Source organism: Mesorhizobium sp. M0317, from assembly GCF_040321555.1.
Classification (GTDB): domain Bacteria; phylum Pseudomonadota; class Alphaproteobacteria; order Rhizobiales; family Rhizobiaceae; genus Mesorhizobium.
On sequence record NZ_JAMYRV010000001.1, the window covers coordinates 391,002 to 446,430 of the forward strand.

Below are 55,429 nucleotides of genomic sequence, written 5' to 3' on the forward strand. Positions count from 1 at the left end.
GGCCTGCATGAGTTCGCCCGCTGGCCACAGCCGATCCTGACCGACAGTGGGGGTTTTCAGGTCATGTCGCTGTCGAAGCTCAGAAAATTGACCGAGAAGGGCGTCACCTTTCGCTCGCACATTGACGGCGCTGCCTACGAGATGTCGCCGGAGCGCTCGATCGAGATCCAGGGCCTGCTCGATTCCGACATCCAGATGCAGCTCGACGAATGCACAGCGCTGCCGGCCGACCTCAAGCAGATCGAGCGCGCGATGGAGCTGTCGCTGCGCTGGGCCGAGCGCTGCAAGACAGCGTTCGGCGACCAGCCCGGCAAGGCCATGTTCGGCATCGTCCAGGGTGGCGACAACGCAGCACTCAGGGTGCGCTCGGCGCAGGCGCTGAGCGCGATGGAGCTGAAGGGCTATGCCGTCGGCGGCCTGGCCGTCGGCGAGCCGCAAGCGGTGATGCTGGATATGCTGGAGATCACCTGTCCGGAATTGCCTGACAACAAGCCTCGATATCTCATGGGCGTCGGCACGCCGGACGACATCGTGAAATCGGTGGCGCGCGGCATCGACATGTTCGACTGCGTGATGCCGACCCGCGCCGGCCGCCATGGCCTGGCCTATACCAGGCGCGGCAAGGTCAATCTCAGGAATGCCCGCCATGCGGACGATCCGCGGCCGCTGGACGAGGAGAGTGACTGCCCGGCGGCACGCGACTATTCACGCGCCTATCTGCATCATCTCGTGCGCTCGCAGGAGGCGCTGGGCGCGATGCTTCTGACGTGGAACAACCTGTCTTACTATCAGAAGCTGATGCAGGACGTTCGCGCCGCGATCGAGGCAAAGGCCTTCGAGGCGCGCACATCAGACATTTCAGAGGGATGGGCGAGGGGCGATATTCCGGTGCTATAAGCACATCTAGGTGCTGAGCGAATTCGCTGCGCGCAAGCTGCAGCCGGTGATTTGAAAGCTGCCGTCGGGCTGCTGTTCCAGCGTGTAGACCGCCTCATAGTCCTTGCCGTCGGGCCCAACGATCAGCACTTGCTGGATTAGCGAAGTTGGCCCCATCTGCTCGACCTTGCCGAAGGAATAGCTCTGCGGCTGGCGCACCGGCGGATAGCCGTTGGTCACCATGTTCATGAAGGTGTCGACGGTCGGAAAGATGCGCTTCACATTTGGAGCGGCGAAACTGTACGCCTTGGCGCCATCATTGGCGATGAGCGCCTTCAACTGACCATCGATGACGGCCTGGCCGGCCTTGACTTCGGCGTCGCCGGCAAGGGCTGCCGACACGAACAACGCGAACAGCAATGAAACAACTGCGAATGCGGTGCGGCGCATGGCCTGTCTCCATTGTCCCCCAACAAAACCTGTCCCGGGACGCATCATACCATACGCTTTGCGGAGCCTCACGGTTTCAGCAACCGCAATATTCGCCACGCAAGTGCCACATGATCATGCTTAAGCCTCCTTTAACGCGGGGCGCGCATCGTAGGGACGGGTGGGGACCCGTTCGCGCAACCAGGGGACGACCATGTTCAAGCAGCCGATCGACCGGCGCCTTTTGCTGAAGGGCGCGGCAAGCCTCGCAGTTTTGGCCCCCTTGCCCGCCTGGGCAAGCACTGGGCCGACCGTCACGGAAGTCGCCTTTGATCCCGCCATTCCAGCGCTCGGCAACCCCGATGGCGACGTCACCATCGCCGAATTCGTCGACTATCAGTGCCCGATCTGCAAGCTCGTCTTCGTCGAACTGAAGAAGTTGATGGAAGAGGACAGCGGCGTTCGGCTTGTGATGAAGGACTGGCCGATCTTCGGCGACGTGTCGCGCGACGCGGCGCGGGTGACGCTGCTGAGCGGCGAACACTATGGCGCGGCGGTCGATGCGCTGATGACCAACCAGCGCGGCCTTTCGGAACGCCGCACCAACGACATCCTTTCTTCCGTCGGTGTCGATGTGGCGATGGTGCGTGCCGACCTCGCCATCCGTGAACCCGATATCGACGCTGCCCTTGTCCGCACCGAAGTCCAGGCGACGGCGTTCAAGCTGCGCGGCACGCCAGCCCTGGTCATCGGCGGCAACTTGTATCGGCGCGGCATGCCGGTGTCCGAACTGAGACAAGCCGTCGCCAAGGCGCGCTCGGCCTGATGCTTGAAAGCCGGGCGGCAGTCTGCCACAAGGGCCGCTTGTGTGCTGAAGCTTGATCGGGACCGGCAATGAAGACGTTTTTCATGCAGATAAAGTGCGATCTGGGCAAGTCCTACGAGGTCGCCAGCGCGCTCGCCGATGCCGAAATCGCCTCGGAAATCTACTCGACCGCCGGCAATTACGACCTGCTTGCCAAATTCTACGTCGACGACGAGGAAGATGTTGGTCACTTCGTCAACGAGAAGGTACAGATTATTCCCGGAATCAAGGACACCTTCACGGTCGTCACTTTCCGCGCTTTCTAAAGCAATTCCAGGAAAAGTGTGAAGCGGTTTTCCGTCCGGAATTGCGTCGAAGCAAAAAGCCATGGCAGGTCGCCGTTGCCATGAAACGGTGAACTGCTATGGCCGCATCAGGCACTTGCCCGGCGACAAGGCAGAGCCTGATTAAGGTCCCGTTCCGACTGCCCGAATTTTGGGCAGTCGAAACATACTGATCGCCGATATCCTCCAAATCACCGATTGCGCTTGATTTTCTCCCGCGACGCCAGTGAAATGGCGTCACAGGGGAGTATGCGATTGGCAGCGTTCGATGAAATGCTTCCGGAAGTTTCCGGGCTGAGACAACCGTATACGGCTTACGACCGCTGGCTGAAGGAGCAGGATCCGGCCAGGCTTACCGAAAAGATGCAGGACGCCGAGCGCGTCTTCCGCAAGACCGGCATTACCTTCGCCGTCTATGGCGAGCAGGAAGCCTCCGAGCGGCTGATCCCCTTCGACATCGTGCCGCGCATCATCTCCGGCAATGAATGGCGAAGGCTGACGCAAGGCATCGAGCAGCGCGTGCAGGCGCTGAACGCTTTCCTCGACGACATTTACCACCGCCAGGAAATCCTGCGCGCCGGCCGCGTGCCGAGGGAGCTGATCGCCAGGAACGAGGCGTTCCTGCCGGAAATGATCGGAGTGCGGCCACCGGCCGGCGTCTACACCCACATTATCGGCGTCGATATCGTCCGGATCTCGGAGAACGAGTTCTACGTGCTGGAGGACAATGCGCGCACGCCGTCGGGGGTCTCCTACATGCTGGAGAACCGCGAGACGATGATGCAGCTCTTTCCCGAGCTGTTCCAGCAGATCAAGGTGCGGCCGGTGGAGAATTATCCGCAATTGCTGCGCCAGTCGCTGGCGGCAGTGCGGCCGCAAAGCACCAAGGGGGCACCGACCATTGCCGTGCTGACGCCGGGCAGCTTCAACTCCGCCTATTTCGAACATGCCTTCCTCGCCGACCAGATGGGCGTGCAACTGGTCGAAGGCCAGGATCTGCGCGTTGTAGACGGCCACGTCGCTATGCGCACGACCGAAGGCTACAAGCAGATCGACGTGCTTTACCGGCGCGTCGACGATTCCTTCCTCGATCCGCTGACCTTCCGGCCGGAATCGGCCCTTGGCGTGCCCGGCATCATGGACGTCTACCGCGCCGGCAACATCACCATCGCCAACGCGCCGGGAACCGGCATCGCCGACGACAAGGCGATTTATTCCTACATGCCCGACATCGTCGAGTTCTACACCGGCCGCAAAGCCATCCTCGGCAACATCCCGACCTGGCGCTGCTCGGAGCCCGACAGCCTGAAATACGTGCTCGAACACATCCATGAGCTGGTCATCAAGGAAGTGCACGGCTCCGGCGGCTACGGCATGCTGGTGGGGCCGGCTGCGACCAAGAAGGAATGCCAGGATTTCGCCAAGAAGCTGCAGGCGAAGCCTTCCAACTACATCGCCCAGCCGACGCTGGCGCTGTCGACCTGCCCGATCCTGACAGAAAAAGGCCTGTCGCCGCGCCATGTCGACTTGCGACCCTATGTTCTGGTCTCCGACCGAATCCAGATCGTTCCCGGCGGCTTGACGCGGGTGGCGCTGAAGGAGGGTTCTTTGGTCGTGAATTCCTCGCAAGGCGGCGGCACGAAGGATACGTGGGTGTTGGACGATTAGGTAGGGAATAGGGCAGTAGGCAGTAGGCAGTAGGCAGTAGGCAGTAGAGGGACAAGAAATGCCATATTCCACAGAGATTCAAATGCTTACTAATCCCTACTCACTATTCCCTACTCACTAGCCCCGAAGGGCCACTTCACATGCTTCTCGGCCGCACCGCCAACGGGCTCTACTGGATGAACCGCTATATCGAGCGGGCGGAAAACATGGCGCGTCTGGTCGATGCCGGCCTTCGCATGGCGCTGACCCGCACCCAGAGCGCGTCGGAAGAGTGGAATTCGGTGCTGCTCAGCGCCGGCTCCGACGTCACCTTTACGCAGAAATACAAGGACTATACCGCCGCCAACGTCGCCGACTTCCTGCTGCGCGACACCTCGAACCCGTCGAGCACGATGTCGGCGATCGAGACCGCTCGCAACAATGCCCGCATGGTGCGCACCGCGCTGACGCGCGAGACGTGGGAGAGCATCAACGAAGCCTGGATGGCCCTGAAGCGCATGCTGGCAAAGCCGATCGACGAGCGCGACCTGCCGAGTGTGCTCGACGCCATCAAGCGCGAGACGGCGCTGATCCGCGGCTCGTTCTACGGCACGATGCTGCGCAACGAGATCTTCGACTTCTCGCAGCTCGGCACCTATGTCGAGCGGGCCGACAACACGGCACGCATCCTCGACGTGAAATACTACGTGCTGCTGCCGTCGATCTCCTGGGTCGGCTCGAGCCTCGACAACTACCAGTGGGAATCGATCCTGCGCTCGGTGTCGGCGCACCGTTCCTATCGCTGGGTCTATGAGGCCGACTACAAACCGACCAACATTGCCGACTATCTGATCCTCAATGTGCGCATGCCGCGCTCGCTGACCTTCTGTTATCGTTTTCTCGCCGAGCATCTGAAGTTCCTCGGCGACGATTATGGCGACCGTCATGCCTGCCACGCCACCGTCGACAGGACACAGGCGATGCTGCAGGCAGGGTCGATCAAGGACATATTCGACACCGGCCTGCACGAATTCCTGGCCAGGTTCATTCAAGACAACACCAAGCTTGGCGAAGAGATCGCACAAGATTACCGGTTCAATTGAGCATGATCGCGAACCGGAGGACCGCGCTAGCGACAAGTGAGACCCGGTTTTCGGATAAGATCATGCTTACAAACGGAAAATAGGCATGCGGCTCAAGATCACCCACCGTACCGAATACCGCTACGACGCGCCGGTGCACTATCTGTTGCAGCGGCTACGCCTGTTACCGGTCAGTGGCCCGACGCAGACCGTGCTGTCCTGGGCGCTGAAGATCGAGGGCGCGCGCGAGGAAGTCCGCTTTAACGACCATTTCGGCAACGATAACAGGCTGTTGAGCGTCGAGGGCGAGCGCGACTTCATCACCGTCGAGGCCTCCGGCGAGGTTGTCACCCGCGACACAGCGGGCGTCTCGGGTCCGCATCACGGCTTTGCGCCACTGTGGCTGTTCAGCCAGGAGACAGCTTTGACCATCCCCGGCGAGGGCATAAGCGAGCTTGCCGCGGCGGTCGGCAAAGGTACCGACATCGAAAGGCTGCATCGGCTGATGGCGCTGATCGTCGAGCGCGTCGCCTACACGCCGGGCACTACCAGCGTGACGACCCCGGCGGAAGAGGCATTGGCGCTGAAGACCGGCGTTTGCCAGGATCACAGCCACATCTTTGTCACCGCAGCCCGCGTCATGGGTTTTCCGGCCCGCTATGTCAGTGGCTATCTGATGATGGATGCGGCCATCGAGCAGGCGGCAAGCCATGCCTGGGCCGAAGCCCATGTTCAGGGTCTCGGCTGGGTCGCCTTCGACGCCGCCAACGGCATTTCCCCCGATGAACGCTATGTCAGGGTAGCCACCGGCCGTGATTATCGCGACGCCTCGCCGGTGTCGGGAATTCGACTGGGACAGGCGGAGGAACAGCTTGCAGTCACCGTCACGGTAGAGCAGTAGTCTCCGGCAAGATTGCTGCCTGAAGAGATTCCATGACTTATTGCGTCGGCCTCAAGATCGATCGTGGGCTCGTGTTCATGTCGGACACGCGCACCAATGCAGGGATGGATTCGATCTCCACTTTCAAGAAGATGCATGTCTGGGAAGAGCCAGGCGAGCGCGTCATCGTACTGATGTCGGCCGGCAATCTGGCTACGACGCAGGCCGTGGTCAGCCTGCTCGACGAGCGCACCAAGGCGGTGGCGGAACGCCACGCGACGCTGCTCGAGACCCCATCCATGTACCAGACGGTGCGGCTGGTCGGCGACACCGTCAAGGAAGTCATCGCCAGCTCGTCGCCTGCCGGCGAAAAGGCGGATTCCTATTTCAACGCCTCCTTCATCCTCGGCGGCCAGATCAAGGGCAGCCCGCCACGGCTGTTCATGATCTATCCCGAGGGCAATTTCATCGAATCGACCGACGACACGCCGTTCTTCCAGATCGGCGAGACCAAATACGGCAAGCCGATCATCATCCGTGCCTATGAAAGGACGATGAGCCTGGCTGAAACGGTCAAGCTCTTGCTGGTATCGTTCGATTCGACGCTGAAATCGAACCTGTCCGTCGGCCTGCCTCTCGACCTGCTGTTCCTGGAGGAGGACACGTTCACGGTGGGTTTGAAAAAGCGCATCGGCCAGGACGATCGATATTATCGTGCTATTTCCGAGGGCTGGTCGAACGCGTTGAAGACGGCCTTTGCCAGCCTGCCGGATTTTCCGGGGTAGCGCGGGAACCTTCGTCGCGGTTGCCTGTCTCTATTTAACATGTTAATCAAAATTCAAACGGCTGGCTGATCGGCGCGTCGGGAGGATCCATGGACAACGAGCAATTCCGCGACTGGTCGAGGCGCGCCGCCGAATGGGGCGCTGATTACCGCGCCGGCCTTCGCGATCGGCCCGTGCGACCTGCCATAGCGCCGGGCGAGATCTTCAGGAGCATCGAAGCTTCTCCGCCGGAGGCTGCGGAATCGATGGAGACGATCTTCGCCGATTTCGAAGCCAAGATCGTGCCCGGCATGACGCATTGGCAGCATCCGCGTTTCTTTGCTTATTTCCCGGCCAATGCAGCACCCGTCTCGGTGGTTGCCGAATATCTGGTCTCTGCGATGGCCGCGCAGTGCATGCTGTGGCAGACTTCGCCGGCGGCGACAGAGCTTGAGACGCGCATCGTCGACTGGATGCGCCAGGCGCTCGGCCTGCCCGAAGGCTTTTCCGGCGTGATCCAGGACTCCGCATCATCGGCGACGCTGGCCGCCGTGTTGACCATGCGCGAGCGCACGCTCGACTGGCAGGGCAACAAGAAGGGTCTTTCCGGGCAGGGCAGGCTGCGCGTCTATTCCTCCGACCAGGTGCACACCTCGATCGACCGCGCCATCTGGGTCGCCGGCATTGGCGAGGAAAACCTCGTCCGCATTCCCGTCGCCGGCACCTACCGCGCCATGGATACCGCGGCTTTGGAAGCGGCGATTGTTGCCGACCGCGCGGCCGGCCTATTGCCGGCCGGCATCATCGCGTGCGTCGGCGGCACCAGCACCGGCGGCACCGACGACATCGCTAAAGTGGCCGCGGTGGCCAAACGCCAGGGGCTCTATCTGCATATCGACGCCGCCTGGGCCGGATCGGCGATGATCTGCCCGGAATACCGGCCTTTCTGGACCGGTGTCGAGGGCGCGGACTCGATCGTCTTCAACCCGCACAAATGGCTGGGCGCGCAATTCGACTGCTCGATCCAGTTCGTCCGCCAGCCGGAGGATCTCGTGCGCACGCTGGCGATCAAGCCGGACTATCTGAAAACTCGCGGCCATGACGGCATCATCAACTACTCCGAATGGTCGGTGCCTCTCGGCCGTCGCTTCCGGGCGCTGAAGCTGTGGTTCCTGCTGCGCGCCCATGGCCTCGAGGCGCTGCGCACGATGATCCGCAATCACGTCGCCTGGAGCGAAGGCATAGCCGGGCGCCTGGCCGAGGAGGAGGATTTCGAGCTCGCCAGCCAGCCGATGCTGTCGCTGTTCTCGTTCCGGCATCGCCCCGCATCCGGCGTTGACTCCGACGAGCACAATTTGCGTCTGGTCGACGCCATCAACAATGACGGCCGTATCTACCTGACGCAGACGCGTGTCGATGGCCGGGTCGCCATCCGCTTCCAGGCAGGCCAGTTCGAGACAACCGCGGCCGATGTCGATACCGCCTTCACTGTCATCTGCGAGTGTGCAAGATCGCTGAGGGACTGACAGGGTAACAGGCCAGTCAGGTCCCAAACCGCGGTCGGTTCGGACGCAGCTTCAAGCTCGCCCGGCAAACTCGCCGCTGTTGCACCCGCAACGTTGCCCGGCCAGCGCTACCCGCCTGCATCGATTTCGCCTTTGCAATTATCGACATTTCATTAGCCGGCGTCTCCCTTTTCATCGCTTTCGTTTTCAGCTACAAACAAGAAAAACGAAAACGGGAGGTTCTCAGTGTATTTGTCGCCGCGCCATGCCGAAATCATCCAGATGGCGAAGGATCATGGCCGTGTGCTGGTCGATGGCCTCGCCACGCATTTCGACGTGACGCCGCAGACCATCCGCAAGGACCTCAACGATCTCTGCGATCAGCGGTTGCTGACGCGCATTCATGGCGGGGCCTTGTTCCCGTCCGGCATCGAGAACATGGAGTATGAGGCGCGCCGCAAGATTGCCGCCGACGAGAAGGAGGCGATCGGCCGCGCGGCGGCCAGGCTGATCCCCGACAACGCATCTTTGTTCATCAATATCGGCACCACGACGGAGTCGGTCAGCAAGGCGCTGCTTGACCATACCGGGCTCATGGTCATCACCAATAATATCAATGTTGCCAACAGGATGCGTATCTATCCTTCGATCGAGGTGGTAATCGCTGGCGGCGTCGTGCGCGGCTCGGACGGCGGCGTTGTCGGCGAGGCCGCGGTCGATTTTATCAGGCAGTTCAAGGTCGACTATGCGGTGATCGGCGCCTCGGCCATCGACCATGACGGCGCGTTGCTCGATTTCGACTTTCGCGAAGTGAAAGTGGCGCAAGCCATCATCGCCAATGCCAGGCATGTCATCCTGGTGTCCGACCAGACCAAGTTCGAACGCACCGCGCCGGTTCGCATCGGCCATCTCTCGCAGGTAAACACCTTCATCACCGACCGTTGCGACATCCCGTCGGTACGAAAGATCTGCGAAGAGGCCGAGGTGCAATTGATTGAAACGTCGCTCGGATAGCGGCGCTATCACAGCCCCGTGATATTTCGTTTGACATTCGTTCTTATTTCGAAATAATCCCGCTACGGTTTCGTAAAAACCTAAAAATGCTGCAATGCGAAATCGCGGGAGGGCTTTGTGGACGCAGTCCGTGACATCTTCGTCATCGGTGGCGGCATCAATGGCTGCGGCATCGCCCGCGACGCCGTTGGGCGGGGCTTTTCGGTATTTCTCGCCGAGATGAACGATCTTGCCAGCGGAACCTCCTCCGGCTCGACCAAGCTGATCCACGGCGGTCTGCGCTACCTCGAATTCTACGAGTTCCGGCTGGTGCGCGAGGCGCTGATGGAGCGCGAGGTTCTGTGGAAGAACGCGCCGCACATCATCTGGCCGATGCGCTTCGTGCTGCCCTATGCCAAGGGCCTGCGCCCGGCCTGGCTGATCCGGCTCGGCCTGTTCCTCTACGATCATATTGGTGGCCGCAAATTGCTGCCGGCGACCCGGACACTGGACATGTCCAAGGATCCGGCGGGCAAGCCGCTGAAGCCGCTGTTTCACAAGGCCTTCGAGTACTCGGACGGCTGGGTCAACGATGCCCGGCTGGTGGTGTTGAACGCGCGTGACGCCGCCGACCGCGGCGCCACCATCCGCACCCGCACGAAAGTCGTCGGGGCGCGGCGCGAAGGCGATCTATGGGCGATCCGCGTGGAAGACGTGCGGACGGGAGATGCCGACGAGGTCAAGGCCCGGCTGCTGGTCAATGCCGCCGGTCCATGGGTCGACCACGTCCTGTCGACCACCGTGGGCCAGAACGACGTGCACAATGTGCGCCTGGTGCAGGGCAGTCACATCGTCATCAAAAAGAAGTTCGATGATCCGCGCGCCTACTTCTTCCAGAACAAGGACGGGCGCATCATCTTCGCCATCCCTTACGAGGAAGAATTTACGCTGATCGGCACCACCGATCGCGACTATCCCGGCGATCCGCATGACGTGAAGATCAGCGACACCGAGATCGACTATCTCTGCGCGGCGGCGAGCGAATATTTTGCTGAAGCCGTGACGCGTCCCGATATCGTCTGGACCTATTCTGCCGTGCGCCCGCTCTATGACGACGGTGCTTCGAAGGCGCAGGAAGCGACCCGCGACTATGTGCTGAAAGCCGATGGCGGCGAGGGCAAGGCGCCGATCGTCAACGCTTTCGGCGGCAAGATCACCACCTACCGCCGGTTGTCGGAATCGATGCTGGAAAAGATCGAAGGTTTTCTCGGCAAGCGCGGCAAGCCGTGGACGGCGAACGCGCCCTTGCCAGGCGGCGATTTCCCGGCCACCGGTTTCGACGCCCAGGTGGCGAAGCTGAAGAGCGCCTTTCCTTTCATCGACCAGCGCCTGGCGCGTCGGTTGACCCGGCTTTACGGCACGCGCGCGCAAGTGCTGCTCGGCCTCGCCAAGTCGAACGCCGATCTCGGCCGCAATTTCGGCGCCGATCTCTATGAGGCCGAGGTACGCTACCTCAGCGAAAACGAATGGGCGCTGACCGCCGAAGATGTATTGTGGCGTCGCACCAAGCGCGGTCTGCATCTCAGCCGCGAACAGGCCTCGGCGCTTGACGAATTCATGCGCGGCATCAGCCGGCGCCATGTCGCGGCAGCGGAATAGGGAAGGCGATTGATGCACAAAGCCTGGGAGGAGGCATCATGCTGGAACTGAGAAACGTGACGAAGATGGTCGGCGCGGTGGAGCATATCCGCGACGTGTCGCTGACGCTTCAGCACGGCTCGCTCAACGTTTTGCTCGGGCCGACACTGTCGGGCAAGACCAGTCTGATGCGGCTCATGGCCGGACTCGACGTGCCGACCACCGGTTCAGTCTGGTTCGACGGCCAGAATGTCACCGGCATGCCGGTGCAGCAGCGCAAGATCGCCATGGTCTATCAGCAGTTCATCAACTACCCCGCGATGACCGTCTACGAGAACATCGCCTCGCCATTGCGCGTCGCCGGCACCGACCAGGCCAAGATCGACAAGGAAGTCCGCAACGCGGCAGGGCTTTTGAAGCTCACACCCTATCTCGACCGCACGCCGCTCAGCCTGTCCGGCGGCCAGCAGCAGCGTACGGCGCTGGCCCGCGCCATCGTCAAGAATGCCAGCCTGGTGCTGCTCGACGAGCCGCTCGCCAACCTCGACTACAAATTGCGCGAGGAGCTGCGCGCCGAACTGCCCAAGATATTTGCCGCCGCCGGCACTATTTTCGTCTACGCCACGACCGAGCCGCATGAAGCCTTGCTGCTCGGCGGCAATACGGCGACGCTGTCCGAGGGGCGGATCACTCAATTCGGGCCGACCATCGACGTCTTCCGCAAGCCGATCGACCTGGTGACGGCGAAAACCTTTGCCGATCCGCCGCTCAACACCATCGTGCTGGCCAAGAAAGGTCCGGATTTCCTTCTCGAGGGCGGCGTCAAGCTGCCGGTACCGGCAGAACTCGCCGGCATTGCCGACGCCAACTACACGATCGGCTTCCAGCCGCATCATCTGTCGCTCGAGCGGCCCAACGCTGCCGCGGTGCCGGTGCGCGCCAAGGTGACGATCACCGAGATCACCGGCTCGGAAAGCTTCATCCATCTCGATTTTGCCGATGCGCGCTGGGTCATGCTGACCCACGGCATCCGCGATTTCGAGCCCGACGCCGAGATCGAGGTGTTTATCGATCCGCGCCACATCATGGTCTTCGACAGCAACGGCAGCGCCGTCGCCGCGCCGAAGCTTGCGGCCTGAGGAGGGAAGAGATGGCGCGCATCGACGTCAACCATGTCAGGCACTCCTACCTGCCCAACCCGCAGAAGGATGCCGATTTTGCGCTGCGGGAAGTGCACCACACTTTCGAGGATGGCGGCGCCTATGCGCTGCTTGGGCCTTCGGGTTGCGGCAAGACCACGCTGCTCAACATCATTTCGGGACTTCTGCACCCCTCGCACGGTGAGTTGCTGTTCAACGGCAAGGACGTCACCAATCTGTCGACGCAGGAGCGCAACATCGCGCAGGTGTTCCAGTTCCCGGTCATCTACGACACCATGACCGTCTACGACAATCTGGCCTTCCCGCTGCGCAACCGCGGCGTGCCGGAGGCCGATGTCGACCGCAAGGTGCGCGAGACGCTAGAGATGATCGACCTGGCGTCGTGGGCGAAGAAGAAGGCGAGGGGCCTGACCGCCGACCAGAAGCAGAAGATCTCGCTCGGCCGCGGCTTGGTGCGCTCGGATGTCAATGCCATCCTGTTCGACGAACCGCTGACGGTTATCGATCCGCACATGAAGTGGGTGCTGCGCTCGCAGTTGAAGCAACTGCACCGCCGCTTCGGCTACACCATGGTCTATGTGACCCATGACCAGACCGAGGCGCTGACCTTCGCCGACCAGGTCGTCGTCATGTATGATGGCGGCATCGTCCAGATCGGCACGCCGGCTGAATTGTTCGAGCGCCCGCGCCACACATTCGTCGGTTACTTCATCGGCTCGCCCGGCATGAACGTCATGCCGGTGGCGATCGACGGCAAGACCGCGACCATTGGCAGCCAACGCATCGAGCTGCCCGGCGCGCCAAAGACCGCCGCTGGGAGCTCCGGCGCCATCGAACTCGGCATCCGCCCCGAATATGTCAGGCTCGGCCGTGACGGCATGGCGGTTAAAATCAGCAAGGTCGAGGATCTCGGCCGCCACAAGGTGGTGCGCGCCAGCCTCGAAGGCCGCGAGATCGCTGCCGTCATCGGCGAGGACGAGAGCGTGCCGGCCGACCCAAAGGTTCGCTTCGATCCGGCCGGCATCAACATCTATGCCGATTCCTGGCTGGTTGAGATGGGGCGTGTCGAGATGGGGGCATAGATGGAAAAGACCTGGAACAACAAGGCCTGGTTCCTGGTGCTGCCGGTGCTGGTGCTGGTGGCGTTCTCGGCCGTCATTCCGCTGATGACGGTCGTCAACTATTCGGTGCAGGACACCTTCGGCAACAACGTCTTCTTCTGGGCAGGCACCCAGTGGTTCGAGGAACTGCTGTCGTCCAGCCGCTTCTGGGAAGCGATGGTGCGCAACCTGATCTTCTCCTTCATCATTCTGGCCATCGAAGTGCCGCTCGGCATATTCATCGCGCTCAACATGCCGAAGAAGGGCTGGGGCGTGCCGGTCTGCCTAGTGCTTATGTCGTTGCCGCTGCTCATTCCGTGGAACGTCGTCGGCACCATCTGGCAGGTCTTCGGCCGCAACGACATCGGCCTGCTCGGCTACTACGTCAACGCGCTCGGCATCGACTACAATTACGTTCAGGATCCGTTCGACGCCTGGGTCACCATCATCATCATGGACGTCTGGCACTGGACCAGCCTTGTCGTGCTGCTCTGCTATGCCGGCCTGGTTTCGATCCCGGATGCCTTCTACCAGGCGGCCAAGATCGACGGCGCCTCGCGCTGGGCGGTGTTCCGTTATATCCAGCTGCCGAAGATGCAGCGTGTGCTTTTGATCGCCGTGCTGTTGCGCTTCATGGATAGCTTCATGATCTACACCGAGCCCTTCGTCGTCACCGGCGGCGGCCCCGGCAACTCGACGACCTTCCTGTCGATCGACCTCGTCAAGACCGCGCTCGGCCAGTTCGACCTCGGTCCGGCGGCCGCCATGTCGCTGGTCTACTTCCTGATCATCCTGTTGTTGTCGTGGGTGTTCTACACCGTGATGACCAACTACGACGCGGAGCGCTGAGATGAGCGGCGCCAACGAAAGAGCCGACAGAGTGAGCGAAACCACCGCTTCGGGAAAATTGGCGAGCACGCTTTCGCAGGATCAGGTCGCCCGGCTGATGCGCAAGCGCGGCGAGGAATCGCGCTGGTGGTGGATCGTGCCGACGATCTACATCATCGTGCTTCTGCTGCCGATCTACTGGCTCATCAACATGAGCTTCAAGACCAATGCCGAGATCGTCTCCTCGCTGACGCTCTATCCGCATCAGCCTACGATCGCCAACTACGTCACTATCTTCACCGATGCGTCCTGGTATTCGGGCTACATCAACTCGATCACCTATGTTGTCATGAACATGGTGATTTCCGTGGCTGCGGCGCTGCCGGCGGCCTACGCCTTTTCGCGCTACCGCTTCCTCGGCGACAAGCATCTGTTCTTCTGGTTGCTGACCAACCGCATGGCGCCGCCGGCGGTGTTCGCGCTGCCATTCTTCCAGCTCTATTCGGCCTTCGGCCTGATCGACACCCACATCGCGGTGGCGCTGGCGCACTGCCTGTTCAACGTGCCGCTGGCGGTGTGGATCCTCGAAGGCTTCATGTCGGGCGTGCCCAAAGAGATCGACGAAACAGCCTATATCGACGGCTACTCCTTCCCGCGCTTCTTCGTCAGGATATTCATGCCGCTGATCGCCAGTGGCATCGGTGTCGCCTGCTTCTTCTGCTTCATGTTCTCATGGGTCGAGCTTTTGATCGCTCGCACGCTGACGACCACTGATGCCAAGCCCATCGCCGCCACCATGACCCGCACCGTTTCGGCCGCCGGCATGGATTGGGGCCTGCTCGCTGCCGCCGGCGTGCTGACGCTGATCCCCGGCGCGCTCGTCATCTGGTTTGTCCGCAACTACATCGCCAAGGGCTTCGCCCTGGGGAGGGTGTGATGAAACAAACGCACGGGTTCATCCTCACCATCACCACCAAGGGCTTTGCCCTGGGGAGGGTGTCACCATGAATCTCGACCTCACCTGGATGGCGTGGACGTGGCCGACGGCGGCGTTCTTCGGCACCATTCTTCTGCTGCTGTGCGGCATGGCGTTTTGGGAATTTGCCTCGCCGGGCGGCAATCCGCGCGTCGGCATCCTGCGCTTCGAGACGACGCGCGGCGACCGTCTTTTTCTGTCGCTGCTTGGCAGCGCCTTTATCCATCTCGCTTGGCTGGGTCTTGTCGGATCCAACCTGTGGTGGGCTCTCGCTCTCTCCGTGGTCTACGCCGTCGGCGTGTTCCGCTACGTATAGAGGGGGAAACTGTTGGATCGACCGCGTGCCGGCGGCCGTTCCAGATCGCACTTGAAACCTAAATGTGGAGGAAACCTATGCGACGGCAATTTTTAACATCAACAACTGCCCTTGTCCTGTTGCTCGGGGTAGGCAACGCCTACGCCGGAATGGATGAGGCCAAGGCGTTTCTGGACAAGGAAATCGGACCGCTGTCGACGCTCGACCGCGCCGGCCAGGAAGCAGAAATGCAGTGGTTCATCGATGCCGCGAAGCCTTTCGCCGGCATGGACATCAAGGTCGTGTCCGAAACCATCGCCACCCACCAGTATGAATCGCAGGTGCTGGCGCCGGCCTTTACCGCCATCACCGGCATCAAGATCACGCATGACGTCATTCAGGAAGGCGACGTCGTCGAGAAGATCCAGACCCAGATGCAGACCGGCCAGAACCTTTATGACGGCTGGGTCAACGATTCCGACCTGATCGGCACCCACTGGCGCTACCAGCAGGTCCGCAACCTGACCGACTGGATGGCGGGCGAGGGCAAGGACGTTACCAATCCCAACCTCGACCTGAAGGATTTTATCGGCACCTCCTTCACCACCGCGCCGGACAAGAAGCTCTATCAACTGCCCGACCAGCAGTTCGCCAACCTCTACTGGTTCCGTTACGACTGGTTCAACGACGAGAAGAATAAGGCCGACTTCAAGGCGAAATACGGCTACGACCTCGGCGTTCCCGTGAACTGGTCGGCCTATGAGGACATCGCCGAGTTCTTCACCGGCCGCGAGATCGATGGCAAGAAGGTCTATGGCCACATGGACTACGGCAAGAAGGACCCGTCGCTCGGCTGGCGCTTCACCGACGCCTGGCTGTCGATGGCCGGCAACGGCGACAAGGGCCTGCCGAACGGCCTGCCGGTCGACGAATGGGGCATCAAGGTCAACGAGAAATCACAGCCGGTCGGCTCCTGCACGGCGCGCGGCGGCGACACCAACGGCCCGGCTGCCGTCTACTCGATCCAGAAATACCTCGACTGGCTGAAGGCCTACGCTCCGGCCGAAGCCCAGGGCATGACCTTCTCCGAATCCGGCCCGGTGCCGGCACAGGGTGCGGTCGCGCAGCAGATATTCTGGTACACCGCCTTCACCGCTTCGATGGTCGACGCCGGCGCCAAGGCGGTGCTGAACGACGACGGAACGCCGAAGTGGCGCATGGCCCCGTCGCCGCATGGCGTCTACTGGAAGGACGGCATGAAGCTCGGCTATCAGGACGTGGGTTCCTGGACGCTGATGAAGTCGACGCCGACCGACCGCGCCAAGGCCGCCTGGCTCTACGCGCAGTTCGTGACCTCGAAGACGGTCGACGTGAAGAAGAGCCATGTCGGCTTGACCTTCATCCGCGAAAGCACGATCCACGACAAGAGCTTCACCGAACGTGCGCCGAAGCTCGGTGGTCTGATCGAGTTCTACCGCTCGCCGGCCCGCGTTCAGTGGTCGCCGACCGGCACCAACGTGCCCGATTATCCGAAGCTGGCACAGCTCTGGTGGCAGGCGATCGGCGATGCCTCGTCCGGCGCCAAGACGGCGCAGGAAGCCATGGACTCGCTCTGCGCCGAGCAGGAAAAAGTCATGACCCGCATCGAGAAGTCGGGCGTCCAGGGCGATATCGGCCCGAAGATGGCCGAAGAGCATGACCTCGCCTACTGGAACGCCGACGCGGTCAAGAACGGCAATCTCGCGCCTCAGCTGAAGATCGAGAACGAGAAGGAAAAGCCGATCACCATCAACTACGACGAACTGGTGAAGAGCTGGCAGAAGTAATCTTGGCGTACGCGCCAGGATCATAGTGAACGGGGAGGCGGCATCTTGCCGTCTCCCCTGTTTGTATAGGCGAGCTACCGGGAGGACTAATGACCGGATACATCCTTGCAATCGACCAGGGTACGACATCGACCAGGGCGATCCTGTTCGACGGCGCGATGAAGGTCGCCGGCAGCAAGCAGCAGGAATTCACGCAGCATTATCCTGCCTCCGGCTGGGTGGAGCATGATCCGGAAGAGATCTGGGCAAGCGTCGTCGCGACGGTCAAAGGCGCGCTGAAGGCCGCCGGCCGCGAGGCCTCGGATGTGGCGGCGATCGGCATCACCAACCAGCGCGAAACCGTCGTCATCTGGGACAAGGCGACCGGCAAGCCGATCCACAATGCCATCGTCTGGCAGGACCGCCGCACCGCGCCGCTGTGCCAGAAGCTGAAAAAACACGGCCTGGAGAAAAAGTTCACCAAAAAGACCGGCCTGCTGCTCGATCCCTATTTCTCCGGCACCAAGATCGCCTGGATGCTGGACAAGGTAAACGGTGCGAGAAAGCGCGCCGAAAAGGGCGAACTGCTCGCCGGCACTATCGACAGTTTTTTGATCTGGCGGCTGACCGGCGGCAAGGTGCATGCGACGGATGCCACCAACGCCTCGCGCACGCTGGTCTATAACATCGAGAAAAATGTCTGGGACGACGAGCTGCTCTCCATCCTGCGCATCCCGGTGGCGATGCTGCCTGAGGTCAAGGATTGCGCCGACGACTACGGCGTGACGGAAAAAAGCCTGTTTGGCGCCGAAATCAAAATCCTTGGCGTGGCCGGCGATCAGCACGCAGCGACCATCGGCCAGGCCTGTTTCGAGCCAGGCATGATGAAATCGACCTACGGCACCGGCTGCTTTGCGCTGCTCAACACCGGCGCCGATCTGGTGCGCTCGAAGAACCGGCTGTTGACCACCATCGCCTATCGGCTGAACGGCAAGACCACCTATGCCTTGGAAGGCTCGATCTTCATCGCCGGTGCCGCCGTGCAATGGCTGCGCGACGGCATCAAGGTGATCGGCAAGGCCGAGCATAGCGGCGTTTTGGCTGCAACCGCCGACCCCACGCAGAACGTCTATCTGGTGCCGGCTTTCGTCGGTCTCGGCGCGCCGCATTGGGACGCCGAAGCGCGTGGCGCGATCTTCGGGCTGACGCGCAACTCAGGCCCGGCGGAGTTTGCCCGCGCGGCGCTTGAATCCGTCGCCTACCAGACGCGCGATCTCCTCGACGCCATGCGCAAGGACTGGAAGGGGGCATCGGCCAAAACCGTGCTTCGCGTCGACGGCGGCATGGTGGCCTCCGACTGGACCATGCAGCGGCTGGCCGATATCCTCGATGCCCCGGTCGATCGCCCGACCATTCTGGAGACGACGGCGCTGGGCGCAGCGTGGCTTGCCGGCTCGAAGGCGGGTGTGTTGCCGAAGGCGAAGGATTTTGCCAGGAGTTGGGCGCTCGAGCGCCGCTTCAAGCCGGACATGGATGCCACGGTGCGTTCGGCAAAACTGGCCGGCTGGCGCGATGCGGTGCGCCGGACGCTGAGCGTACGGTAGTAAATCGTGGCGGGGGAAGGGGATGAATCCACACTGGTATGTCGCCTGGCGCGACGAGGCTGTCGAACAATTGGATGCAAAGAATGCACGCTTGCACCAGAAATTCCGACTCGGCAGTTGGCCTCGCTATGACTATGATCTGACAGAAGGAAAGCTTCTGTTCTCGGACAACGGCATCACTAAGGTCGTCGCCGAAATCCAAATCGCCGGATCGACGAGTGCCAAGGCCAGCAACTGGCTCTGGGCTTGGGCAAATTCAAACCTGCCTGGCGAACTGCTTGCCGACGCAAAGCTGGTTCGGTCATTCGGACAGGAGCATTCCATTGATGAGCTGGCTCAATCCTATGCGATAGATTTGAACAACGACCTGGAAGTGCTCGGCTGGAAGATGACCGCAGTTGCGGTTCGAATCTGCAACGGCCTCGGTGCATACCGTTCTCCGCGTGGTGAAGGCGGAGCCCTGTATCTGATCTTCAAGAGCGTCAATTGGGCCAGCTAATCCGCCGCGCCCGTACCCAAGCAACCTACGGAAAGGCCCGCGCCCGTGCCGGCGCGGGCTTTTCTACACAACACTTGGTACCAACTCAGCTCAATAGGGCGAATTGCACTGCCGACGCGGGCCGTAATTGGGCTGGAATGTGTTGTCCGAAGCGCGGTACGACCGATAGTGGTCGTAGCACCACTGCACATGCGCATCGCCGCGGTTGTTCTCGCTGTTGACGATCGCGCCGGTGATCAAGGCGCCGGTGGCGAAGGCAGCCAGCGGGAACCAGTAGTCGCCGTGACGGCGATAGCCGCGGTGATATTCGCGATAGCCGCGATGGCCATTCCAATAGCTGCCGCCATCATTGTTGCGCGAGAATTGGCGGCCTACGCGGAAATCGCGATTGCCGGAATTGCGGTTGCCATGGCGCATCCACCGCCAGTTGTCATGACGAGAATCGCCCACATTCACGATGTCGGACGAAGTTGCTGATGACTGGGGCACGAACATCTGGGCGGCATTGGCCGGCATAGCGGCGGCCGCGGCAAACGAAATTGACAGGGTGGTCGCCAGTAGACCCGTTGCGATCTTGTTCATGATCTTCTCCTTGAAGGGTGGTTGACGTCCCTTGTGAGACGAAAACGGCCCGCTCGTGCGATGGTTCCCACCAAAACAGTAAGTTGCTGATTTGTAATGTTTCTCGAATTTGGCGCGTGAGAAAAGGCGCGTTTCGCGCGCCAACAGATCGAAGCGGCGACCACGTTGCGGGAGCGGCTCACCGGGCTGGTGACGACGCAATTTGCGGCGCGTCGGGCGATGGCCGAAACCCCGGTGGAACGGCCATCTTTTTCCGGTTGACCGGTCGCGGCACTCTCCCTATGTTCCGCGCAATTTCGAGGGCGGCCTTTAGAGCCCGCGGGAGCGCGTAGCTCAGCCGGTAGAGCAACTGACTTTTAATCAGTAGGTCTCGGGTTCGAACCCCGACGCGCTCACCAGAAATATTTCGTGCGAAAGTTGCTCCCTATCAGCAGCCCCCATCGCCGCCTACAATCGCCGCCCGGTCTTGGTGTCGAACAGATGAGCGCAGGCGCGGTCGATCTCGATGCGCATCTGCTCGCCCTGTTTCAGTGCCAGCCGCTCGCGGAAAAGGCAGGAGATTTCTTCTCCGGCGCAGTCGACCCTGGCAAAGATTTCCGAACCCGTTGCTTCCAGAAGCACGATCGTGCCGGGGATTCCTTTGGCGGTCGTCGCTCGGATGTGTTCGGGGCGGATGCCGTAGATGAGGTCCCCGCCGGGAATGTTGGTCAGGTCGATGCCTTCCGGCAGCGGCAAGATCAGTCCACCGGCGCTGCGGAAAACACCTTCCTCGACATGGCCGCGAATGAAATTCATCGCCGGCGAGCCGATGAAGCCGGCAACGAAGAGGTTGGCCGGGCGATCGTAGAGATCGAGCGGCGCGCCGATCTGCTCGACAAGGCCGTCATGCAGCACGACGATCTTGTCGGCCATGGTCATGGCCTCGATCTGGTCGTGCGTGACGTAGATGGTTGTGGTCCCGAGCCGCTGGTGCAGCGCCTTGATCTCGCCGCGCATCTGCACGCGCAATTTGGCGTCGAGATTGGACAGCGGCTCGTCGAACAGGAACACCTGCGGGTCGCGCACGATGGCGCGGCCCATGGCGACGCGCTGGCGCTGGCCGCCGGAAAGCTGACGCGGATAGCGGTCGAGCAGCTTGTCCAGGCCGAGAATGCTGGCGGCCCTGCCGACGCGGCCGGCGGTGTCGGCCGGATCGGCTTTCTTGATCTTCAGGGCAAAGCCCATATTGTCGGCCACCGTCATATGCGGATAGAGCGCGTAGTTCTGGAACACCATGGCGATGTTGCGGTCGCGCGCCCTGAGATTATTGACGACGCGATCGCCAATGGCGATCCTGCCGCCCGAGATCGTTTCCAGTCCGGCAATCATGCGCAGCAGCGTCGACTTTCCGCAGCCCGACGGCCCGACCAGGATGACGAATTCGCCATCGGCGATGTCGACGCTGACATCGTGGATGATCTTGGCGGCTCCGAAAGCCTTCTGAACGTTGTTGATTGTTACCGATGCCATTGGATTTCTCCCGGAAATGCGTGATGTCGGGGCCGTGCCTCAGCCGCCCTTGACGGCGCCTGCGGTCAGCCCCGCGACGATCTGCCTTTGCGCGAACAGGGTCAGCACCAGCACCGGCAGCGTCACCACAAGTGCCGCAGCGGCGAGCGGACCCCAGCTCACCTGCTCGTAGGAAAGCATGTTGTAGACGGCGACCGGCAGCGTGCGAGTCTCGCGGCTGGCGAGCACAATGCCGAAGACGAAATTGTTCCATGAGAAGATGATCGACAGGATGAAGGCGACGACAATGCCCGGCTTGGCGATGGGCAAGGCGACCAGCCGGAACACCTGCCAGGAACTGGCGCCATCGATGTTGGCCGCTTCTTCCAGCTCCATCGGCGTGGTCTCGAAATAGCCGATCATCACCCAGACCACGATCGGCACCGTCACCACCAGATGGATAATGATCTGCGGCCACAGCGTGCCGAGAATGCCGACCCACTGGAACAGCAGGAACAGCGGAATGAGATACGAAAGCCCCGGCGTCATGCGGGCGATCATGATGACCACCGCCGAGCGTTCGGCCTTGAGCCGCGCGATGCCATAGCCCGCCGGCACGCCGATCAGCAGCGCCAGCAACGTTGCCGTGCCCGTCACCAGAACCGAATTCCAGAAATAGAGCAGGAAATTGTTCTCCTCGAATACCTTCACATAGTTCGACCAGGCGAGATGTTCCGGGATCAGGATCGGCGGGTAGGCACCGTTGTCGATCTCGAACTTCAGCGACAGCGAGATCATCCAGAGGAAGAACAGGATCGCCGGCGAGACGAAGACCAGAGCCGCGAAAAACAGCCCGATCCGGTTGAGCAGCCGTGAACTCATCTATTTGCCCTCCACCCCGATCCATTGGGAGCGCTGGCGCAGCATCAGCAGGATGAAGGACAGCGCGACGATGACGATGAAGAACACCACGGCCATGGCCGAGCCATAGCCGATGTCGTAGTAGGAGAAGGCGGTGTTGTAGAGATAGATGTTGATGGTTTCCGAGGCCGTGCCCGGTCCGCCCTGGGTCATCGCGTAGATGATGTCAAAACTCTTCAGCGCATCGATGGTGCGGATGATCATGGCGATCATCAGGAACGGCGCGATCATCGGCAAGGTGAGATAGCGGAACTGCTGCCAGGCGTTGGCGCCGTCGATCTCGGCGCTCTCGAAGGGCTCGCGCGGCACGGAGGCCAAGCCGCCCAGCACGATCAGCATCACGAGCGGCGTCCACTGCCAGGTCTCGACCGCAACCAGGGACGGGATGACCGTCCTGGCGTTAAAGATCCATTCCTGCGCCGGAATGCCGACCAGCGACAACAGATAGTTGAGCACGCCGAGCTGGGGATGGAACATCATCGTCCAGACCAGCGCCACGGCGACCGGGGTCGCCATCATCGGCATGACGAAGACGCCACGCAACAGCCCGCGCAGCGGAAATTTGGCGTCGAAGATCAGCGCGGCAAGAGTGCCGAGGAACATCGGCGCCGCGACCGAAAGCGCCGTGTAGGTCAGCGTATGGAAAAGCGATTCCCAGAAGCGTTGGTCGACCGCCAGCCGCAGATAGTTTTCCATCCCGGCAAAGCTTCGCGCCTGGCCGAGGGTCCAGCGGTTGACGCTCATCCACAGCGTGAAGGCCCAGGGAAAGACGATCACGGCGCCGACGACGACGAGCGCCGGGACGACGAAAGGCCAGTAGTTGGGAGCCAGACGGATGGTCTGGCCCCCTTCGATGGCTTGCGTCGTCACCCCGGTGCGTTCTGGGGTGATGGCGGACATCAGCCTTGCTCGCTCCGGTCGAGCACCGGCTGGAACTGCTCGGTGGCCTTCTTCAGCTCCTCTGCCGGATCGGCGCCGGCGATCAGATTGGTCAGCGCCACGCCATAGATGTCGCGGAACTCGGTGACCGGAATGATGACCGGCAGCGACAGCCGGCTGACATTGCCCGAGCCGACCACGGCATCGAGCCAACTCGCCGGCATGGTGACGCCTTCGCGCACCTTGGGATCTTCCAGCACCGACTTGCGGAACGGCACGCCGGCACCCGCCTGCAGCAGGCGCGCGCCCATGGCGGGCGAAATCGCCCACTGGCAGAAGAGGTAGGCGGCCTCCTTCTTCTCGCTGGCGGCCGTCACGCCGAGGCCGTCGCCAAAGGTGCCGGCGGCATGCGCCTTGGGCCCCTTGGGCATGACGCCGTAGCCGACCTTGCCGACCACTCGTGACTTTTCCGGGTTTTCCATCGGCGGGGCAAAGCCGACGCCATCGAACCACATGCCGATCTTGCCTTGCAGGAAGGCGGACTGGGCTTCGGCCCAGTTGAATCCGGTGACGCCTGGAGGCGCCGACTTGGTCATCAGCCGCTGGTAGAGGCTGGCGGCCTCGACCGCCTCGGGCGAGGTCGTGCGCAGCTTGCCCTTGTCATCGAGCGGCGTCATGTCGTAGCCGAGCATCAGCGACGTCCATACCGGCGTGTTGGCGTTTTTCAGGCCGCGGGCGACAAAGCCGTAGGTGTTGGTCGACGGGTCGGTCAGCGCTTCGGCGGCCGCCACCAATTGCTCGAAGGTTTCAGGGTATTTGAGGCCCTTGGCCTCGAACAATTCCTTGTTCCAGTAGACGATCCAGTAGTCGACTGAGAACGGCAGCGAGCGCAGCACGCCCTGGCCGTCCTTGGCAAACAGCATGCCGGCATCGGCGAAATCGGTTTCCACCAGCGCAGGATCGGTCAGGGTCGAGTCAGCGAGATAGCCTGATATGTCGGCCAGCCAGCCGCCCTTTTCGAACTGGCGCTTCTGCACGTGGTAGCTCAGATGCACGACGTCGAAGCTCGGTTTGCCGGAGCTCAGTTCGATCACCGTCTTCTGGCGCTGCTGCTGTTCCGGCGTCGCTTCGGCATTGACCTTGATCCCGGTCAGTTCCTCGAACTCGGCGATGTATTTTATCAGCGTGTCGCTGCGCGGGCTTTTCACCAGATTGACGTCAAGCGTCGTTCCCGCAAAGCGCTTCCAGTCGACGCCGGCGGCAAAGCTTGGGCGAACGCCCGCAAAGCCGGCGGCGGCAAGCGCCGCGGTTCCCTGAAGCAGTTGCCTCCTGGTTGGGTTGAACAGATTGGACGACATGTCTTCCTCCCGGTTGTTGTCGTTGTCGATTGCATCGCGGACCGCGGTGCGGCTCAGGTTTCCTCAGATCTGCAGCGCCAGCCGGCGCGCCTTGTCGATATGCAGACTGATCGCCTCGACCGCCTTGCCTGGATCGCGGCTCTCCATGGCTTCGATCACCGCCAGGTGCTCGCGCATCACCGGCACGACGCGCCCGTCGATACGGAACCGCTCCTGGTGGATCAGGCGGATCTTCACCGAATTGACCAGATAGGCCTTGGCGATGATCTCGTTGCCCAGCGCATCGATGAACGTGTCGTGCATGGCCCAGTCGATGGTCTGCGCCTTGGCCTCCATCTCCGGCGTCGGGGTCTGCGCCAGCGCCTGGGCATGCATGTCCTCATGCTCGCGCCGCAAGCGGGCAAGCTCGGCATCGGAGGCGCTGACCGTAAACAGCGCCACCGCTTCACGCTCCATGAACAGGCGGAACTGAAAGGCCTCGCGGATCAGGCTGATATCTATATGGGCGATCTGCATGCCGCGCTGCGGAATGGTCGTCAGCAGTCCTTCCGCCTCGAGACGCGGCACGATCTCGCGAATGGCGCCGAGCGGCAGTCCGGTGAAGGCAACCAGCTCACGTTGCGACACGAACTGGCCTGGCTTGAAGTCGCGCGCCAGCAAATGCCGCGTGAAGCTGGCATAGGCCTTCTCCCTGAGGGTGGTCGGTTCGTTGCCGTCTTCCATTTCGGCGCGCTTCCCTTTGCCGGTCAGGCCGGTTCCCTGGCAAACAAGCTGTCATAGGCTGAGGCAAGCTGCTGCTGCCCTTGCAACGCGATCGGCTCCAGCGGCGGACGGACCGCCAGCCAGCGCTCGTCGCCGGTCTTGCGCGCCACCATCACCTTTACCGCCGGGGTGACCGGATATTTGAGCAATTCGAGCACAAAACTCTCGACGCGAGGATCGTCGCGCCCGTCCTCGGCCATGGCGCGGATTTCGCCCGGGACGAAATTGGCCATGCCCGAGATTGCGCCTTGAGCACCCATTCGCACCGCACGCGCCAGATGCCTTTCATCGCCGATCAGGATGACCAGATCGCCATGGGCGGCAAGCAGCGCCTCGCTGTAGCTCCAATTTCCACCGGAATCCTTCACCCCGGCGACCACGTCGGGAAAAGCCGTGCGCAACCGGCCGATCAGGCCAAGCGAAAGCTGCACCATGGTAACCGAAGGGATGTTGTAGAGCAGCACGTCACGGGCGAGGGGGCCGATCGCGGCAAAGACGGCGGAGAACCAGCCGAAAAGGCCGTCGTCGCCGACATTCTTGAAGTAGCTTGGCGGGGCCAGCAGAATGTTTCGGGCGCCGCGCTGCAAGGCATGCTGTGCCTGTTCGGCGGCGTCTTCGGCGGCGTCGACCAGCACGCCGGCAACGAGTTGATGCGGCAGGATTCCAGCAGCCAGCATGGCTTCGGTCACCGACCGCCGCTCCGTCGTGCCCACCGATGCGCCTTCCCCTGTCGTGCCGAAAAGCGTCACGCTGCCGCAACCCTGCGCCAGGCAACTTTCGGCCTGAGCGATCATGGGGGCGGTGGCGATCTGCCCGCGGGCATCGAAAGGCGTGGCGAGAGCGGCCGAAAGGCCAAAGCGTGATGTCACCGGAAGGTCTCCGAAGCAGGTATGTACGCTGTGCTAGCACACTAACATGTTAGTCGTAAATTGGGGTGGTGCGCTTTTTTTAACAGCGGAGGGCCCCCACCTTTTTTATCGAGAGGTTCACGGGTTCAAGCCATGGCGGATCGAGACCATTGGCGAAACAACAAGATGGCCTAGTCTTCGGGGCGCGGAGCGGCAGCTCCAACCTTGTCCCCATCCCAGTCGATGGCTAAACTCAGCCTTTCCCAGGGGAGGTTCTGACATGACACTTCAGCTTTCGGCGGATGCTGTAGCCCCTAAGACGGCGACCGCTCAAAAATACCTCTTCGGCCCGCTCGCCGATTTCCTCATGCTGGGCGGCAGCGCCTTTCTCATCCTACCGGTGCTGTTTCTCGTTCCGCTTGAATATGAAGGTCCGGTGGCCGCAACGATGGTCTTCGTGGCCTATCTCGTGAACTATCCCCACTTCGCCCACTCCTATCAGCTCTTCTACCGCAATTTCGGGCGCAAGGTGACGGGCGACGGCTACGACAGGAGCCTGCAGCTCCGCTATATCTTCGCGGGCATTGTCGTGCCCCTGGTCATGGCCGGGTTCTTTGCCTATGGCGCCGCGGCGGCGAACACGCGCCTGCTCGGCTATGCCACCAACGCCATGTTCTTTTTTGTCGGTTGGCACTACGTCAAGCAGGGCTACGGCATGCTGATGGTGGATGCGGTGCTGAAGCGCAAATTCTTCGACGACCGCGACAAGAAGGTGCTGCTGGTCAACTCCTATGCCGTGTGGATCCTGGCGTGGCTGCAGACGAATACGGCGGTCACCCAGGGCAAATATTATGGCCTGGACTATTACACATTCGCGGCCCCTTCCTGGGTCACCAACATCGCCATGCTGGCGGCCGTTGCGTCGACGGCGGCCACGCTCTTGATGCTGGTCAATCGTTGGCGGAAGAACGGCGGCGGCCTGCCCTATAACGGTTTGGTGGCCTATGTGGCGTCGCTCTATCTCTGGATCCTGATTGCGCGCGTAAACCCGCTTTGGCTGCTGATCGTGCCCGCGCTCCACTCGCTGCAGTATCTCGCCGTGGTCTGGCGCTACCAGACGAACGTCGAGCGCGACAGTTCCGATGCCGAAAGCGATCCGCAGCCGAAAATCCTGTCCTTTCTCGGCCCCCTCTACAGGTTTCGGCTCGTCGGCTTTATCGTCGGCGGCACGGCCCTTGGCTATCTCGGCTTCTGGCTGATCCCATCCGCGCTGACGGCCTTGATCCCGTATGACAGGCAAGTGCTGGGGTCATCGCTGTTCTTCTTCATCGTGCTCATCTTCATCAATGTGCACCATTATTTTCTGGACAATGTGATGTGGCGCCGTGGCAATCCGGAGGTATCGAAGTATCTGTTCCGCTGACTGATGCGCAGACTGTCGAGCCCGGTTTTCGTCAGCTGTCGAATATGCCATTGCGAGCGTGATCGTCAGTGCAACGGAGAGCCCTGGAATGGCGGAGTGCTTTTCCGAGAGCCGCCTGGAAAATACCCTGCGGTGGCAACTGTACCGGCGTTGGCGCCGCCGGCGTGACCCTCGACGCGTGAGTTGCGGCCGACGTGCGGCGGGATCGGCTGGAACGTCACGTAACCAATGAGACATTGCCGCCGGCATGGCGCTCGATGCGGCCTGCAAGGTCGAGTTCCAGCAGCACCATGGAGACTTGCGCGGCGTTGAGGCCGGTGTGGCGGATGATCTCGTCCACGCCCACCGGCGTTGGGCCCAGCACTTCGAGCACGCCGCTGCGTTCGTCCTCACCGGGCGGGGGTGTTGCCGAAAAATCGGGTGCCTTTTCTGGCGGCGCAATGCTTCGCGTTCGCGTGCCGGCCAAGGGTGCGATCGCGCCGGAAACGTCGGCCGCCTCGGTGACCAGGGTGGCGCCATCCTTGAGCAGCCCGTTGGAGCCGGCGCAGCGCGGATCGAGCGGCGAACCCGGTACGGCAAAGACCAGCCGGCCCATCTCGCCGGCCAGGCGCGCGCTGATCAGCGAGCCGGAGCGTTGCGCAGCTTCGATCACCACCAGTCCGAGGGCGGCGCCCGCGACAAGCCGGTTGCGGCGCGGAAAATCCTGCGCCCGCGGCTGCCAGCCGAACGGCATTTCCGAAATAACGGCGCCGCCACGCTCGGCAATGTCTTCGCACAAGCCGATATTTTCGGGCGGGTAGGGGACATCGAGCCCACCGGCCAGCACACCCACTGTACCAGTCGAGAGACTGCCCTGGTGTGCTGCCGTGTCGATGCCGCGCGCCAGGCCGGAAACGATGACGTAGCCGTCGCGGCCAAGATCCGCCGCCAGCATGCGCGCCATCTTGATGCCGGCGAGCGACGCGTTGCGGGCGCCGACGATGGCCACCGCCGGCAGGCGAAAGACGGCTGCCTCGCCCTTCACGGCAATCAGTGGCGGCGGATTGTCCATGTTTTTCAGCATCGGCGGGTAGTCGGCCTCGCCGATGCCGACGAAGCGGGCGCCGTTTTCACTGGCTGCGTCGAGTTCCGCTTCGGCTTCCTCCACGGAAGGAATGCGCATGATCCTTTTGGCTCCGCCCGAAATCATCAGCTCGGGCAGCATCTCCAACGCCGCCTCCGCCGAACCAAAGCGGTTGATCAATTCGCGAAACGAGGCCGGGCCGACATTTTGTGTGCGGATCAGCCGCAGCCAGCTCAGCCGCTGCCGGTCGCTGAGGCGCGGCCCGGCGGCGGGCTTGCTCAACCCTTGGCTCCGATCTTGCCTTCGGTGCCGGCAAGAAGGCGCGAAATGTTGGCGCGATGTTTGAAGATGACGATCAAGCTGATCACCAGGAACAGCCCGGCGGTCTCAGGTGTGCTCCAGAAATAAAGCGCGATCGGCACGATGACCGCCGCCGTCAGCGCTGCCAGCGAGGAATAGCGAAACAGAAAAGCCATCGCCAGCCAGACGACGATAAAAATCAGCGCCACATGCCAGCCGAGCGCGATCAGCACGCCGAGATAGGTCGCCACGCCCTTGCCGCCCTTGAAACCTAGCCAGACCGGAAACAGATGGCCAAGGAAGGCGCCAAGGCCCGCCCAGAGTCCAAGGCCGGCCCACAGTCCGTAGTCGTGTCCAAAATGGCGCGCGATCATCACCGCCGCCGTACCCTTCAACGCGTCGAGCACCAGCGTCGCGGCGGCGAGGCCCTTGTTGCCGGTGCGCAGAACGTTGGTGGCGCCGATATTGCCGGAGCCGATTTTGCGCACATCGCCGAGGCCGGCCGCGCGGGTGATCAAGAGGCCGAAGGGAATCGAGCCGAGGAGATAGCCGAACAGCAATGCCAGGATAACGTTATAACTCATTGTTTGCCCCCGCATTTCCCCAGCAACATATCGGTCTGCGACGTGGCGCGATCGCTCTAGCTCGAAAACACTGTGCGGCCCGCCACCAGCGTTTGCAAGACCATGCCTTGCAGCCGCGCACCTTCGAAGCAGGTGTTTTTCGAGCGCGAGCGGATGCCGCTTTCACTCACGATCCAGGGTTCTTCAAGGTCGATCAGCGCAAGATCGGCCGGCGCTCCCGGCTTCAGCGTGCCGCCCGGCAGGCCGAACAGCCTTGCTGGTGCGGTGGACAGTGTTTCGACCAGCCGAAGTAGCGGCACGTCGCCATTGTGGTAGAGCCGAAGCGCTGCTCCAAGCAGCGTTTCCAGCCCGATCGCGCCGGCAGCTGCATCGGCGAAGGGCAGGCGCTTGGTGTCGACATCCTGCGGGTCGTGCGAGGAGACGATGATGTCGATTGTGCCGTCCTTGACCGCCTCGATCATGGCCAGCCGGTCTTCCTCGGCGCGCAAAGGCGGCGTCAGCCGGAAGAACGTGCGGTATTCCCCGACATCGTTTTCGTTCAGCGACAGATTGTGGATCGCCACGCCCGCCGTGACATTGGCCTGGTCGGCTTTCGCCCGCGTCACCGCTTGCGCTGCCATCGCCGTCGAGATCTTGGCCGCGTGGTAGGCGCCGCGCGTCAGCCGTGCCAGCGCCAGGTCGCGCTCCAGCGGGATGGACTCGGCCTCGCCCGGAATGCCGGCAAGGCCGAGCCAGCTGGCATACAGGCCTTCATTCATCACGCCTGCCGAAGCGAGGTCGCCATCCTGTGTCTCATGTGCGATGACGCCGCCGAAATCGCGGGCATAGGTGAGAGCCCGGCGCATCACCAGTGCGCTGGATATTGTGTGCCGCCCATCGGTGAAGGCGACCGCACCGGCCTCGCGCAACAGGCCGAATTCGGTCATCTCGCGACCGGCGAGGCCTTTGGTGATCGCCGCCGCCGGAAAGATGTTGACGCTTGCCGTGTCCCGGGCAGTGCGCAGCACGAATTCGACCAGCGCAACATTGTCGATTACTGGGTCCGTGTCGGGCATCATAACAACGGAGGTGACGCCGCCGGCCCCCGCCGCAACGCTGGCCGAAGCGATGGTCTCGCGATGTTCGCCGCCCGGTTCGCCGATGAAGACGCGCGCGTCGATCAGGCCGGGAATGATCGCCTTACCGGCGCAGTCGACCACGGTGGCTCCCGCCGGCAGCCCCTGGTTCAGGGCAGCCTTGCCGGCGGCAACGATCTTTTTCCCGTTGACGATGACGGTGCCGATCTCGTCGATGCCGCGTGACGGGTCGACGATGCGGGCGCGCTCAAAGACCGTCGTGCTCATGCGCCGCGGCCCTCTGCATTGCGGCGGGGATCGAGCAGCGCTTCCATCACCGCCATGCGCACGGCGACACCCATCTCGACCTGTTCCTGGATGACGCTTTGCGGACCGTCGGCGATTTCGGACGCAATCTCGACGCCGCGGTTCATCGGACCGGGATGCATCACCAGCGCGCCGTCCTTGGCGGCCTTCAGCTTTTCGGCATCGAGGCCGAAATAGCGGAAATATTCGCGTACCGAAGGCACGAAGGCGCCTTCCATCCGCTCGCGCTGCAGGCGCAGCATCATCACCACGTCCGCGCCCTTGAGGCCCTCTGCCATCGAGCGCGAGACGATGACGCCCATTTTCTCGATGCCGGACGGCAGCAGGGTCGACGGCGCCACCACACGCACCTGCGCACCAAGCGCGTTCAACAGCATGATGTTGGAACGCGCCACGCGAGAATGCAGGATGTCGCCGCAGATCGCTACGATCAGTTTCGACAGCGGCCCCTTGGCGCGGCGGATGGTCAGCGCGTCGAGCAGCGCCTGCGTTGGGTGTTCATGCGCGCCGTCGCCGGCATTGACCACCGAGCAGCCGACCTTCTGCGCCAAAAGGGCGGCGGCGCCCGCAGACTGGTGGCGGATGATCAGGATGTCGGGGCGCATGGCGTTCAGCGTCATCGCCGTGTCGATCAGCGTCTCGCCCTTCTTCACCGAAGAGCTCGCCACCGACATGTTCATGACGTCGGCGCCGAGCCGTTTCCCGGCCAGTTCGAACGACGACTGCGTGCGCGTCGAGGCTTCGTAGAAGAGGTTGATCTGGGTGCGGCCGCGCAGCGTCGAGGTCTTCTTTTCGGACTGCCGCGAAATGGCGACGGCGCGATCGGCCCGGTCGAGCAGAAGCTCGATGTCACCGGGGGAAAGATCGCGGATGCCCAGAAGATGGCGGTGAGGATAAAGCGGCAGGGACGAAGCGTCGGTCATCTCAAGGCGCTGCTATAGGGGGGAGAATTCCTTGCCGCAAGCGTCAGCTTGGCATTGCGGCCTTTCTCCCCGGTATTTTCGTCGCGCGCGCCGCCTGCCTTGGGCTATATCTAGCCGATTGCTTCGGATTCGAAGCCTTGTGATGATAAGTGCCTTTCTAGCGTTAGAAGGCCCTTCTACTTTCAGAAGGATTGGGCGTGACCGACGACGTGACCAACCAGCCGCCGCCGCTGACGGGCGGCAACGCCTGGCGGGGCGATCCGTTGCTGATCCAGCTTGCCGAGCGTTTTTCCGATCCGGTGCGCAAGGACCTCGACGGGCTTGGCCGGTTCGTCCTGACGCAGGAGGCGCAGGAGCTGGCGCGCCTCGCCAATGTCGAGACGCCGAAGCTCCGCACGCATGACCGTCAGGGCCGGCGCATCGACCTCGTCGAATTCCATCCGGCCTATCATGCGCTGATGCGCCGCTCGGTTGCCGGCGGCCTGCATTCCTCGATCTGGGAAAACGGCGATAGCGAGATCGGCCGTCGCCATCAGGTGCGCGCCGCGCGTTTCTACCTGACCGCCGAACTCGAGACCGGGCATCTCTGCCCCATCACCATGACCAGCGCTTCGCTGGCCGCCCTGATGGCCAGCCCAAAGCTGTTTCGCGAATGGGCGCCGCGCGTGACGACGCGCAAATACGACCAGAGTCAGAAGCCGCCGGTCGACAAGACCGGGCTGACGCTCGGCATGGGCATGACCGAAAAGCAGGGCGGCACCGACGTGCGCGCCAACACCACACGGGCCGAACGCGCCGGCAGCGGCTTTTATCGCCTCACCGGCCACAAATGGTTCATGTCGGCGCCGATGTCGGACGCTTTTCTCGTGCTTGGACAGGCGCCGGAAGGGCTTTCCTGTTTTCTCGTCCCGCGCATCCTCGGCGACGGTTCCGGCAACGGCTTCCGCTTTCAGCGGCTGAAGGACAAGCTCGGCAACCGCTCCAACGCCTCATCGGAGGTAGAGTTCGTCAACGCCATCGGCGAGATGGTCGGCGAGCCCGGCGCCGGCATAAAGACGATCATGGACATGGTCACGCTGACCCGGCTCGACTGCGCCGTCGCCTCGTCGGCAATCATGCGAGCGGGGCTGGCTGAGGCCGTGCATCACGCCCGTCACCGCCAGGTGGCCGGCTCGACGCTGATCGAACAGCCGCTTATGCAGCGCGTGCTGGCGGACATGGCGCTCGATGTCGCCGCCGCCACGGCACTCTCGTTCCGACTGGCGCGCTCCTTCGACGAGGCTGCCGGCGACCGCGGCGAGGCTGCTTTTGCCCGCGCCATGACCCCGGTGGTCAAATACTGGGTCTGCAAGATCGCGCCGCCACTGCTCTATGAGGCGATGGAGTGCCTCGGCGGCAATGGCTATGTCGAGGAAGCGCCGCTCGCCCGCTACTACCGCGAAGCCCCGGTCAATGCGATCTGGGAGGGCTCAGGCAATGTCATGGCGCTCGACGTGCTGCGCGTGCTCGGCCGCGCGCCCGGCCTGTTCGAGGAGGTGCTGGCCGGCATCGACCGCGATCTCGGCGCCGGCGGACGCGGAACCATTGGCGTGCTCAAGGCGGCCATGCAGGTCGCCGGCACCGATGAGGGGTCGGCCCGCCTGCTGACCGAACAGCTGGCGCTGTCGGCGGCAGCTGCGGAATTGCGCCGGCTGGGGGCAGGGCGGATTGCGGACGCCTTCGTCGAGACGCGGCTCGCCGGCCAGTGGCGCAACACCTATGGCATGCTCGATTCGCGCCACGATGCGCGCATGATCATCGACACGCTCTATCCGCCGGTGAATTGAGGGCCTTCCGCCAGGCCGTGAACGAATTTGCCTGCCTGTGGACAGCCGTTAACCTTAACGAATGGTTTCCGTTGCAGCCGCAGGCCGCAGACCCCACTGTCTTTGTCACCAAAGCAGGAATGCCATGCGGCACATTTTGACGTCCTTTCTGGCCTTGCACTGGGCGCTGGTTTTCGCCCTGCTGGCGTTCATCTGTGTCGATGGAAACCGCGGCGTTGCGGGCGCTCTGGGCGTGCTCGGCGTCGTCGTGGAAAACACTCGTCTGGCCGATCTCGACAATGCTGCCGTCGTGGCGCCGCTGGCCATCGCCTTGCTGGTCGTGGCGGTGCTGTTTTGCTGGGTCTTCGTCGAGAGCCTGGTTAACGTCGCAGCGAGCCCGGACGGAGCCGACAGTGTGGCGCGGACCGCCTTCATTTCGGCATCCGCGGTGTTGTCGCTCATCCTGATCGGCGGCGCAGCGCGAGGCATCAACGGCCTGTTTTTGGTTGTCGCCGTGCAATTGGCGGCACTTCTGGCCTCCTATGTCGCCATGCTGGCCGAGCGGAGGTCGGTCTTCGCTGTCATGGTTTCTCGGGAGGCAGAGAGCCGCGCCACCGCCCATGCCATGGCCAAGGGTGCCGCGCACGGCTCCTTGCTGTCGCGCATTTCCGGCCGTCCGGACATTGGTCCCAGCGGTCCCAGAGGCGGCTCCAGCCGCAGGGACGGTCACTGATGCGCACGCTGTTCGCATTGTGGGCCGCGCCACTCGCTCTGTTCTGGGGCTGGTTCTTCCTGTCGCTCAACGACATCAATTTCGGCTACGTCATGCTCAGCCGGCAGCTGCATGATTTCGTGTTCCAGCTCTACGGGCAGATGCTGGGCATCGATCCGGCGATCATTCCGGGCATGGTGGCAAGGGCCTGCGTCTTTGACGGCTTCCTGCTGATGGCATTGTGGGCGTTTCGCCGCCGCCGCAACATCATGGCCTGGGTCAGGCGGCAGGCGGGGAATCCGGTTGCGTCCGATCGCGTGGGTCAAGCGACTGGAGCCGGTCCAGAACTCCCTGCAGAATAAAGGCCGCAGCCGCCGAATCGATCTTGCCGGCGCGCTTTCGGCGCGAGAAATCCATCTCGATCAGCGTCCGCTCCGCCGCCACCGTCGACAGCCGCTCGTCCCACAGCACGAAGGGCAGTTCGGTTATGCCTGCCATGTTGCGCACGAAGGCGCGCGACTTCTGGGCGCGGGGACCTTCCGAACCGTCCATGTTGATGGGAAGACCGAGTACAAACGCACCGACATTGTCCTTCTGCAGCTGCGCGAGCAGCGCTGCCGCATCCAGCGAAAACTTTTTGCGCAGGATGACCGGGCGCGGATGGGCGAAGGACAAGCCGCGGTCGGAAACGGCGACACCGATCGTCTTGTCGCCGAGGTCGAGCCCGGCCAGCGTCCTGCCGCCTTCCAGCCGTGCCGGCAGATCCTCGATTGCTATGATGCCCAACGGCTTTCCCCAACCAGTTTTACCGTGACCCAGTCTAACCGTGACCCAGACTTGCCGTCACAAAGAGCGCGACACGTTCTTTTGAACCGCGAGCACACTATGTCACTTTAATTTTGCTGCCGGCGTTCTATCTTCCGGCGCAACCAAAATCGAGGAACACGATCGATGAAATTGACCTGGTACGGACATTCCGCCTTCCGCGTCGAGACATCAGGCGCGAACATCCTGATCGACCCCTATCTCGTCGGCAACCCATCATGGACGAGCGGCTGGGAGGGGCCGGCGGAAGGCGTCACCCATGTGCTTCTGACCCACGGCCACAGTGATCATGTCAGCGGCGCGGTGGAGGTGCTGAAGAAGAGCGGCGCCCAGCTGGTCGCCAATTACGAGATCTGCATGTACCTGGTCGGCAAGGGCGTCGACGGCAAGAAGATCAATCCCGGCAATCATGGCGGCACCGTCGATTGCGGTGCCTTCACCACCACATTCGTGCAGGCACTGCATTCCTCGTCGTTTGGGCTCGATGGCGGCCAGAACGTCTACCTCGGCAATCCCAACGGGCTGGTCCTGCATTTCCCGGAGGACAAGACGCTCTACCATATGGGCGACACCGACATCTTCTCCGATATGGCGCTGATCGAGGAATTGCATGAGCCGAAGATCGGCCTCGTGCCGGTCGGCGACCGCTTCACCATGGGCGGCGCGGTGGCGGCCCTGGCCTGCCGGCGCTTCTTCCACTTCGACACCGTCGTGCCATGCCACTTCGGCACCTTCCCGATCATCGACGCGACGGCGGAGAAGTTCGTGGCCGGCCTCGAAGGATCAGGTGTCGACGTAGCCTTGCCAGCCATCGGCCAAACGATCACACTATAGAGCGATCGTTGAAACGATCCCTTGTCGCAAAGGGGAATTAAACCATGGGTTTGAGAGAGACTCTTTGCGTTTCGATGCTGGTCGCTGCGTCGCCCGCATCCGCCGCCGAGGACTTCATCAAGGGCGTTTACCTCCAGACCCAGGAGCTTTGCGCGCAAGCCAAAAAGGACACGCTGCAGACGCTGATTGACACCGGCAATGTCATCTTGTCGGCGGACGGCCTGCAAAGCGTCGAGTATAATTGCGAGTTCGTCCAGGTCACCAAGGCGACGCGCTCGCCGAGCTGGGCGGTCACTGCCATCTGCCAGGAGCCGGGCTTTCTCTTTCCCGATATACTGTCGATCACGCAGATGAACGCGACCCAAATCGACATCGTCTCGGTGCGCCCGACCGCCGACGAAGGCGAGCAGGCCGGCAATGGCGGCAGCTATTATCTGTGCGAGGGTGTATCGCTGCCCTAGGCTGAAATGCCGCCCTGGCATGAACGGGCTCTATCCCCAAGCACGATCGATGTTGCGCGGCACGCGCCACGCCGCTATAGCGCCATCTGGTTTTCCCAAAGGCTAAAGACATGTCCGTTGATCTGCAAACTGTGAAGCGCGTCGCGCGTCTCGCCCGCATTGCGGTGAGCGAGGAGGATGCCGAGCGCATGACCGGCGAGCTGAACGCCATTCTGGGCTTTGTCGAGCAGCTGAACGAGGTCGATGTCTCCGGCGTCGAACCGATGACATCGGTGACCCCGATGGAGATGAAGAAGCGCCAAGACATCGTCACCGACGGCAACAAGGCTGCCGATATCGTCGCCAACGCGCCGGCCACTGACGAGAATTTCTTCCTCGTGCCGAAGGTCGTGGAGTAGCTGGCCGATGGCAATCGAGATCGCCGTCGAAACGCCGCTGCAGGACGATGTCCGCGCTTTGGTCGAGGAGCTCAACGCGACGCTGCTCGAACTGACGCCGCCGGAGCATTGCTACCATCTGACGGTCGAGCAGATGGCTGGCGACGACACCACCGTGTTCATCGCCCGCGACGACGGGCAAGCCATCGGTTGCGGCGCGCTGAAGCGCCATGATGCCCGCGTCGGTGAGGTCAAGCGTATGTACACGCGGCCTTCGCATCGGGGCAGGAAGATCGGCGCCAAGATCGTCGAACATGTCGAAACGCTGGCGCGCAGCGAAGGGCTGAAGCGTCTGGTGCTGGAAACCGGCGACCGCCATCCCGCCGCCTGGACCGTCTATGAACGCGCCGGCTTCTCGCGCTGCGGGCCGGTGCTGGATTATCCCGATTCCGAGTGGTCGGTGTTTTACGAAAAGAGCCTTTGATGAGCGAACTGACCCATCTGACAATTTCGCAGGCGCGCGCCAAGCTGCGCGCCAAGGAGATTTCTGCCGTCGAAATCACCGAGGCCTATCTCGGTGCCATCGAGCGCGCCAATCCGGTGCTCAATGCCTACATCGTCGTCACCGGCGACAAGGCGCGCGATATGGCCAAAGCTTCCGACGCCAGGCTCGCCAAGGGCCAGGGCGGTGCGCTGGAAGGCATCCCGCTCGGCATCAAGGACCTGTTCGGCACCGAAGGTATCCACACCCAGGCCTGCAGCCATGTGCTGGACGGCTTCAAGCCGCGCTACGAATCGACCGTCACCGCCAATCTGTGGGCAGACGGCGCCGTCATGCTGGGCAAGCTTAACATGGACGAGTTCGCCATGGGCTCGTCCAACGAGACCTCCTATTACGGCCCTGTCGTCAATCCGTGGCGGCGTTCGCGCCTCGACACGGTGGTGATGCCGACCACGCATCAGGGCGATGGCGGTTTCGTTTCGGCCGGCGGCACCAAGACCGCGCGCACGCTGGACAATGCCCAACTGGTGCCCGGCGGCTCCTCGGGGGGCTCGGCTTCCGCCGTCTCGGCTTTCCTGTGCGCCGGCGCCACCGCCACCGACACCGGCGGCTCGATCCGCCAGCCAGCCGCCTTCACCGGCACCGTCGGCATCAAGCCGACCTATGGCCGCTGCTCGCGCTGGGGCATCGTCGCCTTCGCTTCGTCGCTCGATCAGGCCGGCCCGATCGCCCGGGACGTGCGCGATGCCGCGATCATGCTGAAGTCCATGGCCTCGGTCGACCCCAAGGACACCACTTCCGTCGACCGGCCGGTGCCGGATTACGAGGCGGCGATCGGCAAACCGATCAGGGGCATGAAGGTCGGCATTCCCCGGGAATACCGCGTCGACGGCATGCCGGAAGAGATCGAGGCGCTGTGGCAGAAGGGCATTGCCTGGCTCAGGGATGCCGGCGCCGAGATCGTCGACATCTCGCTGCCGCACACCAAATACGCTTTGCCGGCTTATTATATCGTTGCGCCCGCCGAAGCGTCATCCAATCTGGCGCGCTATGACGGCGTCCGCTACGGCCTGCGCGTGCCGGGCCAGGACATTGTCGACATGTACGAAAAGACCCGAGCCGCCGGGTTCGGTCGGGAGGTCAAGCGTCGCATCATGATCGGCACCTATGTGCTGTCGGCAGGCTATTACGATGCCTACTATCTGCAGGCGCAGAAGGTGCGCAATTTGATCAAGCGCGACTTCGAGACGGTTTTTGCCGACGGCGTCGACGTCATCCTGACGCCGGCGACGCCGTCGGCCGCCTTCGGCATCGCCGACGAGGACATGGCCGCCGATCCGGTGAAAATGTACCTCAACGACATTTTCACGGTGACCGTGAACATGGCCGGACTGCCGGGCATTGCCGTGCCAGCCGGCCTCGATGCCAAGGGACTGCCGCTCGGCCTGCAACTGATTGGCCGTCCCTTCGACGAGGAAACCCTGTTCCAGACAGCCGCCGTCATCGAGCAGGCGGCGGGAACCTTCCAGCCGGAGAAGTGGTGGTAGCATGCCGCCTCCGTCTCGCATTTCCATCGTCGAGACGGGAAACGAACTGCTGATCACGAACCCGCCACGCACCTCGGATTTCAGGACAGTCTTTGTCCTGATCGGGGCCGCGATCGTCGCCTACACCGGCTACATGGGATTGACGGATATGTCGTCCGCAACGCTCACCAGCGGCACGCTCGGCCTGCTGTCCTTCGTGGCGGTCATTGCCCTCTTCACCTATTTCCTGGGCAAGGATTTCATCTGGCGGGTGTTCGGCAGGGAAACCCTGCGGCTGACCGACACCGCAGCCGTGCGCTCGGTGAGGGGTTCTTTGCGAAATCGGTGGTCACTGCCTTTGAAAGGGCATCTTAGGGTCGAAATCCTCGACCACACCTATCCCACGGACGAAGTGGAACTGTCGGAAGTCATCAGCTTAACCAACGCGAACGGCGTGCTTGTTTTCGGCAGGGAGTTAAGCCGCCTCGAAGCGGAAGCGGTAGCGAGTGCGGTCGAGCACTTCATCGGCCGTCACAATTTGAGCTGGAGATAGGCAGGCAATGTTCTTCTATCTCTCCAAGATATTCTGGTTCTTCGTCCAACCACTCAACCTGGCGATCTTCCTGCTGCTTGCCGGCTTGCTCGCGGCGCTGATCGGCCGCCGGCGATTGGCGGCGACGGGCAGTGTGTTCGCCTTCCTGATTCTGGCGCTGTCGGCCTGGACGTCGCTTGGCGCCATGATGCTCAATCCGCTCGAAGAGCGCTTCCCAAAGCCGCCGCTGCCGCGGAAGGTCGACGGCATTGTCGTGCTCGGCGGCGGCTTCGAGGGCGCCATCAACTTGGCGCGCGGCGGCTATGAGCTGAATTCGGGCGGCGACCGCATGGTCGAGGCGGCGATCATTGCCCGGCGCTTTCCCGAGGCGAAAGTGGTTATCTCCGGCGGCACCGGTGAACTGTTCATCAATGGCGAGGGCGATGCGGCCACCGCGCCGCGCCTGCTCGGTGCGCTTGGCGTCGACGCCGATCGCCTGATGCTCGAGAACAAATCCCGCAACACCTATGAGAATGCGGTCTTCACCAAGGAACTGGTAACGCCGAAACCGGGCGAGACCTGGCTGCTGGTGACCTCCGCCTTCCACATGCCGCGCGCCAAGGCGCTGTTCGACAAGGCCGGCTTTCAGACGGTCCCGTGGCCTGTCGACTATCGCACCTCGGGCAAGGAAGGCTTTGGCCTGTTTCGCGACAACGCACCCGATTCGCTGCAGACCACGACCATGGCGATCCGCGAATGGATCGGGCTCGCCGCCTATTGGCTATCGGGCCGGATCGACCAGCTTTTCCCCGGCCCGGGCGGCTGACCGATCACCGCTTGTCGCGCCGCTGAAAAGAACTGGCGCCGCACCAGCACCGCCAGAAGCAGCAGCGTCGACAGCACGAACACGATCGGGTCGACGAACCAGCCGAGATAGCCGATCGAGAAGAACACCGCGCGCAGCCCTGAATTGAAGTGCTTGCCGGCCAGCATGTTCATGCGCGCCGCGCGCCACACCGCCGTTTCGCTGACCGGGTTGCGTGACGCCTCGCCATAGGGGATCGGCACCGCGCCGATCAGGATCGTGCAGTAGTTGAAGAGACGGTAGGCCCAGCCGAACTTGAAGAAGGCGAAGGCCAGGATCAGGACCAGGCCAAAGACCTTGATCTGGAAGGCGGAGCGCGATGAGGTCGCGTTCAACGGCAGGTCGTTCAGCACGGCAAGGACCTGATCCGAGGCGCCAAGCAGCGCGAAACAGCCACCGAGCGCAATCAGCGAACTGGAGGCGAAAAAGGCGGTGCCTTGCTGCAGGCCGCTCATGATGGCGGTGTCGACGATGCGGATTTCGCGCTCGGCCATGGTGCGCATCCAGGCCTCGCGCTGCACGTTCATGGCCATCGTCAACGACACCCGGCTGACCAGTCTGCCGTCGGACGCCAGCGTATGCAGCAACCATGCGAGCAGGAAAAAAGCCAGCGCCGCCAGATCGGCCGTCGACAGATGGAAGGAATCGCCCATGCCCCCTTTTACCACAGGCAAAGCGGTCAGTTCGATGCTCCAAAGCATGTCGCCCAGAAGTGAGCTGCGGTTCTGGGACAACCACATGCATTAAAACAAGAACTTAAAGCGCGTCGCATGAATCCGTTTCAGCGCGACGCGCTTTCAGCCGGGGATGTCGCTGCCGGAGCAAACAAGGTCGGCAGGTGCAGCGCCGCAATCCGCAAAACAGCACAAACATCATGGAAAGTCCTATATGTAGGTCTTGATCCCATTCCCGGAGACGGCGCAGCGTGTTTCTTTCGGTTTTCGACTTGTTCAAGATCGGCATCGGACCGTCGAGTTCGCACACGATGGGACCGATGACGGCGGCGCGGCGGTTTCTCGACGAGATCGCCGGCGATGACTGGCCGCGCCCGGCCGGCGTCAAGGTCGATCGCATTGGCGCCAGCCTGCACGGCTCGCTCGCCTATACCGGTATCGGCCATGGCTCGGATCGCGCCGTTGTCCTCGGACTTGCTGGCCTGACACCGCAGACGGTCGATCCCGATCAGGCCGAGGGAATCGCCACGCGCATCGCCGCCGAGAAGCGGATATCGCCACGCGGCCATCCCTCCTATCGCTTCGATCCGGCGACGGATCTGGTGCTCGACCGCAAGACGCCGCTCACCGGCCACGCCAACGGCATGGCCTTCTACGCTTACGATGCCGGCGACCGGCTGCTGCTCAAGCGCATCTACTATTCCATCGGCGGCGGCTTCGTGGTGTCCGAGGAAGAGCTGCAGCGGATGAAGGTCAAGGGCTCGGTGACCACAGAAGGCAAGAAGGTGCCCTATCCCTTCAAGAACGCCGTCGAGATGCTGAAGATGGCAGGCAAAAGCGGCCTGTCTATCGCCGACATGAAGCGCATCAATGAAGAGACGCATATGTCGCGCGAGGAGCTCGACAGCGGCCTTGATGCGATCTGGGGCGCCATGAAGGGCTGCATCGACCGCGGCCTGTCGCAGGACGGCATCATGCCGGGCGGGCTGAAAGTGCGCCGTCGTGCCCGCATGCTGCACGACAAGCTGCAGGAGCAATGGCAGCAGAACAAGCCCAACCCTTTGCTGGCCAATGACTGGCTGTCGATCTACGCCATGGCGGTGAACGAAGAGAACGCGGCCGGTGGACGCGTCGTCACCGCGCCCACCAATGGCGCGGCCGGCACATTGCCGGCGGTGCTGCGTTACTGGCTGCATTTCCACCCCGAGGCCGACCAGCCGAGCATCCGTGACTTCCTGCTCACGGCCGCCGCCGTCGGCGGCATCATCAAGACCAATGCCTCGATCTCCGGCGCCGAAGTCGGCTGCCAGGGCGAGGTCGGCTCGGCCTCGGCGATGGCTGCCGCGGGTCTCTGCGCCGTCATGGGCGGCACGCCCGAGCAGGTCGAGAACGCCGCGGAAATCGCGCTCGAACATCATCTCGGCATGACTTGCGATCCGGTCGGCGGTCTGGTCCAGGTGCCTTGCATCGAGCGCAACGCGCTCGGCGCCGTCAAGGCGGTCACCGCCGCCTCTCTGGCGATCAAAGGCGACGGCGTCCATTTCGTGCCGCTCGACGCCGCGATCGAAACAATGCGCCAGACGGGCCTCGACATGAACGAGAAGTACAAGGAAACCAGCCTTGGTGGGCTCGCCGTCAATGTCGTGGAATGCTGACCGTGCAACGCCACTGGCACTGTGGAGAAGTCGGGCAGGGCCGTTGACGCAATCGCGCGCCGGACTAAACCTTAAGCGATGGCACTCAATCTCCTAAAACTGTGCGTCGGTTGCGACAGCGTCGAGGACCTCGAAGAATGGATCGCCTTCCGCCTCGATGAGCGCCGCCGCGCCGGCGAACCCGCCGAGCACTGGCACACCACCCGCATGGTGCCGACGCGCGGCGCCGAGGTCACCGATGGCGGTTCGCTTTATTGGGTGATCAAGGGCAGCGTGCAATGCCGCCAGCTGATCACTGATATCAGGCCCTTCACGGACGACGAAGGCATCGGCCGTTGCCGCCTGATGCTCGACCTCGACGTCGTGCGCACCGACTGGCAGCCGCGCCGCGCCTTCCAGGGCTGGCGTTATCTCAAACCTTCGGATGCGCCCGCAGATATCGGCAAGGGCAAGGCCGGAATGATCGAGATGCCGCCGAAACTGAAGCGCGAGCTCGCCGATCTGGGCTTGCTGTAGAGCCAAGGGCGCGGCCGCTTCTCCCAGAGCGTCGAGCGCTGGCCCTTCATCTTGTCCAAGGCTGGACTTGCAAGGGGGCCGACAACGCCACATCTTGCTTCTTATGAGCGACAAGAAGCAGCGCGTGCCCGCAAGGGCCGATCCTGCGCCGGTCAAGCCTCAATCCAATGCCGGCGAGATCGACGCCTTTATCCGTCAGGCCCGGACGCTTGTCGCGTCCGCGACCGGCACGGGCCGGCTGATCCTTGCCCTCGACGCAACGATGAGCCGCCAGCCGACCTGGGATCTCGCCATCAAACTGCAGGGCGAAATGTTCGACGCCGTCGGCAAGGCCGGCACCCTCAGCGTCCAACTGGCCTATTTTCGCGGGTTGGGCGAGTGCCGCTCGTCGGCTTTTGTCGCCGACACCAATGCCCTGAAGCAGCTGATGACGCGGATCGACAGCCGTGCCGGCCACACCCAGATCGGCAAGGTGCTGGAGCATGCGCTGAAGGAAACGGCGGCGGCCAAGGTCAACGCTCTGGTCTATATCGGCGACGCCATGGAAGAGGATATCGACGACCTGGCGCAGAAGGCCGGCAGCCTCGGTCTGCACGGCGTTCCCGTCTTCGTCTTCCAGGAAGGCCATGATCCCGGCGCAGAAAAGGCGTTCAAGGAGATTGCGCGGCTGTCCAAAGGGGCTTGGTTCCGATTTGATCGGCGGGCTGCCGCGACCTTGGCCGGGCTGCTTTCGGCGGTCGCCGTCTATGCGACGGGTGGATTGAAGGCGCTCGAGGCAAGGGACAGGCCGGGAGATCGGCTGCTGATCGAGCATCTCAGGGGCGGCGGGAATTGATGGGCGCTATCATTGCACTTGTTGCACTGTTTCTGGTGTTGCTCGGCGCGGCGACGATCTTTGTCCGCGCAGATGCGCAAAAACTGGCAAGCGGCATGCGCACGCTCGGGCCGGTGCTTCTGGCGCTGGTCGGGCTCGCCGTGCTGGTGGTCGGGCGCGAAGGCATTGCCGGCCTCATTCTGGCCGCGGCCCTTGCCTGGTACGGTTCGATGCGAATGAAGCGGCCGTCGGTCGGGCCGGCGCCCGGCAAGCGCTCGACGGTGCGGACCGCCGCACTGGAAATGGAGCTTGATCACGATACGGGCGGGCTTGAAGGCCTGGTTCTGGCCGGCCGCCATGAAGGCAAGATGCTGGGCGCGATGGGCCTGGCCGAGCTGCAGCAGCTTTACCGCGAACTCCCCGGCGACCCGGAGAGCCGCCAGCTCCTAGAGACGTATCTTGACGGCCGTTTTCCCGTCTGGCGCAAAGACGCTGAGGCGAACGGTGGCGAAGGGCTGGGTGTTGCGCCAGGTGCGGGCGCCATGACTAAGGAGGAGGCCTACAAGATCCTTGGTCTTGAAGCGGGGGCCGCCGCGGCGGATGTCCGCAAGGCGCACCGCCGCCTGATGCAGCGCCTGCACCCCGACATCGGCGGCACGTCTTTCCTGGCGGCGCGGATCAACGAAGCCAAGGACGTCTTGCTCTCCAATCACAACTAGTCTCCTTCGACGCAGTAAATTTCCGGGAGATGGTTCCGACGCCGCCCTACTGTTGGACGGCGTAGCAGGCGATTTTCTTTTTCTTCAGGGCATTGCAGGCACTCCAGGCCGCGTCCTTCGAGCGGAAGCCGCCGAACCGGGCGCGGTAATAGGTCTCGCCATCCTTTTCGAAGGCGACGGTGAAACCGGAAGCAGCCCCAAGAACTTTGGGCGCCAGCTTGGCCGTCTTGTCGAGGAAAGCCTGGGCTTCGGACTGCTTGGGCGACGACGCCACCTGCACCGCCCAACCAGCCGGCACCGAGGCCGTGTTGACCGGGTCGACCGCCTGTGGGGATACAGGCGTGGGTTCGGCATAGGCAGCCACAATCTGCGCAGTTTCGACCTTCGGCGCCGTCACGATGACGGTCTTGACCTTCCTGGTCTTGACGACGGGGGCGGGCTCTTCGACCGCGGCCACCGTCTGTTCGTCGGCAGACTGGCCTTCAGCAGACTGCTCGTCAGCGGATGTCGGATCGTCATTGGACGCTACGGCATCGTCTTCAACCATCGGCTTGCCATCCGGCGTCGGCGCGTCATGCTTGGGCAGGAAGACCTTGGCCAGCGCCTTGACCGGATTGTCGCCGCCGGCCTTGGCGACCAGGGCGCCGCCGCCGCGGGTCGATGCGCGCGGCATGTAGGCGTTGATCAGGCCGGCCATCTGGTTGTCGCGGCTGCGCCCCGAAGTGCCGCCCATGACGACGGCGACGAGGCGGCGGTTGCCATCCGAAACCGACGAGACGAGGTTGAAGCCGGAGGCGCGGGTATAGCCGGTCTTGATGCCGTCGACGCCCTTGATGCGGCCGAGCAGACGGTTGTGGCCATTGATGCGCTGGCGGCCGTAAAGGAAGGAGCGCTGCGAGAAATAGCCGTAATACTGCGGATAATGTTCCCTGAGCGCTATGCCGAGCATCGCCATGTCGTGGGCGGTTGTGAACTGGCCGGGATCGGGCAGGCCGTTGGCATTGCGAAACACGGTGCCGTCCATGCCGAGCGCGCGCGCCTTGGCGGTCATCATGCGGGCGAAATTGCTTTCGCTGCCGCCGAGCAGTTCGCCGAGCGCGGTCGCCGAATCATTGGCCGACTTGGTCACCATCGACAGGATGGCGGTCTCGACCGAAACCGCTCCGCCCGCCTTGACGCCGAGCTTGGTCGGCGGTTCGGCCGCCGCTTTGGTCGAGAACGGCACGGGCGTGTTCCTGCTGATCCGGCCCTTCGCCATGGCCTCGAAGGTCAGATAGAGCGTCATCATCTTGGTCAGCGACGCCGGGTAGCGCCGGCCGTTGGCATCGGAGGAATAAAGCACCTTGCCGGTCTTGGCGTCGACGACGATCGCCGAAGACCTGGCGGCCATCGAGGACGCGGCATCCGCAACGACAAATGACATCGCCAAAGCGAGGATCATGATCGTTTTGAGGGAAGATGCGGATTTTGAACCGAAGACCGACAACGCCTGACGCACTGATAGTTCCTTTGAAACTCATTGCCCTGGAGGCGGCAAAGGGATCCGACCTCACTTGTCGTCAAACTATCGCGGCCAGCGTTACCAATCCGTTTATGGTAACCGGCGCGTTCACCATTTTCCTCGGGCTTGAGCCTTTCTTTATTCGAATTTTAGCTGTTGCCGGCGTAGCGCGGCCTGATGCCGCTGAAATCTTGACTTTTGTGCAGCGCACAATATATTCTCGTGCATTGCACAACCGCGCTCAGGCAAGGGCGCTTCAAAACGCCAAGGGAAACGTCAAATGACCCAGACCTACGAGGACTTCTCGAAATACGGCAAGGAGTTTGCCGATACCGGATTGAAGAGCTTCACCTCGCTCTCCAAGGGCGCGCAGGCGATCGCCACCGAAGCTGGCGAATACACCAAGAAGAGCTTCGAGGCCGGCAGCGCCGCGGTCGAAAAGCTGTTCTCCGCCAAGTCGCTGGAAAAGGCGGTCGAGATCCAGTCCGACTTCGCCAAGCAGAGCTATGAGAGCTTCGTCGCCGAGGCGACCAAGTTCGGCGATCTCTATGCCGATCTCGCCAAGGAGGCTTACAAGCCCTTCGAATCGATTGTCGCCAAGGCGAAGTAATTTCGCTCGAGAATACCAGGCACGGCCTTTCGGGCTTGCAAAACAGACCCGGTCGCAGATGCGCGGCCGGGTTTTTTCATGCCTGTTTCAATTCCGGGGCTTTGGCGGTTCACGATTTTGAAAATCGCCTCGGTTTGCCCACCTAGCCATATTGTCAGCTAACAAGAAGGGCTTAAAATCGTCCATCGAACACCTACATATCGAACTCGCATGGGGATTCGAAAGAGGCAGGATTACGTGACTTCAGGTTTGACTGCCACAACAAGCGTGGTGCGGATGCAAAGTGACGGCGACGGCAATGAGGCCGGTCGCGGCACAGCCGTCATTACGCGCACCAAGACCAAGACCAAGAAGCCCAGCCTTTACAGGGTCCTCATCCTCAACGACGACTATACGCCCATGGAGTTCGTGGTTCACGTCCTGGAGCGTTTTTTTCAAAAGGACCGCGAAGCCGCCACACGCATCATGCTTCATGTTCACAATCATGGGGTGGGCGAGTGCGGGGTCTATACATTCGAGGTGGCCGAGACCAAAGTGTCTCAGGTCATGGATTTCGCCCGACAGAATCAGCATCCGCTGCAATGCGTGATGGAGAAGAAGTGAGGTAACATGCCGGCTTTCTCCCAAGGCCTGGAAAAGGCGCTTCACCAGGCGCTGACGCTCGCCAATGAGCGGCACCATGAATATGCAACCCTAGAACATCTGCTGCTCGCCCTTATCGACGACACCGAGGCGGCCGCCGTCATGCGCGCCTGCAACGTCGATCTCGACGAGCTGAAGCACACGGTTCTGACCTATATCGACACCGAACTCGACAATCTGGTCACCGGTTACGATGAGGATTCCAAGCCGACCGCCGGCTTCCAGCGCGTCATCCAGCGCGCCGTGATCCATGTACAGTCATCCGGCCGCGAGGAAGTGTCCGGCGCCAACGTGCTCGTCGCCATCTTTGCCGAGCGCGAGAGCCATGCCGCTTATTTCCTGCAGGAACAGCAGATGACCCGCTACGACGCGGTCAACTACATCTCGCACGGCATCGCCAAGCGCCCCGGCGCATCGGAGACGCGCTCGCCGCGCGGTGCCGATGACGAGCAGGGCGGCCAGAACGGCGCCGAGCCGCAGGAGGAAGGCGGCAAGAAGAAGCAGCAGCAGGATGCGCTGACGGCTTATTGCGTCAACCTCAACAATAAGGCCAAGGCCGGCAAGATCGATCCGCTGATCGGCCGGGAGAGCGAAATCAACCGCACCATCCAGGTGCTGTGCCGCCGCTCCAAGAACAACCCGCTCTATGTCGGCGATCCCGGCGTCGGCAAGACGGCGATTGCCGAAGGCCTGGCCAAGCGCATCGTCGAAGGCGATGTGCCCGAAGTGCTGCAGGACGCCACCATTTTCGCGCTCGACATGGGCACGCTGTTGGCCGGCACGCGCTACCGTGGCGATTTCGAAGAGCGGCTGAAGCAGGTCGTCAAGGAGCTCGAGGATTATCCGGGCGCCGTGCTGTTCATCGACGAGATCCACACCGTCATCGGCGCCGGTGCGACGTCCGGCGGCGCGATGGATGCGTCGAACCTGTTGAAGCCGGCGCTGTCTTCGGGTGCCATCCGCTGCATCGGCTCGACCACTTACAAGGAGTTCCGCCAGTTCTTCGAGAAGGACCGCGCTCTGGTGCGGCGCTTCCAGAAGATCGACGTCAACGAGCCGACCATCGAGGACGCCATCGAGATCATGAAGGGCCTCAAGCCCTATTATGAGGAATTCCACAAGGTGAAGTTCACCAACGAGGCGATCAAGGCTTCGGTGGAACTGTCGGCCCGCTACATCAACGACCGCAAGCTGCCGGACAAGGCGATCGACGTGATCGACGAGACCGGCGCCTCGCAGATGCTGGTGCCGGAAGCCAAGCGCAAGAAGACGATCGGCATCAAGGAGATCGAAGCCACGATCGCCACGATGGCCCGCATCCCGCCGAAGACGGTTTCGGCCGACGACGAGAAGGTGCTGCAAGGCCTCGACATCGAGCTGAAGCGCGTCGTCTATGGCCAGGACACCGCCATCACCGCGCTGACCTCGGCGATCAAGCTCGCGCGTGCCGGCCTGCGCGAACCGGAAAAGCCGATCGGCTCCTACCTGTTCTCAGGCCCGACCGGCGTCGGCAAGACCGAAGTCGCCAAGCAGTTGGCTGCCTCGCTCGGCGTCGAGCTGATCCGCTTCGACATGTCGGAATATATGGAACGCCACACCGTCTCGCGGTTGATCGGCGCGCCTCCCGGCTATGTCGGCTTCGACCAGGGCGGTCTGCTCACCGACGGGGTCGACCAGCATCCGCACTGCGTGCTCTTGCTGGATGAAGTCGAGAAGGCGCATCCGGACCTGTTCAACATCCTGTTGCAGGTCATGGACCACGGCAAGCTGACCGACCACAACGGCAAGCAGATCGACTTCCGCAATGTCATCCTTATCATGACCACCAATGCGGGCGCATCCGATGCGCAGCGCGCGGCGATCGGTTTCGGATCGACCAAGCGCGAAGGCGACGATGTCGAGGCCATCAACCGGTTGTTCACGCCGGAGTTCCGCAACCGTCTCGATGCGATCATCCCGTTCGGCTCGCTGCCGGTGCCGGTCATCCATCAGGTGGTGCAGAAGTTCGTCATGCAGCTCGAGGCCCAGCTCTCCGAGCGGGGCGTCACCTTCGACCTGTCGCCGGACGCGATCGCCTGGCTGGCCGACAAGGGCTACGATGAACGCATGGGTGCGCGGCCGCTCGGCCGGGTCATCCAGGAGCACATCAAGAAGCCGTTGGCCGACGAGGTGCTGTTCGGCAAGCTCAAGAAGGGCGGCACGGTGCGCGTCACCGTCGAGAAGAAGGAAACCGGCGAAACCGGCCTGAAGCTCGAATCACTGGCCGACGAAGCCCCGGTGCAGCCGAAGCAGGAGCCGGAAGAGACGCCGAAAGCCCGCAAGGCGGTGGCCAAGAAGCCCGTCGCCAAGAAGGCGATGGCGCAGAAGCCTCAGCCCAAGGGCAAGGACGAGCCTGAGCCCAAGGGCAAGGATGGCGGCAAGCGCAGCCTGGTGCCGCAACTGCCGCGCAAGAGCTGAAAGGTTCGCCTATGAAGGGCCCGGTGACGGGCCCTTTTTTCATTGGCTGGCCGGTTTGCCGACACAGCGCCCCTGCTTTTCAGGGCAGATCTTGTTAGGTCAGGCGGCGACGCCCTCGGGTGCAAACTTGCCCAGGAAGTACCCGCACGCCTTCCAGATGGCGATCGAGATCAGAACGCTCGCATAGCCATCCACGGCATAATGCCAGCCAAGGACGACCGAGCCGACCATGATGATTGCGGCGAATGCCCACATCAAAAGGCCGGCCAACCATGAGCGGCGTGTTGCATAAAGCGCGAAAAGCACCGCCATCGCTACATGCATGGACGGGAAGGCGGATATGCCGAGACTGCCTGGCGTCGCCCCGATATAGCCGCTCCACACAATGTCCTGCGTGCTGAGCGCCCAGATCGGATAGATGCGATCGGCGGCGGCGAGTGCTTGCATCAGGGAATGATAGTCGCTGCCCAGCCCCAGTCGCTCGTAAAAGCACGGCCCTGCCGAAGACAGGCCCATCGCCAGGAAAAAACCCGCCAGTATCCACACGAGCATGAAGCTCATCAGGAACTGGTGACGCAGCTTCGTGTCCCTGCGCGTGATGCAAGCGATGAAGACCGAGGCGATAAGGACGACGAACCAGGAATTGTAAGCCAGGTTGAACGATCTTACGGCGAGCGGCGACTGGACGATAAACCATAGCCATTCATGGGGCGCTCGGCCGAAATGCAGCACCCGGTCGGCCTGAGCCAATGCGTGATCCCATGCGAATGGCGAAAGGATCGCGACCGCGCCTTTCAACACACCGAAAGCGGATATGAGCGCAATGCACGCGGCCAGACCATTCAGGCTGTTGGCGTTGCGCTCGGCGTCGCCGAAGACGCCGCCGATCGATCGCAGGAAAGTGCCGAGCGGCTCAGGATCCCGCTTGATGAGTGCAAGGTGAAAAAAGCTGCCGAGTGCGAAGGCGCAGCCACCGATCCAGAAAGCGAAAAGAAGGTATTGGGAATAGTCTTCCAGCACGCCGAAATCCGGCATGTTTCCGGTGCGCAGGCCGACCGCGGCTGCCAAAAGCAGGGCAGCGATGGCCATCGCGTGCAGCAGGCGGTGTCGCCGGTACGCGTCCGCCAAGGTGCGCAGAAAGGCCCGCCCGGCAGCTGCTTTTACCAACGGCTCTGATGTCGCAACCGAATGTTCCACGATTTTGAAAACCCAAACGCATCCCGGTACGGAGCACGTTATCACGGCGTGGTTTGATATTTTCCTAACCGACGTGGTGGATTGTGGCTGAGCGCATCTCCCTGAGGCGCGCGCCACCTCAACCGTTCAGCGCTGCTCGGATCTTCGCCGCGTTCTCCGTCAGCACTTCGGGCTTCTCCATCTGCCCCGTATGCGGCTTGAGCGCGATGCCTTCGAACCGCGGGATGACATGGACATGTAGGTGGTAGACGGTCTGGCCGGACGCCGGTTCGTTGAACTGCAGGATGGTGACCCCGTCAGCGCCGAAAGCCTTTTTGACCGCCAGCGCGACCGTTTGGACCGTGGTGAACAGCCGGCCGAGCGTCGCGGGATCGGCATCGAGCAGATTGCGCGACGGTGCTTTGGGCACTACCAGCGTGTGACCGGGGCCTTGCGGCATCACATCCATGAAGGCGACCACGGCATCATCCTCGTAGATGCGGTGCGAGGGGATTTCGCCGCGCAGGATCTTTGCGAAGATATTGCTGGGGTCGTAGGCCTCGGTCATGGTGGCGCTCCGGGAGTATGCTCCCGGTGTAGCGAAGCTGTCCAGGACCGGCAAGATGGTCAGGTAAGATGGTCAGGTAAGATGGTCAGGCGAGGGCAGGGGCGGATCGCTATTCCTCAAGATCCTTGCGGAACGGCGTATGCTCTTCCAGGATTTCGCCCATCCGCTCGACCTCGCGGCGTTCCCGCCGGAGATAGTCGGCCACAGCATTGCGCAGGCCGGGATGTGCGATGTAGTGCGCCGAATGCATGGTCACGGGACGATAGCCGCGCGCCAGCTTGTGCTCACCCTGCGCGCCGGCCTCGACCACCTTCAGCTTACGCTCGATGGCGAAGTCGATGGCCTGATGGTAGCAAACTTCGAAATGCAGGAACGGGTGGTCCTCGATGCAGCCCCAATTGCGGCCGTAGAGCGCATCGGAGCCGATGAAGTTGATGGCGCCGGCGACATAGCGGCCATTGCGCTTGGCCATTACCAACAGGATATCCTGGGACATGCGCTCGCCGATCAGCGAGAAGAACTTGCGGTTGAGATAGGGCCGGCCCCATTTGCGGCTGCCGGTATCCATATAGAAGGCGAAGAAATCGTCCCAGGCCCTTTCGGTCAGGTCCTTGCCGGTCAGCCGGTCGATCGAGATATCGTTGGCGAGCGCCTCGCGCCGCTCCTTCTTCATCGCCTTGCGCTTGCGCGATGCCAGCGTGGCGAGGAAATCGTCATAGGTCGAAAAGCCTTCGTTGAAGAAGTGGAACTGCTGGTCGGTGCGGTGCAGGAAGCCGGCTGCTTCCAGCGTTGCAACGTCGCTTTCACTGGCGAAGGTGACATGCGCGGACGACACGCCGAGCTTTTCCGTCACCGCCTTCAGGCCCGCTGCGAGACCGGCCTTCACAATGGCGCTGTCCTCGCCTTTGCTGACCAGCAGGCGAGGGCCGGTGACCGGAGAGAACGGCACGGCGCATTGCAGTTTCGGATAGTAGTTGCCGCCGGCGCGTTCGAACGCATCGGACCAGCCGTGGTCGAAGACATATTCGCCCTGGCTGTGCGATTTGAGATAGCAGGGCACGGCGCCCAGCAATCTGCCTTGGGCATTTTCCAGTCTGAGATGATGACCTTGCCAGCCGGTACGCCGCACGGCGCAGCCGGAATCTTCAAGCGCGCTCAGAAAAGCATATGAAACGAGAGGGTTATAGCCATTTTCTGTGTCGCTGCGGGTTGTGCCGGTAAAGCCGTTCCACTCGTCGCAGGTGAAGGCATTGATGCCGGCGGCAACGCGGATGGAAAACTCCGCATTCGCCGTTTGCCCGTCACCTTCATCACCCTGATCCATGGGGCTTATTTAAGCTCTGTCGGGGCCGCTACAAGTCACGTTTCAGGCACTTCCATCAGGCGACATTGACCAGATCGGGTTCGAACCCTTCGAACGTCATTTGGTCGGCGTATTTGAAGGTGAGATCCACCGCCGGCTGGTCATGCACCGTCCAGGTGATGACAGGCATTTTAAGCCTTTCGCGCACGAAGCTGACGAACGGGTTCGGCAGATCGCCCGCGGCATAGGAGGTGAAGGCGAGGTCATGTGCCAGCATGGCAAAATGCGCCTCGATCAACTGGTTGTCCTGGCCATAGGCCGTGAGCCCGCCCGGAATTCCAGGCGCATCCCTGGGGAAGTCGCGGACCAGCCAGTGGTCGAACGACATGATCGCCGCCTTACCCTTGTAGCGCTCCAGCATCTTGCCGACGCTTGCCACCAAGCCCTCGTCGTAACCGGGCACACCCTTCAGTTCGACAACCATCGGCACACGGCCGTCGACCAGGTCGAGCGCTTCTTGCAGTGTCGGCACATGGTCCTTGGTGCCGCCGATCCTGAGCGCCGCCAGTTCCGCTGCCGTGCGCTGCCAGACGAAGCCGTCCTGGCCGGTCAACCGCCTGAGATCGCCGTCATGAATGATGACGGGGACGCGGTCGGACGACAAATGCACGTCGCATTCGATCGCATAGCCGCGCTCGGCGGCAGCCGCGAAGGCCGACAGCGTGTTTTCCCAGCGCGTCTTGTTCATGTCGTGAAAGCCGCGATGCGCCACCGGGCGGGCGGTCAGCCAGGAAAGGTCGGTCATTGTCTTGGTCCTGCTCATGCGACCTCGAAGACGGCTTCGATTTCCACTGCGGCATTAAGCGGCAGACAGGCGGTGCCGACGGCGGAGCGGGCATGCTTGCCGCGCTCGCCAAGGGCGGCGACCAGGAAATCGGAGGCGCCATTGGCGACCAGATGCTGCTCGACGAAATCCGGCACTGATGCAACAAAGACGGTGATCTTGACCAAACGCTGGATTTTTTCGAGATCGCCAAGTGCTGCTTTTGCCTGGGCCAAGACATTGATTGCGCAGTACTTTGCGCCTTCCTTGCCGGTTGCGGTATCGACGTCGCGGCCGAGCAGGCCGCTTGCCTGCAGCTTGCCGTCCTTGAGCGGCAACTGCCCGGCGGTGAACAAAAGATTGCCGGACCTGCAATAGGGCACATAGTTCGCGGCGGGCGCTGCGGCGGCAGGTATTGTCACGCCGAGATCGCTTAGCCGCTTTTCGATTGTTTCACTCATGGTATTTCCCTATTGCTTGGAGACGCCGCGCTGGCCGGGCCGAAATTGCTATTTTTGCCTCGCTTCCGCCACGACTTTTTTTAAGCTGGACCATCTTTACCTGCGGCCTGCCATCAGCTGCGACGATCGGAGCCCCTTATGCGCGCAACGCGCCTTGCCTTCCACGCCGTTCTCTTTCCGGTGCTGTTCTCGATGGCTCCAGCCTTTGCCGTGCCGGCGCTGCAGGCGCATCGCGCCGTCTACGATCTTACCCTCGACAAGGCGTCGGACCGCTCGGGCATCACCGGGATTTCCGGCCGCATGGTCTATGAGTTCAACGGCTCGCCCTGCGAGGGCTATACGGTAAAATTCCGTTTCGTCACCCAGATCGCCACCGGCGACAACACCAGGCTGACCGACCAGCAGACGACCACGTTCGAGGACGCCGAAGGCAAGACCTTCTCGTTCGTGACCAAATCCTTCGTCGACCAGAACCTAGACAAGGAGGTCAAAGGCACCGCCACAAAAGAGACCAAGGGTCTCAAGGTCGATATCGACAAGCCCGAGAAGAACAGCCTCGAACTCGCCGCCACCCAGTTCCCGACCCAGCATCTGGTCGAACTGATCGGCAAGGCCGAGAAGGGCGAGAATTTCTACGAAACCAGCCTGTTCGACGGTTCGGAGGATGCCAACAAGGTGATGACCACCACCGTCATCGTCGGCAAGAAGGCCGAGGGCGACAAGGCCGACCCCGAAGCGCCGGCGCTGGCCAAGCTTGCCGGCGACAAATACTGGCCGGTCGACATCGCCTATTTCGACGAGACCGACAAATCGGGCGAAGAGGTGCCGGAATACCGCATCAGCTTCAAGCTGCACGAGAACGGCATCACCCGCGACCTCACAATGGACTATGGCGAGTTCTCGATGACCGGAAAGCTGGTCAACCTGTCGCTGTTCGATCAGACCAAGCCTTGCCCGGTCTCGAAATAGCAACAATGCGGCGCTGGCCACGGCAGGCTTGATGGCAGTTCCCGATGGCGGTCTATGTCGATGCGGCGATCTGGAAATGGGCCGGCCATCGCTGGTGCCACCTGATGGCCGACGATACGGACGAACTGCATCGTTTCGCCGCCGAGCTTGGCGTAAAGCGTTCGTCCTACCAGGGGCCGCCCAGGACATCGGCGCCGCACTATGACATAACCGGCTTCGAGCGCGACCGGGCGGTGCGGCTCGGCGCCATCGAATGCAGCCGCGAGGAGATCGTTGCGATCTTCAGGCGCGTACGGGTACCCAACGGAAAGGGCCGATCGTGACGCTAATGGCATTCCTGGTTTATTGCCTTGCCATCA

Annotated in this window: 60 protein-coding genes and 1 tRNA gene (2 of these 61 only partly in view); 41 read left to right on the top strand and 20 right to left on the bottom strand. The window is 62.4% G+C overall.

Annotated elements, in window-relative coordinates; all coding sequences use genetic code 11:
- Positions 1-897, top strand: the 3' portion of a protein-coding gene (gene tgt / locus NKI88_RS01990; RefSeq protein ID WP_023688620.1) for a tRNA guanosine(34) transglycosylase Tgt. Its footprint begins 234 nt before the window's first position; 897 of the gene's 1,131 nt are visible here — the last part of the coding sequence; the start codon falls outside the window, past its left edge; it ends in the stop codon at positions 895-897.
- A 6-nt stretch (positions 898-903) separates the two neighbouring features.
- Here tgt and NKI88_RS01995 read toward each other — a convergent pair whose 3' ends face one another.
- Positions 904-1,326, bottom strand: coding sequence for a DUF4864 domain-containing protein (locus tag NKI88_RS01995; protein ID WP_023684643.1), 423 nt, complete (start codon positions 1,324-1,326; stop codon positions 904-906).
- Between the two features lie 193 nt (positions 1,327-1,519).
- Here NKI88_RS01995 and NKI88_RS02000 point away from each other — a divergent pair, with 193 nt between their 5' ends.
- From NKI88_RS02000 to NKI88_RS02080, 17 genes are all read left to right on the top strand, one after another.
- Positions 1,520-2,131, top strand: a complete 612-nt coding sequence (locus tag NKI88_RS02000; RefSeq protein WP_023700783.1) for a DsbA family protein — start codon at positions 1,520-1,522, stop codon at positions 2,129-2,131.
- Positions 2,132-2,199: 68 nt separating this feature from the next.
- A complete protein-coding gene (locus NKI88_RS02005) occupies positions 2,200-2,436 on the top strand; it encodes an Lrp/AsnC family transcriptional regulator (RefSeq protein ID WP_023670963.1) in 237 nt (78 codons plus the stop codon).
- 273 nt (positions 2,437-2,709) lie between these two features.
- Positions 2,710-4,122, top strand: coding sequence for a circularly permuted type 2 ATP-grasp protein (locus NKI88_RS02010; RefSeq protein WP_023688618.1), 1,413 nt, complete (start codon positions 2,710-2,712; stop codon positions 4,120-4,122).
- Positions 4,123-4,262: 140 nt separating this feature from the next.
- The gene (locus NKI88_RS02015) at positions 4,263-5,204 is read left to right on the top strand and encodes an alpha-E domain-containing protein (RefSeq protein ID WP_023670965.1); all 942 of its coding nucleotides are present in this window, start codon (positions 4,263-4,265) and stop codon (positions 5,202-5,204) included.
- An 85-nt stretch (positions 5,205-5,289) separates the two neighbouring features.
- The gene (locus NKI88_RS02020; RefSeq protein WP_023670966.1) at positions 5,290-6,084 is read left to right on the top strand and encodes a transglutaminase family protein; all 795 of its coding nucleotides are present in this window, start codon (positions 5,290-5,292) and stop codon (positions 6,082-6,084) included.
- A gap of 32 nt (positions 6,085-6,116) precedes the next feature.
- Positions 6,117-6,848 carry a proteasome-type protease gene (locus NKI88_RS02025; RefSeq protein ID WP_023684646.1) on the top strand — a complete coding sequence of 244 codons (732 nt, stop codon included), beginning with the start codon at positions 6,117-6,119 and terminating at the stop codon, positions 6,846-6,848.
- Between the two features lie 89 nt (positions 6,849-6,937).
- Positions 6,938-8,353 (top strand): pyridoxal phosphate-dependent decarboxylase family protein, encoded by a 1,416-nt coding sequence (locus tag NKI88_RS02030; protein WP_352653617.1) that lies wholly within the window; start codon positions 6,938-6,940, stop codon positions 8,351-8,353.
- A 225-nt stretch (positions 8,354-8,578) separates the two neighbouring features.
- Complete coding sequence (locus NKI88_RS02035; protein ID WP_352653618.1) at positions 8,579-9,346, top strand: DeoR/GlpR family DNA-binding transcription regulator; 768 nt, start codon at positions 8,579-8,581, stop codon at positions 9,344-9,346.
- Between the two features lie 117 nt (positions 9,347-9,463).
- On the top strand, positions 9,464-10,984 hold the full coding sequence (glpD, locus tag NKI88_RS02040) for a glycerol-3-phosphate dehydrogenase (RefSeq protein WP_023693407.1): 1,521 nt from the start codon (positions 9,464-9,466) through the stop codon (positions 10,982-10,984).
- Between the two features lie 38 nt (positions 10,985-11,022).
- Positions 11,023-12,102 (top strand): ABC transporter ATP-binding protein, encoded by a 1,080-nt coding sequence (locus NKI88_RS02045; RefSeq protein ID WP_023684650.1) that lies wholly within the window; start codon positions 11,023-11,025, stop codon positions 12,100-12,102.
- An 11-nt stretch (positions 12,103-12,113) separates the two neighbouring features.
- Entirely contained in the window at positions 12,114-13,205 is a 1,092-nt protein-coding gene (locus NKI88_RS02050; RefSeq protein ID WP_023730147.1) for an ABC transporter ATP-binding protein, read from the top strand.
- Positions 13,206-14,072, top strand: coding sequence for a carbohydrate ABC transporter permease (locus NKI88_RS02055; RefSeq protein ID WP_023670975.1), 867 nt, complete (start codon positions 13,206-13,208; stop codon positions 14,070-14,072).
- 1 nt (position 14,073) lies between these two features.
- Positions 14,074-14,988, top strand: a complete 915-nt coding sequence (locus tag NKI88_RS02060; RefSeq protein ID WP_023670976.1) for a carbohydrate ABC transporter permease — start codon at positions 14,074-14,076, stop codon at positions 14,986-14,988.
- A 67-nt stretch (positions 14,989-15,055) separates the two neighbouring features.
- A complete protein-coding gene (locus NKI88_RS02065) occupies positions 15,056-15,343 on the top strand; it encodes a DUF2160 domain-containing protein (protein ID WP_023670977.1) in 288 nt (95 codons plus the stop codon).
- Between the two features lie 77 nt (positions 15,344-15,420).
- The gene (locus NKI88_RS02070) at positions 15,421-17,148 is read left to right on the top strand and encodes an ABC transporter substrate-binding protein (protein ID WP_023670978.1); all 1,728 of its coding nucleotides are present in this window, start codon (positions 15,421-15,423) and stop codon (positions 17,146-17,148) included.
- 89 nt (positions 17,149-17,237) lie between these two features.
- The gene (gene glpK / locus NKI88_RS02075; protein WP_023806044.1) at positions 17,238-18,731 is read left to right on the top strand and encodes a glycerol kinase GlpK; all 1,494 of its coding nucleotides are present in this window, start codon (positions 17,238-17,240) and stop codon (positions 18,729-18,731) included.
- 22 nt (positions 18,732-18,753) lie between these two features.
- A complete protein-coding gene (locus NKI88_RS02080; RefSeq protein ID WP_023806045.1) occupies positions 18,754-19,230 on the top strand; it encodes a DUF6882 domain-containing protein in 477 nt (158 codons plus the stop codon).
- Between the two features lie 90 nt (positions 19,231-19,320).
- Here NKI88_RS02080 and NKI88_RS02085 read toward each other — a convergent pair whose 3' ends face one another.
- Entirely contained in the window at positions 19,321-19,812 is a 492-nt protein-coding gene (locus NKI88_RS02085) for a BA14K family protein (protein WP_023693412.1), read from the bottom strand.
- A gap of 322 nt (positions 19,813-20,134) precedes the next feature.
- On the opposite strand from NKI88_RS02085, the gene NKI88_RS02090 reads away from it, so the two are divergent.
- Positions 20,135-20,210: transfer RNA gene (locus tag NKI88_RS02090), tRNA-Lys, on the top strand.
- Between the two features lie 49 nt (positions 20,211-20,259).
- Here NKI88_RS02090 and NKI88_RS02095 read toward each other — a convergent pair.
- From NKI88_RS02095 to NKI88_RS02120, 6 genes are all read right to left on the bottom strand, one after another.
- Entirely contained in the window at positions 20,260-21,321 is a 1,062-nt protein-coding gene (locus NKI88_RS02095; RefSeq protein ID WP_352653619.1) for an ABC transporter ATP-binding protein, read from the bottom strand.
- A gap of 39 nt (positions 21,322-21,360) precedes the next feature.
- Positions 21,361-22,182, bottom strand: coding sequence for a carbohydrate ABC transporter permease (locus tag NKI88_RS02100; protein ID WP_023700756.1), 822 nt, complete (start codon positions 22,180-22,182; stop codon positions 21,361-21,363).
- Positions 22,183-23,121, bottom strand: a complete 939-nt coding sequence (locus tag NKI88_RS02105; RefSeq protein ID WP_023819933.1) for a carbohydrate ABC transporter permease — start codon at positions 23,119-23,121, stop codon at positions 22,183-22,185. It abuts the gene before it with no gap.
- Positions 23,121-24,458: an ABC transporter substrate-binding protein gene (locus NKI88_RS02110; protein ID WP_023742462.1), complete on the bottom strand. Its 1,338-nt coding sequence runs from the start codon at positions 24,456-24,458 to the stop codon at positions 23,121-23,123. Before NKI88_RS02110 ends, NKI88_RS02105 begins: the two co-directional genes overlap by 1 nt.
- Positions 24,459-24,521: 63 nt before the next feature.
- The gene (locus tag NKI88_RS02115) at positions 24,522-25,181 is read right to left on the bottom strand and encodes a GntR family transcriptional regulator (RefSeq protein WP_023706209.1); all 660 of its coding nucleotides are present in this window, start codon (positions 25,179-25,181) and stop codon (positions 24,522-24,524) included.
- Between the two features lie 23 nt (positions 25,182-25,204).
- Positions 25,205-26,089: a dihydrodipicolinate synthase family protein gene (locus NKI88_RS02120; RefSeq protein WP_352653620.1), complete on the bottom strand. Its 885-nt coding sequence runs from the start codon at positions 26,087-26,089 to the stop codon at positions 25,205-25,207.
- Between the two features lie 259 nt (positions 26,090-26,348).
- On the opposite strand from NKI88_RS02120, the gene NKI88_RS02125 reads away from it, so the two are divergent.
- A complete protein-coding gene (locus NKI88_RS02125) occupies positions 26,349-27,491 on the top strand; it encodes a hypothetical protein (RefSeq protein WP_023832075.1) in 1,143 nt (380 codons plus the stop codon).
- A 217-nt stretch (positions 27,492-27,708) separates the two neighbouring features.
- Here NKI88_RS02125 and dprA read toward each other — a convergent pair whose 3' ends face one another.
- From dprA to NKI88_RS02145, 4 genes are read right to left on the bottom strand one after another with little or no spacing between them, the layout of a single operon-like run.
- Positions 27,709-28,836, bottom strand: coding sequence for a DNA-processing protein DprA (gene dprA / locus NKI88_RS02130; protein WP_352653621.1), 1,128 nt, complete (start codon positions 28,834-28,836; stop codon positions 27,709-27,711).
- Complete coding sequence (gene plsY, locus NKI88_RS02135; protein WP_352653622.1) at positions 28,833-29,438, bottom strand: glycerol-3-phosphate 1-O-acyltransferase PlsY; 606 nt, start codon at positions 29,436-29,438, stop codon at positions 28,833-28,835. The genes dprA and plsY overlap by 4 nt, the downstream gene beginning before the upstream one ends.
- A 56-nt stretch (positions 29,439-29,494) precedes the next feature.
- The gene (locus NKI88_RS02140; RefSeq protein WP_352653623.1) at positions 29,495-30,781 is read right to left on the bottom strand and encodes a dihydroorotase; all 1,287 of its coding nucleotides are present in this window, start codon (positions 30,779-30,781) and stop codon (positions 29,495-29,497) included.
- Positions 30,778-31,743, bottom strand: a complete 966-nt coding sequence (locus NKI88_RS02145; protein WP_023806087.1) for an aspartate carbamoyltransferase catalytic subunit — start codon at positions 31,741-31,743, stop codon at positions 30,778-30,780. Before NKI88_RS02145 ends, NKI88_RS02140 begins: the two co-directional genes overlap by 4 nt.
- A 197-nt stretch (positions 31,744-31,940) precedes the next feature.
- On the opposite strand from NKI88_RS02145, the gene NKI88_RS02150 reads away from it, so the two are divergent.
- From NKI88_RS02150 to NKI88_RS02160, 3 genes are all read left to right on the top strand, one after another.
- The gene (locus tag NKI88_RS02150; protein ID WP_023700749.1) at positions 31,941-33,569 is read left to right on the top strand and encodes a DNA alkylation response protein; all 1,629 of its coding nucleotides are present in this window, start codon (positions 31,941-31,943) and stop codon (positions 33,567-33,569) included.
- Positions 33,570-33,693: 124 nt separating this feature from the next.
- On the top strand, positions 33,694-34,281 hold the full coding sequence (locus NKI88_RS02155; protein ID WP_023712362.1) for a hypothetical protein: 588 nt from the start codon (positions 33,694-33,696) through the stop codon (positions 34,279-34,281).
- Positions 34,281-34,622, top strand: a complete 342-nt coding sequence (locus tag NKI88_RS02160) for a DUF6105 family protein (RefSeq protein WP_023806088.1) — start codon at positions 34,281-34,283, stop codon at positions 34,620-34,622. The genes NKI88_RS02155 and NKI88_RS02160 overlap by 1 nt, the downstream gene beginning before the upstream one ends.
- Here the strand turns inward: NKI88_RS02160 and ruvX are convergent.
- Positions 34,540-35,046, bottom strand: a complete 507-nt coding sequence (gene ruvX, locus NKI88_RS02165) for a Holliday junction resolvase RuvX (RefSeq protein WP_023806089.1) — start codon at positions 35,044-35,046, stop codon at positions 34,540-34,542. The two genes, NKI88_RS02160 and ruvX, sit on opposite strands and share 83 nt — an antisense overlap.
- A 165-nt stretch (positions 35,047-35,211) precedes the next feature.
- On the opposite strand from ruvX, the gene NKI88_RS02170 reads away from it, so the two are divergent.
- The 7 genes from NKI88_RS02170 (at position 35,212) to NKI88_RS02200 (ending at position 40,143) form a co-directional block, all read left to right on the top strand.
- A complete protein-coding gene (locus NKI88_RS02170) occupies positions 35,212-35,919 on the top strand; it encodes a metal-dependent hydrolase (RefSeq protein WP_023670997.1) in 708 nt (235 codons plus the stop codon).
- 44 nt (positions 35,920-35,963) lie between these two features.
- Entirely contained in the window at positions 35,964-36,380 is a 417-nt protein-coding gene (locus tag NKI88_RS02175; RefSeq protein ID WP_023670998.1) for a hypothetical protein, read from the top strand.
- Between the two features lie 110 nt (positions 36,381-36,490).
- Positions 36,491-36,778 (top strand): Asp-tRNA(Asn)/Glu-tRNA(Gln) amidotransferase subunit GatC, encoded by a 288-nt coding sequence (gatC, locus tag NKI88_RS02180; protein WP_023670999.1) that lies wholly within the window; start codon positions 36,491-36,493, stop codon positions 36,776-36,778.
- A gap of 7 nt (positions 36,779-36,785) precedes the next feature.
- Positions 36,786-37,241 (top strand): GNAT family N-acetyltransferase, encoded by a 456-nt coding sequence (locus NKI88_RS02185; RefSeq protein ID WP_023726661.1) that lies wholly within the window; start codon positions 36,786-36,788, stop codon positions 37,239-37,241.
- The gene (locus NKI88_RS02190; RefSeq protein ID WP_023693429.1) at positions 37,241-38,806 is read left to right on the top strand and encodes an amidase; all 1,566 of its coding nucleotides are present in this window, start codon (positions 37,241-37,243) and stop codon (positions 38,804-38,806) included. The genes NKI88_RS02185 and NKI88_RS02190 overlap by 1 nt, the downstream gene beginning before the upstream one ends.
- A 1-nt stretch (position 38,807) precedes the next feature.
- Positions 38,808-39,338, top strand: a complete 531-nt coding sequence (locus NKI88_RS02195) for a hypothetical protein (RefSeq protein ID WP_352653624.1) — start codon at positions 38,808-38,810, stop codon at positions 39,336-39,338.
- Between the two features lie 7 nt (positions 39,339-39,345).
- The gene (locus tag NKI88_RS02200) at positions 39,346-40,143 is read left to right on the top strand and encodes a YdcF family protein (RefSeq protein WP_023752222.1); all 798 of its coding nucleotides are present in this window, start codon (positions 39,346-39,348) and stop codon (positions 40,141-40,143) included.
- On the opposite strand, the gene NKI88_RS02205 is transcribed toward NKI88_RS02200, so the two are convergent.
- Positions 40,092-40,835: a DUF599 domain-containing protein gene (locus tag NKI88_RS02205; protein ID WP_023671004.1), complete on the bottom strand. Its 744-nt coding sequence runs from the start codon at positions 40,833-40,835 to the stop codon at positions 40,092-40,094. The genes NKI88_RS02200 and NKI88_RS02205 overlap by 52 nt on opposite strands.
- A 272-nt stretch (positions 40,836-41,107) precedes the next feature.
- On the opposite strand from NKI88_RS02205, the gene NKI88_RS02210 reads away from it, so the two are divergent.
- From NKI88_RS02210 to NKI88_RS02225, 4 genes are all read left to right on the top strand, one after another.
- Positions 41,108-42,511: an L-serine ammonia-lyase gene (locus NKI88_RS02210; RefSeq protein WP_023730130.1), complete on the top strand. Its 1,404-nt coding sequence runs from the start codon at positions 41,108-41,110 to the stop codon at positions 42,509-42,511.
- A 78-nt stretch (positions 42,512-42,589) separates the two neighbouring features.
- A complete protein-coding gene (locus NKI88_RS02215) occupies positions 42,590-43,027 on the top strand; it encodes a DUF1489 family protein (protein ID WP_352653625.1) in 438 nt (145 codons plus the stop codon).
- 103 nt (positions 43,028-43,130) lie between these two features.
- Entirely contained in the window at positions 43,131-43,862 is a 732-nt protein-coding gene (locus NKI88_RS02220) for a VWA domain-containing protein (protein ID WP_352653626.1), read from the top strand.
- Positions 43,862-44,560, top strand: a complete 699-nt coding sequence (locus NKI88_RS02225; protein WP_023700739.1) for a DnaJ domain-containing protein — start codon at positions 43,862-43,864, stop codon at positions 44,558-44,560. The genes NKI88_RS02220 and NKI88_RS02225 overlap by 1 nt, the downstream gene beginning before the upstream one ends.
- Positions 44,561-44,606: 46 nt before the next feature.
- Here NKI88_RS02225 and NKI88_RS02230 read toward each other — a convergent pair whose 3' ends face one another.
- Positions 44,607-46,001, bottom strand: coding sequence for an SPOR domain-containing protein (locus tag NKI88_RS02230; RefSeq protein ID WP_502909416.1), 1,395 nt, complete (start codon positions 45,999-46,001; stop codon positions 44,607-44,609).
- Positions 46,002-46,069: 68 nt separating this feature from the next.
- On the opposite strand from NKI88_RS02230, the gene NKI88_RS02235 reads away from it, so the two are divergent.
- From NKI88_RS02235 to clpA, 4 genes are all read left to right on the top strand, one after another.
- A complete protein-coding gene (locus NKI88_RS02235) occupies positions 46,070-46,345 on the top strand; it encodes a hypothetical protein (protein WP_352653628.1) in 276 nt (91 codons plus the stop codon).
- The gene (locus tag NKI88_RS02240) at positions 46,342-46,671 is read left to right on the top strand and encodes a phasin family protein (RefSeq protein WP_023671011.1); all 330 of its coding nucleotides are present in this window, start codon (positions 46,342-46,344) and stop codon (positions 46,669-46,671) included. The genes NKI88_RS02235 and NKI88_RS02240 overlap by 4 nt, the downstream gene beginning before the upstream one ends.
- A 276-nt stretch (positions 46,672-46,947) precedes the next feature.
- Positions 46,948-47,274 carry an ATP-dependent Clp protease adapter ClpS gene (gene clpS / locus NKI88_RS02245; protein WP_023671012.1) on the top strand — a complete coding sequence of 109 codons (327 nt, stop codon included), beginning with the start codon at positions 46,948-46,950 and terminating at the stop codon, positions 47,272-47,274.
- 6 nt (positions 47,275-47,280) lie between these two features.
- Entirely contained in the window at positions 47,281-49,770 is a 2,490-nt protein-coding gene (gene clpA, locus NKI88_RS02250) for an ATP-dependent Clp protease ATP-binding subunit ClpA (RefSeq protein ID WP_352653629.1), read from the top strand.
- A gap of 99 nt (positions 49,771-49,869) precedes the next feature.
- Here the strand turns inward: clpA and NKI88_RS02255 are convergent, their stop codons facing one another.
- From NKI88_RS02255 to NKI88_RS02275, 5 genes are all read right to left on the bottom strand, one after another.
- Positions 49,870-50,805: a phosphatase PAP2 family protein gene (locus tag NKI88_RS02255; RefSeq protein WP_031196580.1), complete on the bottom strand. Its 936-nt coding sequence runs from the start codon at positions 50,803-50,805 to the stop codon at positions 49,870-49,872.
- 280 nt (positions 50,806-51,085) lie between these two features.
- The gene (locus NKI88_RS02260; RefSeq protein WP_023684683.1) at positions 51,086-51,514 is read right to left on the bottom strand and encodes an HIT family protein; all 429 of its coding nucleotides are present in this window, start codon (positions 51,512-51,514) and stop codon (positions 51,086-51,088) included.
- Between the two features lie 109 nt (positions 51,515-51,623).
- Positions 51,624-52,838: a GNAT family N-acetyltransferase gene (locus tag NKI88_RS02265; protein ID WP_023693439.1), complete on the bottom strand. Its 1,215-nt coding sequence runs from the start codon at positions 52,836-52,838 to the stop codon at positions 51,624-51,626.
- Between the two features lie 55 nt (positions 52,839-52,893).
- Entirely contained in the window at positions 52,894-53,622 is a 729-nt protein-coding gene (locus NKI88_RS02270; protein WP_352653630.1) for a glycerophosphodiester phosphodiesterase, read from the bottom strand.
- Between the two features lie 14 nt (positions 53,623-53,636).
- Entirely contained in the window at positions 53,637-54,101 is a 465-nt protein-coding gene (locus NKI88_RS02275) for a RidA family protein (RefSeq protein ID WP_023684686.1), read from the bottom strand.
- A gap of 138 nt (positions 54,102-54,239) precedes the next feature.
- Between NKI88_RS02275 and NKI88_RS02280 the strand changes: the two genes are divergently transcribed.
- The 3 genes in view from NKI88_RS02280 to NKI88_RS02290 are tightly spaced (at most 44 nt apart) and all read left to right on the top strand, a layout consistent with a single transcriptional unit that may run on beyond the window.
- On the top strand, positions 54,240-55,070 hold the full coding sequence (locus tag NKI88_RS02280; RefSeq protein ID WP_023688583.1) for a cell envelope integrity EipB family protein: 831 nt from the start codon (positions 54,240-54,242) through the stop codon (positions 55,068-55,070).
- A gap of 44 nt (positions 55,071-55,114) precedes the next feature.
- Positions 55,115-55,393 (top strand): DUF4031 domain-containing protein, encoded by a 279-nt coding sequence (locus NKI88_RS02285; protein WP_023671020.1) that lies wholly within the window; start codon positions 55,115-55,117, stop codon positions 55,391-55,393.
- Between the two features lie 5 nt (positions 55,394-55,398).
- Positions 55,399-55,429: the 5' portion of a LysE family translocator gene (locus NKI88_RS02290; protein WP_352653631.1), read on the top strand. 572 nt of this gene lie beyond the right edge of the window; only the first 31 of its 603 coding nucleotides appear in the window; its start codon is at positions 55,399-55,401; its stop codon lies off the right edge, out of view.

Bases quoted from the DNA above. Each gene is read 5' to 3' on its own strand.
- NKI88_RS02110 (WP_023742462.1), bottom strand. From the start codon at position 24,458: ATGTCGTCCAATCTGTTCAACCCAACCAGGAGGCAACTGCTTCAGGGA.
- NKI88_RS02195 (WP_352653624.1), top strand. From the start codon at position 38,808: ATGCCGCCTCCGTCTCGCATTTCCATCGTCGAGACGGGAAACGAACTG.
- NKI88_RS02155 (WP_023712362.1), top strand. From the start codon at position 33,694: ATGCGGCACATTTTGACGTCCTTTCTGGCCTTGCACTGGGCGCTGGTT.
- NKI88_RS02270 (WP_352653630.1), bottom strand. From the start codon at position 53,622: ATGACCGACCTTTCCTGGCTGACCGCCCGCCCGGTGGCGCATCGCGGC.
- NKI88_RS02060 (WP_023670976.1), top strand. From the start codon at position 14,074: ATGAGCGGCGCCAACGAAAGAGCCGACAGAGTGAGCGAAACCACCGCT.
- glpK (WP_023806044.1), top strand. From the start codon at position 17,238: ATGACCGGATACATCCTTGCAATCGACCAGGGTACGACATCGACCAGG.
- NKI88_RS02070 (WP_023670978.1), top strand. From the start codon at position 15,421: ATGCGACGGCAATTTTTAACATCAACAACTGCCCTTGTCCTGTTGCTC.
- gatC (WP_023670999.1), top strand. From the start codon at position 36,491: ATGTCCGTTGATCTGCAAACTGTGAAGCGCGTCGCGCGTCTCGCCCGC.
- NKI88_RS02005 (WP_023670963.1), top strand. From the start codon at position 2,200: ATGAAGACGTTTTTCATGCAGATAAAGTGCGATCTGGGCAAGTCCTAC.
- NKI88_RS02105 (WP_023819933.1), bottom strand. From the start codon at position 23,121: ATGTCCGCCATCACCCCAGAACGCACCGGGGTGACGACGCAAGCCATC.
- NKI88_RS02100 (WP_023700756.1), bottom strand. From the start codon at position 22,182: ATGAGTTCACGGCTGCTCAACCGGATCGGGCTGTTTTTCGCGGCTCTG.
- NKI88_RS02285 (WP_023671020.1), top strand. From the start codon at position 55,115: ATGGCGGTCTATGTCGATGCGGCGATCTGGAAATGGGCCGGCCATCGC.
- NKI88_RS02170 (WP_023670997.1), top strand. From the start codon at position 35,212: ATGAAATTGACCTGGTACGGACATTCCGCCTTCCGCGTCGAGACATCA.
- NKI88_RS02205 (WP_023671004.1), bottom strand. From the start codon at position 40,835: ATGGGCGATTCCTTCCATCTGTCGACGGCCGATCTGGCGGCGCTGGCT.
- NKI88_RS02215 (WP_352653625.1), top strand. From the start codon at position 42,590: ATGGCACTCAATCTCCTAAAACTGTGCGTCGGTTGCGACAGCGTCGAG.
- NKI88_RS02065 (WP_023670977.1), top strand. From the start codon at position 15,056: ATGAATCTCGACCTCACCTGGATGGCGTGGACGTGGCCGACGGCGGCG.
- NKI88_RS02115 (WP_023706209.1), bottom strand. From the start codon at position 25,181: ATGGAAGACGGCAACGAACCGACCACCCTCAGGGAGAAGGCCTATGCC.
- NKI88_RS02225 (WP_023700739.1), top strand. From the start codon at position 43,862: ATGGGCGCTATCATTGCACTTGTTGCACTGTTTCTGGTGTTGCTCGGC.
- NKI88_RS02085 (WP_023693412.1), bottom strand. From the start codon at position 19,812: ATGAACAAGATCGCAACGGGTCTACTGGCGACCACCCTGTCAATTTCG.
- NKI88_RS02220 (WP_352653626.1), top strand. From the start codon at position 43,131: ATGAGCGACAAGAAGCAGCGCGTGCCCGCAAGGGCCGATCCTGCGCCG.
- NKI88_RS02275 (WP_023684686.1), bottom strand. From the start codon at position 54,101: ATGAGTGAAACAATCGAAAAGCGGCTAAGCGATCTCGGCGTGACAATA.
- clpA (WP_352653629.1), top strand. From the start codon at position 47,281: ATGCCGGCTTTCTCCCAAGGCCTGGAAAAGGCGCTTCACCAGGCGCTG.
- NKI88_RS02030 (WP_352653617.1), top strand. From the start codon at position 6,938: ATGGACAACGAGCAATTCCGCGACTGGTCGAGGCGCGCCGCCGAATGG.
- NKI88_RS02000 (WP_023700783.1), top strand. From the start codon at position 1,520: ATGTTCAAGCAGCCGATCGACCGGCGCCTTTTGCTGAAGGGCGCGGCA.
- NKI88_RS02280 (WP_023688583.1), top strand. From the start codon at position 54,240: ATGCGCGCAACGCGCCTTGCCTTCCACGCCGTTCTCTTTCCGGTGCTG.
- NKI88_RS02095 (WP_352653619.1), bottom strand. From the start codon at position 21,321: ATGGCATCGGTAACAATCAACAACGTTCAGAAGGCTTTCGGAGCCGCC.
- plsY (WP_352653622.1), bottom strand. From the start codon at position 29,438: ATGAGTTATAACGTTATCCTGGCATTGCTGTTCGGCTATCTCCTCGGC.
- NKI88_RS02265 (WP_023693439.1), bottom strand. From the start codon at position 52,838: ATGGATCAGGGTGATGAAGGTGACGGGCAAACGGCGAATGCGGAGTTT.
- NKI88_RS02020 (WP_023670966.1), top strand. From the start codon at position 5,290: ATGCGGCTCAAGATCACCCACCGTACCGAATACCGCTACGACGCGCCG.
- NKI88_RS02025 (WP_023684646.1), top strand. From the start codon at position 6,117: ATGACTTATTGCGTCGGCCTCAAGATCGATCGTGGGCTCGTGTTCATG.
- NKI88_RS02145 (WP_023806087.1), bottom strand. From the start codon at position 31,743: ATGACCGACGCTTCGTCCCTGCCGCTTTATCCTCACCGCCATCTTCTG.
- NKI88_RS02140 (WP_352653623.1), bottom strand. From the start codon at position 30,781: ATGAGCACGACGGTCTTTGAGCGCGCCCGCATCGTCGACCCGTCACGC.
- NKI88_RS02255 (WP_031196580.1), bottom strand. From the start codon at position 50,805: ATGCCGGATTTCGGCGTGCTGGAAGACTATTCCCAATACCTTCTTTTC.
- NKI88_RS01995 (WP_023684643.1), bottom strand. From the start codon at position 1,326: ATGCGCCGCACCGCATTCGCAGTTGTTTCATTGCTGTTCGCGTTGTTC.
- NKI88_RS02185 (WP_023726661.1), top strand. From the start codon at position 36,786: ATGGCAATCGAGATCGCCGTCGAAACGCCGCTGCAGGACGATGTCCGC.
- NKI88_RS02230 (WP_502909416.1), bottom strand. From the start codon at position 46,001: ATGATCCTCGCTTTGGCGATGTCATTTGTCGTTGCGGATGCCGCGTCC.
- NKI88_RS02055 (WP_023670975.1), top strand. From the start codon at position 13,206: ATGGAAAAGACCTGGAACAACAAGGCCTGGTTCCTGGTGCTGCCGGTG.
- NKI88_RS02260 (WP_023684683.1), bottom strand. From the start codon at position 51,514: ATGACCGAGGCCTACGACCCCAGCAATATCTTCGCAAAGATCCTGCGC.
- NKI88_RS02240 (WP_023671011.1), top strand. From the start codon at position 46,342: ATGACCCAGACCTACGAGGACTTCTCGAAATACGGCAAGGAGTTTGCC.
- NKI88_RS02175 (WP_023670998.1), top strand. From the start codon at position 35,964: ATGGGTTTGAGAGAGACTCTTTGCGTTTCGATGCTGGTCGCTGCGTCG.
- NKI88_RS02045 (WP_023684650.1), top strand. From the start codon at position 11,023: ATGCTGGAACTGAGAAACGTGACGAAGATGGTCGGCGCGGTGGAGCAT.
- NKI88_RS02200 (WP_023752222.1), top strand. From the start codon at position 39,346: ATGTTCTTCTATCTCTCCAAGATATTCTGGTTCTTCGTCCAACCACTC.
- clpS (WP_023671012.1), top strand. From the start codon at position 46,948: ATGCAAAGTGACGGCGACGGCAATGAGGCCGGTCGCGGCACAGCCGTC.
- NKI88_RS02125 (WP_023832075.1), top strand. From the start codon at position 26,349: ATGACACTTCAGCTTTCGGCGGATGCTGTAGCCCCTAAGACGGCGACC.
- NKI88_RS02015 (WP_023670965.1), top strand. From the start codon at position 4,263: ATGCTTCTCGGCCGCACCGCCAACGGGCTCTACTGGATGAACCGCTAT.
- NKI88_RS02080 (WP_023806045.1), top strand. From the start codon at position 18,754: ATGAATCCACACTGGTATGTCGCCTGGCGCGACGAGGCTGTCGAACAA.
- NKI88_RS02050 (WP_023730147.1), top strand. From the start codon at position 12,114: ATGGCGCGCATCGACGTCAACCATGTCAGGCACTCCTACCTGCCCAAC.
- NKI88_RS02160 (WP_023806088.1), top strand. From the start codon at position 34,281: ATGCGCACGCTGTTCGCATTGTGGGCCGCGCCACTCGCTCTGTTCTGG.
- NKI88_RS02190 (WP_023693429.1), top strand. From the start codon at position 37,241: ATGAGCGAACTGACCCATCTGACAATTTCGCAGGCGCGCGCCAAGCTG.